General features: G+C 46.9%; 61 protein-coding genes, 1 tRNA gene and 5 pseudogenes (2 of these 67 only partly in view). 32 read left to right on the forward strand and 35 right to left on the reverse strand.

Going from position 1 to position 57,064, the window contains the following annotated elements; translation table 11 throughout:
* The 3 genes in view from MSED_RS09315 to MSED_RS09325 are tightly spaced (at most 54 nt apart) and all read left to right on the forward strand, a layout consistent with a single transcriptional unit that may run on beyond the window.
* Positions 1 to 1,225: the 3' portion of an FAD-binding oxidoreductase gene (locus MSED_RS09315; protein ID WP_012021762.1), read on the forward strand. It extends 5 nt beyond the left edge of the window; the window shows 1,225 of its 1,230 coding nt (coding positions 6–1,230); its start codon lies beyond the left edge, outside the window; its stop codon occupies positions 1,223 to 1,225.
* A 16-nt stretch (positions 1,226 to 1,241) separates the two neighbouring features.
* Positions 1,242 to 2,117, forward strand: coding sequence for a DUF1177 family protein (locus MSED_RS09320; RefSeq protein WP_012021763.1), 876 nt, complete (start codon positions 1,242 to 1,244; stop codon positions 2,115 to 2,117).
* 54 nt (positions 2,118 to 2,171) lie between these two features.
* A complete protein-coding gene (locus MSED_RS09325; RefSeq protein ID WP_012021764.1) occupies positions 2,172 to 3,281 on the forward strand; it encodes a M20 family metallopeptidase in 1,110 nt (369 codons plus the stop codon).
* Between the two features lie 128 nt (positions 3,282 to 3,409).
* Here the strand turns inward: MSED_RS09325 and MSED_RS11855 are convergent, their stop codons facing one another.
* Positions 3,410 to 3,682 (reverse strand): glycosyltransferase, encoded by a 273-nt coding sequence (locus MSED_RS11855; RefSeq protein ID WP_225938924.1) that lies wholly within the window; start codon positions 3,680 to 3,682, stop codon positions 3,410 to 3,412.
* 145 nt (positions 3,683 to 3,827) lie between these two features.
* Between MSED_RS11855 and MSED_RS12375 the strand changes: the two genes are divergently transcribed.
* The 3 genes from MSED_RS12375 (at position 3,828) to MSED_RS09345 (ending at position 6,550) form a co-directional block, all read left to right on the forward strand.
* Positions 3,828 to 5,273: a hypothetical protein gene (locus MSED_RS12375; protein ID WP_012021765.1), complete on the forward strand. Its 1,446-nt coding sequence runs from the start codon at positions 3,828 to 3,830 to the stop codon at positions 5,271 to 5,273.
* 331 nt (positions 5,274 to 5,604) lie between these two features.
* Positions 5,605 to 5,955, forward strand: a complete 351-nt coding sequence (locus MSED_RS09340) for a hypothetical protein (RefSeq protein WP_012021766.1) — start codon at positions 5,605 to 5,607, stop codon at positions 5,953 to 5,955.
* Positions 5,927 to 6,550, forward strand: a complete 624-nt coding sequence (locus tag MSED_RS09345) for a hypothetical protein (protein ID WP_144418781.1) — start codon at positions 5,927 to 5,929, stop codon at positions 6,548 to 6,550. Before MSED_RS09340 ends, MSED_RS09345 begins: the two co-directional genes overlap by 29 nt.
* A gap of 209 nt (positions 6,551 to 6,759) precedes the next feature.
* Here the strand turns inward: MSED_RS09345 and MSED_RS12050 are convergent.
* Positions 6,760 to 7,444 (reverse strand): annotated as a pseudogene (locus MSED_RS12050) (IS1/IS1595 family N-terminal zinc-binding domain-containing protein).
* Between the two features lie 145 nt (positions 7,445 to 7,589).
* On the opposite strand from MSED_RS12050, the gene MSED_RS09360 reads away from it, so the two are divergent.
* Entirely contained in the window at positions 7,590 to 8,642 is a 1,053-nt protein-coding gene (locus tag MSED_RS09360) for a glycosyltransferase (protein ID WP_012021768.1), read from the forward strand.
* A 135-nt stretch (positions 8,643 to 8,777) separates the two neighbouring features.
* On the opposite strand, the gene MSED_RS12205 is transcribed toward MSED_RS09360, so the two are convergent.
* The 5 genes from MSED_RS12205 to MSED_RS09380 form a co-directional block, all read right to left on the reverse strand.
* Entirely contained in the window at positions 8,778 to 9,029 is a 252-nt protein-coding gene (locus MSED_RS12205; RefSeq protein ID WP_144418782.1) for a hypothetical protein, read from the reverse strand.
* 87 nt (positions 9,030 to 9,116) lie between these two features.
* Positions 9,117 to 9,302: an IS1/IS1595 family N-terminal zinc-binding domain-containing protein gene (locus MSED_RS09365; RefSeq protein ID WP_048060148.1), complete on the reverse strand. Its 186-nt coding sequence runs from the start codon at positions 9,300 to 9,302 to the stop codon at positions 9,117 to 9,119.
* A gap of 1,081 nt (positions 9,303 to 10,383) precedes the next feature.
* Positions 10,384 to 11,397 (reverse strand): glycosyltransferase family 4 protein, encoded by a 1,014-nt coding sequence (locus tag MSED_RS09370; protein ID WP_012021769.1) that lies wholly within the window; start codon positions 11,395 to 11,397, stop codon positions 10,384 to 10,386.
* A gap of 81 nt (positions 11,398 to 11,478) precedes the next feature.
* On the reverse strand, positions 11,479 to 11,733 hold the full coding sequence (locus tag MSED_RS09375; protein WP_048060149.1) for a hypothetical protein: 255 nt from the start codon (positions 11,731 to 11,733) through the stop codon (positions 11,479 to 11,481).
* Between the two features lie 544 nt (positions 11,734 to 12,277).
* On the reverse strand, positions 12,278 to 13,675 hold the full coding sequence (locus tag MSED_RS09380) for an oligosaccharide flippase family protein (protein ID WP_012021771.1): 1,398 nt from the start codon (positions 13,673 to 13,675) through the stop codon (positions 12,278 to 12,280).
* Between the two features lie 328 nt (positions 13,676 to 14,003).
* Between MSED_RS09380 and MSED_RS11860 the strand changes: the two genes are divergently transcribed.
* From MSED_RS11860 to MSED_RS09400, 5 genes and pseudogenes are all read left to right on the forward strand, one after another.
* A complete protein-coding gene (locus MSED_RS11860) occupies positions 14,004 to 14,447 on the forward strand; it encodes a hypothetical protein (RefSeq protein ID WP_052292732.1) in 444 nt (147 codons plus the stop codon).
* Between the two features lie 30 nt (positions 14,448 to 14,477).
* Positions 14,478 to 14,669 carry a hypothetical protein gene (locus tag MSED_RS12215; protein WP_053094469.1) on the forward strand — a complete coding sequence of 64 codons (192 nt, stop codon included), beginning with the start codon at positions 14,478 to 14,480 and terminating at the stop codon, positions 14,667 to 14,669.
* A gap of 332 nt (positions 14,670 to 15,001) precedes the next feature.
* Positions 15,002 to 15,397, forward strand: a pseudogene (locus tag MSED_RS09390) (transposase); the annotation flags it as partial.
* 86 nt (positions 15,398 to 15,483) lie between these two features.
* On the forward strand, positions 15,484 to 16,188 hold the full coding sequence (locus MSED_RS09395; protein ID WP_048060151.1) for a hypothetical protein: 705 nt from the start codon (positions 15,484 to 15,486) through the stop codon (positions 16,186 to 16,188).
* 518 nt (positions 16,189 to 16,706) lie between these two features.
* Positions 16,707 to 17,765: a hypothetical protein gene (locus tag MSED_RS09400; RefSeq protein WP_144419034.1), complete on the forward strand. Its 1,059-nt coding sequence runs from the start codon at positions 16,707 to 16,709 to the stop codon at positions 17,763 to 17,765.
* 219 nt (positions 17,766 to 17,984) lie between these two features.
* Here the strand turns inward: MSED_RS09400 and MSED_RS11865 are convergent, their stop codons facing one another.
* Both MSED_RS11865 and MSED_RS12380 read right to left on the reverse strand, forming a co-directional pair.
* The gene (locus tag MSED_RS11865; protein ID WP_048806940.1) at positions 17,985 to 18,542 is read right to left on the reverse strand and encodes a transposase; all 558 of its coding nucleotides are present in this window, start codon (positions 18,540 to 18,542) and stop codon (positions 17,985 to 17,987) included.
* A 24-nt stretch (positions 18,543 to 18,566) separates the two neighbouring features.
* On the reverse strand, positions 18,567 to 18,722 hold the full coding sequence (locus MSED_RS12380; protein WP_155464956.1) for a hypothetical protein: 156 nt from the start codon (positions 18,720 to 18,722) through the stop codon (positions 18,567 to 18,569).
* 289 nt (positions 18,723 to 19,011) lie between these two features.
* On the opposite strand from MSED_RS12380, the pseudogene MSED_RS12055 reads away from it, so the two are divergent.
* The 6 genes and pseudogenes from MSED_RS12055 to MSED_RS09435 all read left to right on the forward strand — a co-directional run bounded on the left by MSED_RS12055 (position 19,012) and on the right by MSED_RS09435 (position 25,603).
* Positions 19,012 to 19,659 (forward strand): annotated as a pseudogene (locus MSED_RS12055) (IS6 family transposase).
* Positions 19,660 to 19,679: 20 nt separating this feature from the next.
* Complete coding sequence (locus tag MSED_RS09415) at positions 19,680 to 20,771, forward strand: glycosyltransferase family 4 protein (protein WP_012021772.1); 1,092 nt, start codon at positions 19,680 to 19,682, stop codon at positions 20,769 to 20,771.
* A 137-nt stretch (positions 20,772 to 20,908) separates the two neighbouring features.
* Positions 20,909 to 21,697 carry a glycosyltransferase family A protein gene (locus tag MSED_RS09420; protein ID WP_012021773.1) on the forward strand — a complete coding sequence of 263 codons (789 nt, stop codon included), beginning with the start codon at positions 20,909 to 20,911 and terminating at the stop codon, positions 21,695 to 21,697.
* Between the two features lie 103 nt (positions 21,698 to 21,800).
* Complete coding sequence (locus MSED_RS09425) at positions 21,801 to 22,847, forward strand: glycosyltransferase family 4 protein (RefSeq protein WP_012021774.1); 1,047 nt, start codon at positions 21,801 to 21,803, stop codon at positions 22,845 to 22,847.
* A gap of 349 nt (positions 22,848 to 23,196) precedes the next feature.
* Positions 23,197 to 24,246 carry a glucose-1-phosphate thymidylyltransferase gene (locus tag MSED_RS09430; RefSeq protein ID WP_012021775.1) on the forward strand — a complete coding sequence of 350 codons (1,050 nt, stop codon included), beginning with the start codon at positions 23,197 to 23,199 and terminating at the stop codon, positions 24,244 to 24,246.
* Between the two features lie 460 nt (positions 24,247 to 24,706).
* Positions 24,707 to 25,603, forward strand: a complete 897-nt coding sequence (locus MSED_RS09435) for an FkbM family methyltransferase (RefSeq protein WP_048060153.1) — start codon at positions 24,707 to 24,709, stop codon at positions 25,601 to 25,603.
* Between the two features lie 88 nt (positions 25,604 to 25,691).
* Here MSED_RS09435 and MSED_RS09440 read toward each other — a convergent pair whose 3' ends face one another.
* Positions 25,692 to 25,919, reverse strand: a complete 228-nt coding sequence (locus MSED_RS09440; RefSeq protein ID WP_048060154.1) for a hypothetical protein — start codon at positions 25,917 to 25,919, stop codon at positions 25,692 to 25,694.
* 514 nt (positions 25,920 to 26,433) lie between these two features.
* Between MSED_RS09440 and MSED_RS12385 the strand changes: the two genes are divergently transcribed.
* The 11 genes and pseudogenes from MSED_RS12385 to MSED_RS09480 all read left to right on the forward strand — a co-directional run bounded on the left by MSED_RS12385 (position 26,434) and on the right by MSED_RS09480 (position 34,258).
* Positions 26,434 to 26,601: a hypothetical protein gene (locus tag MSED_RS12385; protein ID WP_155464958.1), complete on the forward strand. Its 168-nt coding sequence runs from the start codon at positions 26,434 to 26,436 to the stop codon at positions 26,599 to 26,601.
* 78 nt (positions 26,602 to 26,679) lie between these two features.
* The gene (locus MSED_RS12220) at positions 26,680 to 26,817 is read left to right on the forward strand and encodes a transposase (RefSeq protein WP_144418784.1); all 138 of its coding nucleotides are present in this window, start codon (positions 26,680 to 26,682) and stop codon (positions 26,815 to 26,817) included.
* A gap of 65 nt (positions 26,818 to 26,882) precedes the next feature.
* Positions 26,883 to 27,035 (forward strand): annotated as a pseudogene (locus tag MSED_RS12590) (transposase); the annotation flags it as partial.
* Positions 27,013 to 27,393, forward strand: a complete 381-nt coding sequence (locus MSED_RS09450) for a transposase (RefSeq protein WP_048060155.1) — start codon at positions 27,013 to 27,015, stop codon at positions 27,391 to 27,393. The pseudogene MSED_RS12590 and the gene MSED_RS09450, both read left to right, overlap by 23 nt.
* A gap of 81 nt (positions 27,394 to 27,474) precedes the next feature.
* Complete coding sequence (locus MSED_RS12390) at positions 27,475 to 27,648, forward strand: hypothetical protein (protein ID WP_155464960.1); 174 nt, start codon at positions 27,475 to 27,477, stop codon at positions 27,646 to 27,648.
* A 171-nt stretch (positions 27,649 to 27,819) separates the two neighbouring features.
* Positions 27,820 to 28,833: pseudogene (locus MSED_RS12545) on the forward strand (GDP-mannose 4,6-dehydratase).
* A gap of 303 nt (positions 28,834 to 29,136) precedes the next feature.
* A complete protein-coding gene (rfbB, locus tag MSED_RS09460; RefSeq protein WP_012021777.1) occupies positions 29,137 to 30,114 on the forward strand; it encodes a dTDP-glucose 4,6-dehydratase in 978 nt (325 codons plus the stop codon).
* A gap of 234 nt (positions 30,115 to 30,348) precedes the next feature.
* Positions 30,349 to 30,879, forward strand: a complete 531-nt coding sequence (gene rfbC, locus MSED_RS09465) for a dTDP-4-dehydrorhamnose 3,5-epimerase (protein ID WP_012021778.1) — start codon at positions 30,349 to 30,351, stop codon at positions 30,877 to 30,879.
* Between the two features lie 370 nt (positions 30,880 to 31,249).
* Positions 31,250 to 32,392 carry a DUF3782 domain-containing protein gene (locus tag MSED_RS11875; RefSeq protein ID WP_012021779.1) on the forward strand — a complete coding sequence of 381 codons (1,143 nt, stop codon included), beginning with the start codon at positions 31,250 to 31,252 and terminating at the stop codon, positions 32,390 to 32,392.
* 476 nt (positions 32,393 to 32,868) lie between these two features.
* On the forward strand, positions 32,869 to 33,540 hold the full coding sequence (locus MSED_RS09475) for a hypothetical protein (RefSeq protein ID WP_012021780.1): 672 nt from the start codon (positions 32,869 to 32,871) through the stop codon (positions 33,538 to 33,540).
* A 103-nt stretch (positions 33,541 to 33,643) separates the two neighbouring features.
* On the forward strand, positions 33,644 to 34,258 hold the full coding sequence (locus tag MSED_RS09480; protein ID WP_012021781.1) for a hypothetical protein: 615 nt from the start codon (positions 33,644 to 33,646) through the stop codon (positions 34,256 to 34,258).
* Positions 34,259 to 34,481: 223 nt separating this feature from the next.
* Here MSED_RS09480 and MSED_RS09485 read toward each other — a convergent pair whose 3' ends face one another.
* From MSED_RS09485 to MSED_RS09555, 15 genes are all read right to left on the reverse strand, one after another.
* Positions 34,482 to 35,405, reverse strand: coding sequence for a BadF/BadG/BcrA/BcrD ATPase family protein (locus MSED_RS09485; protein WP_012021782.1), 924 nt, complete (start codon positions 35,403 to 35,405; stop codon positions 34,482 to 34,484).
* Positions 35,383 to 36,204 carry a bifunctional phosphoglucose/phosphomannose isomerase gene (locus MSED_RS09490; RefSeq protein ID WP_144418786.1) on the reverse strand — a complete coding sequence of 274 codons (822 nt, stop codon included), beginning with the start codon at positions 36,202 to 36,204 and terminating at the stop codon, positions 35,383 to 35,385. The genes MSED_RS09485 and MSED_RS09490 overlap by 23 nt, the downstream gene beginning before the upstream one ends.
* On the reverse strand, positions 36,197 to 36,859 hold the full coding sequence (locus tag MSED_RS09495; protein ID WP_012021784.1) for a nucleotidyltransferase family protein: 663 nt from the start codon (positions 36,857 to 36,859) through the stop codon (positions 36,197 to 36,199). The genes MSED_RS09490 and MSED_RS09495 overlap by 8 nt, the downstream gene beginning before the upstream one ends.
* A gap of 502 nt (positions 36,860 to 37,361) precedes the next feature.
* Complete coding sequence (locus tag MSED_RS09500; protein ID WP_012021785.1) at positions 37,362 to 38,228, reverse strand: hypothetical protein; 867 nt, start codon at positions 38,226 to 38,228, stop codon at positions 37,362 to 37,364.
* Complete coding sequence (locus tag MSED_RS09505) at positions 38,228 to 38,914, reverse strand: hypothetical protein (protein ID WP_012021786.1); 687 nt, start codon at positions 38,912 to 38,914, stop codon at positions 38,228 to 38,230. Before MSED_RS09505 ends, MSED_RS09500 begins: the two co-directional genes overlap by 1 nt.
* 216 nt (positions 38,915 to 39,130) lie before the next feature.
* A tRNA-Arg gene (locus MSED_RS09510) sits at positions 39,131 to 39,218 on the reverse strand.
* A gap of 407 nt (positions 39,219 to 39,625) precedes the next feature.
* Positions 39,626 to 39,958 (reverse strand): transcription factor S, encoded by a 333-nt coding sequence (locus MSED_RS09515; protein ID WP_012021787.1) that lies wholly within the window; start codon positions 39,956 to 39,958, stop codon positions 39,626 to 39,628.
* A gap of 23 nt (positions 39,959 to 39,981) precedes the next feature.
* On the reverse strand, positions 39,982 to 40,221 hold the full coding sequence (locus MSED_RS09520) for a hypothetical protein (protein ID WP_012021788.1): 240 nt from the start codon (positions 40,219 to 40,221) through the stop codon (positions 39,982 to 39,984).
* Positions 40,222 to 40,224: 3 nt separating this feature from the next.
* On the reverse strand, positions 40,225 to 40,497 hold the full coding sequence (locus MSED_RS09525) for a DNA-directed RNA polymerase subunit L (RefSeq protein ID WP_012021789.1): 273 nt from the start codon (positions 40,495 to 40,497) through the stop codon (positions 40,225 to 40,227).
* A complete protein-coding gene (locus tag MSED_RS09530) occupies positions 40,481 to 41,056 on the reverse strand; it encodes an exosome complex RNA-binding protein Csl4 (protein ID WP_012021790.1) in 576 nt (191 codons plus the stop codon). Before MSED_RS09530 ends, MSED_RS09525 begins: the two co-directional genes overlap by 17 nt.
* A 2-nt stretch (positions 41,057 to 41,058) precedes the next feature.
* The gene (dph2, locus tag MSED_RS09535; RefSeq protein ID WP_012021791.1) at positions 41,059 to 42,057 is read right to left on the reverse strand and encodes a diphthamide biosynthesis enzyme Dph2; all 999 of its coding nucleotides are present in this window, start codon (positions 42,055 to 42,057) and stop codon (positions 41,059 to 41,061) included.
* Positions 42,054 to 42,581 carry a 50S ribosomal protein L16 gene (locus MSED_RS09540; protein ID WP_012021792.1) on the reverse strand — a complete coding sequence of 176 codons (528 nt, stop codon included), beginning with the start codon at positions 42,579 to 42,581 and terminating at the stop codon, positions 42,054 to 42,056. The genes dph2 and MSED_RS09540 overlap by 4 nt, the downstream gene beginning before the upstream one ends.
* A gap of 48 nt (positions 42,582 to 42,629) precedes the next feature.
* Complete coding sequence (locus MSED_RS09545) at positions 42,630 to 43,406, reverse strand: thioredoxin family protein (protein ID WP_012021793.1); 777 nt, start codon at positions 43,404 to 43,406, stop codon at positions 42,630 to 42,632.
* A gap of 1 nt (position 43,407) precedes the next feature.
* A complete protein-coding gene (locus MSED_RS09550; RefSeq protein WP_012021794.1) occupies positions 43,408 to 45,033 on the reverse strand; it encodes a helicase C-terminal domain-containing protein in 1,626 nt (541 codons plus the stop codon).
* Entirely contained in the window at positions 45,024 to 45,314 is a 291-nt protein-coding gene (locus tag MSED_RS09555; protein WP_012021795.1) for a hypothetical protein, read from the reverse strand. The genes MSED_RS09550 and MSED_RS09555 overlap by 10 nt, the downstream gene beginning before the upstream one ends.
* Before the next feature lie 149 nt (positions 45,315 to 45,463).
* On the opposite strand from MSED_RS09555, the gene MSED_RS09560 reads away from it, so the two are divergent.
* Entirely contained in the window at positions 45,464 to 45,778 is a 315-nt protein-coding gene (locus tag MSED_RS09560; protein ID WP_012021796.1) for a Rieske (2Fe-2S) protein, read from the forward strand.
* On the opposite strand, the gene MSED_RS09565 is transcribed toward MSED_RS09560, so the two are convergent.
* The 10 genes from MSED_RS09565 to MSED_RS09610 form a co-directional block, all read right to left on the reverse strand.
* Entirely contained in the window at positions 45,762 to 46,376 is a 615-nt protein-coding gene (locus MSED_RS09565) for a type I 3-dehydroquinate dehydratase (RefSeq protein WP_012021797.1), read from the reverse strand. The two genes, MSED_RS09560 and MSED_RS09565, sit on opposite strands and share 17 nt — an antisense overlap.
* A gap of 190 nt (positions 46,377 to 46,566) precedes the next feature.
* Entirely contained in the window at positions 46,567 to 47,736 is a 1,170-nt protein-coding gene (locus MSED_RS09570; RefSeq protein ID WP_225938923.1) for a 3-phosphoshikimate 1-carboxyvinyltransferase, read from the reverse strand.
* Entirely contained in the window at positions 47,726 to 48,505 is a 780-nt protein-coding gene (locus tag MSED_RS09575) for a shikimate kinase (RefSeq protein WP_048060157.1), read from the reverse strand. The genes MSED_RS09570 and MSED_RS09575 overlap by 11 nt, the downstream gene beginning before the upstream one ends.
* Positions 48,475 to 49,647 carry a chorismate synthase gene (gene aroC, locus MSED_RS09580; RefSeq protein ID WP_012021800.1) on the reverse strand — a complete coding sequence of 391 codons (1,173 nt, stop codon included), beginning with the start codon at positions 49,645 to 49,647 and terminating at the stop codon, positions 48,475 to 48,477. Before aroC ends, MSED_RS09575 begins: the two co-directional genes overlap by 31 nt.
* Complete coding sequence (locus MSED_RS09585) at positions 49,634 to 50,452, reverse strand: shikimate dehydrogenase family protein (protein WP_012021801.1); 819 nt, start codon at positions 50,450 to 50,452, stop codon at positions 49,634 to 49,636. Before MSED_RS09585 ends, aroC begins: the two co-directional genes overlap by 14 nt.
* Positions 50,415 to 51,461 carry a 3-dehydroquinate synthase gene (gene aroB / locus MSED_RS09590; RefSeq protein ID WP_012021802.1) on the reverse strand — a complete coding sequence of 349 codons (1,047 nt, stop codon included), beginning with the start codon at positions 51,459 to 51,461 and terminating at the stop codon, positions 50,415 to 50,417. Before aroB ends, MSED_RS09585 begins: the two co-directional genes overlap by 38 nt.
* Positions 51,458 to 52,450, reverse strand: coding sequence for a 3-deoxy-7-phosphoheptulonate synthase (gene aroF, locus MSED_RS09595; protein ID WP_012021803.1), 993 nt, complete (start codon positions 52,448 to 52,450; stop codon positions 51,458 to 51,460). Before aroF ends, aroB begins: the two co-directional genes overlap by 4 nt.
* Entirely contained in the window at positions 52,447 to 53,481 is a 1,035-nt protein-coding gene (locus MSED_RS09600; protein WP_012021804.1) for a chorismate mutase, read from the reverse strand. The genes aroF and MSED_RS09600 overlap by 4 nt, the downstream gene beginning before the upstream one ends.
* Positions 53,482 to 54,420, reverse strand: a complete 939-nt coding sequence (locus tag MSED_RS09605) for a transketolase family protein (RefSeq protein ID WP_012021805.1) — start codon at positions 54,418 to 54,420, stop codon at positions 53,482 to 53,484.
* On the reverse strand, positions 54,389 to 55,210 hold the full coding sequence (locus MSED_RS09610) for a transketolase (protein ID WP_012021806.1): 822 nt from the start codon (positions 55,208 to 55,210) through the stop codon (positions 54,389 to 54,391). The genes MSED_RS09605 and MSED_RS09610 overlap by 32 nt, the downstream gene beginning before the upstream one ends.
* A 149-nt stretch (positions 55,211 to 55,359) precedes the next feature.
* Here MSED_RS09610 and MSED_RS09615 point away from each other — a divergent pair, with 149 nt between their 5' ends.
* Positions 55,360 to 56,232 carry a HesA/MoeB/ThiF family protein gene (locus tag MSED_RS09615; RefSeq protein WP_225938834.1) on the forward strand — a complete coding sequence of 291 codons (873 nt, stop codon included), beginning with the start codon at positions 55,360 to 55,362 and terminating at the stop codon, positions 56,230 to 56,232.
* A gap of 7 nt (positions 56,233 to 56,239) precedes the next feature.
* Positions 56,240 to 57,064, forward strand: the 5' portion of a protein-coding gene (locus tag MSED_RS09620; RefSeq protein ID WP_012021808.1) for a lysylphosphatidylglycerol synthase domain-containing protein. It continues 105 nt past the right edge of the window; 825 of the gene's 930 nt are visible here — the first part of the coding sequence; its start codon is at positions 56,240 to 56,242; its stop codon lies off the right edge, out of view.

Genomic DNA, 57,064 nt, shown 5'->3' on the forward strand with positions numbered 1-57,064 from the left:
ATCCTATCTGAAGGACCTGGAAAGGGAGTTCGGCTCGAGATTCATCTCAAGAGGAGAGATCATTGATCAGTACTCAAGTTCCCCCTACCTAGTCTCACCAGTTCTCTCGAAAATGGGTAAAAGGATCCTAGGCGTTGTCGTGGCCGAGGACATCGATGACATCAAGAACCTCCTACGCTTCTGTGACGCCAACAGGATTCCGCTCCTGGCCAGGGGAGCTGGGACTTCAACCATAGGCCAGGTATTACCCATAACTCCGTGTATTGTCCTGGATATACAGAGATTAAATAAAACTCTGGAATACGACAAATACCTGAGAGTTTCGCCCGGGGTTAAGGTCCTGACAGCACTCAACTACCTCAGGAAGAGGGGCAAGGAGCTCCAGGTCTACCCCAGTAGCTTCTACATCTCCACCCTCGGTGGCTACATAGCTGGAGGAGACGTTGGGATAGGCTCGTATCAGTACGGCTACCATTTCGACCATGATGGGGTCAGAAGGTTAACTGTGTTGGGGACCACTGGGACCTACGAGCTCAAGGGAAAGGAGACGCTGGCAGTCTCGCAGGCAGCCGGGACGACAGGCGTGATCGCGGAGGCCGAGCTCTCGGTAGTGGATTACGAGGACTGGAGGGATCAGCTAATCAGGGTTGACGAGGTGGAAGGAGTAGTGAAGTTGCTCAAGAGACTCGAGGAGGACAGGCCTAGGATCAGGAGAATAACCTTGGAGGATTACGAGACTCTCTCCTTGATCGCCAAGGGTAGGATCAACCCAGGAAAATGGAACGTAATAGTCTCGAGCACCAAGAGCTTTGGGGAAGAGGTTGACATGAGATTTCTGGATGAGCTCGCGTTCGCAGCGATTTACGTTACCATGAGCAAGTTAACCGGGTTCTCGAGGTACTTCTACGAGGTGAGGCTCCTCTCACTGGAAAGCTTCCTGAAGGTAGTGACGCAGGTAAAGATGGCCCTTGGTTCTAAGGTTCTAGTTCACGGTGACGTCATGACGTTGAGGGGGGAGACCGTGGTGTACACAGTCTTCATATCGGAAAGGGAAAACTTTGAGGTAATAGACTCCATAATGCTCAAGGAGGGAATACCCTTCGAGATACACTCCCTCGTTGTGAATGACAGGGTAGATGAGGAATTCAGGCTTGAGTTAATGAGGAAATACAAGGAAATCGTGGACCCTCATAACATCCTGAATCCGGGGAAGTTAAGAGTCTAGTCTAGTTGGTGGTACCGTGATCCTAAAGACCCTACTTGACGTCATAGATATCCTCGAGTCAAGGGACCCAGTGGAGAGGATTAGGCGAAGGCTCGAGGGAAGGGTTAAGTTCGACGAGGTTGTTGTGGAGGGAGTCCCATTTATCAAGGCCCTTTATGAGGGCGGAGGAAGGAGGGTCGAGATTTTGGGCAGACTCGGGGCAATCCAAACAGGTGAGAAGGGACTGGTCTCCGACGCTGACGGCGCCGTGGTCAGCTTAACGACGTTACTGGAACTCTTGAACCTCAGGGAAAAGGGAATAGAGCTCAAGCTTGACGTTTCCTTCGCGACTAACCTGTCAACTACCGCGAGGTTGATCCCACACTCACCCTTCAAGTTCATGGTCCCGCCCGTCGGGCTAGATGAGGCGCTGAAGGTGGAGGTGGACCCACAGGCTACCACGGTGCTGTCGATAGACTCGACGAAGGGCAATAGACTAGCAAAGTACGACGACTTCGCCCTAACCCACGTGATAAAGGACGGGTATATCCTGAAGCTGAGTGACGAGGTCTTGGACATCTACAACAGGGTCACGGAACACGAGGTGTACATGGTCCCCTTAACCAGCGGTGACCTAACTCCGCTAGACGTGAATGTGTACCACATTAGTACCCTGATTTCGCCTTGGCTCTACACGAGTGCACCAGTGGTTGGCCTTGCAACGGTCTCCCCAAGGGCAATACCCGGGTACGAGACCGGGGTCATGAACCTCAACATGCTCGAGCACGCCTCTAGATTTTGCCTCGAGTTTCTGAAGTACATGGAGAAGGGTGGAAGCGTCTACAACGAGGAGGAGCTCAGGGAACTGGAGAGGAGATTCGGGCCGTCTAACCTAGTGAGGAGGGCCGTCTAATCTGGTGAGGGCCGTCTAGTGGCGAGTCTACATTAGAGCATACCAGGTGAGATCATGAACCTTCTAAGGGAGCTCGTGGAGATAGAGACCGTGAACCCTCCCGGGTCTCATTACGAGGAATTTACGTCGGTGATGAGGGAGAGACTTGGGGAACTGGGATTTCAGGTAGAGCTCGTGGAGATTCCAGACGAGTTCCTGGACAAGAACTACATTTATTCCCCTAGGCACAGGGGGAACAAGAGGGTCATACTCCTCGCGAGGAATGACCCTGAACCCAGGCTTCACTTCAACTTCCATTACGACGTGGTTCCTGCAGGGAACGGTTGGGTGACTGATCCCTTCAAGCTGAAGGTAGTTGAGGACAGGGCATACGGGAGAGGGACTTCTGACATGAAGGGGGCCATCGCGAGCCTTTACCTCGCGTTATCGGGTCAGGACTTCCCCGTAGAGGTTGCGCTTGTACCTGATGAGGAGAGCGGAGGGCTAGGAACCAGGTACCTTGTGGATAAACTTCGGGTCAGGCCGAGACACGTGATCCTAGGCGAGCCGAGCTTCCCCGACCTGTACGTGGGTCATTTCGGGATCGTCCGGGGAGTTGTGAGGGTGTTCGGGAAACAGGTCCACGCCAGCATGGCAAACCAAGGAGTTAACGCCTTCCTTGAGGCCTCTAGGTTAGCCCTGGAGCTTCAGAGGAGGTACTCCTCGCTCTCGCTCTCGCTCGAGGGATCAACGGTGCTCGGCGGATACGTCGAGGGTTCAACGAGCGACGGGATGGTTCCAGGGACATTCGCCTTCAGTTTCTATAGGTCAGTCCCACCAAAGGGAAGGGGTCCGGACCTCGATCATGAGATCGTGGACGAGACGGCCAGGGAACTGGGGATCAAGCACGAGTTCGAGATTAAGTCCTTCGTACCGGGTTCAATGACCAGTCCTGATTCCAGCTTGACGAGAGTCGTCGAGGCGTGTATTAGGGAGATGGGCTGGGAACCTAGGAAGGAGGTGGCGAAGATTAGATATGACGCGGTATTCTACGGAGATATTGACGCCGTGAACTTCGGCCCAGGGGAGCCGGGGCAGGCCCACGTTGCGAATGAGTATGTTGACCTTAGAAACGTAAAAAGGGTAAGCCAAGTATATAGTTGCGTGATGAGATCCATGTTGTAGGGTGGCGGTGGATAAGGAGAGATGTGGAGAGTCTCAACCAAAAGTAAGTGGACTTAATTCGTAGAGCTACTAAAAGATCTAAAAATTCAAATCAGGTTCCCACCTGAATTATCTAGTCAAGATTTGTGTCACTCTAGTTTCTCCATTAACTCCTTAACTTTCTCTGCATGATTCTTCCAATGAAGAGATTTAGCAATTTCCCAAGAGTTCTTGCTGAACTCCCTTCTCAAGTTCTCCGACTCCAGGATTTCATTTACCCTATCTATGGCCTCCTCCCACTCCCTCACCACAAAACCGTTGTCCTTGATCAACTCCTTACTTCCTAGACCATCACTCACGATTACTGGCATACCGCTGGCCATGGCTTCTAAAACTCCTAGGCCCGGGCCCTCTCGTGGTATCCAAACCTTATGAAGATTTAAGCTTGAGCTCGCATACTGAACAAGAGAACACTGGTGCTTCTAAATGAGTTTCTTCGCATGTCAAGTTTGAGGTTCAAGGTCCGATAGTCGACAATTCTTTTAACCCTCGATCGAATTCCCTCAAATGCGATGGGACGTAGTCCTTGGACCCCTCCTGTTCCTTTCCTCCTTCTATCCGCATTTCACCTTGTCTGTCCTTGTGGTGTATGCCCTAGCATATTACCTTGGGGCCAAGGACTTCCCTCCCCTAGTTTCAGCGTTCCTGATCCCGTTCTCCCCAGTGCATGCCCTGCTAACTCTTCTTCCCTATCCTCTTCTCTTCGTGAAGGACAGGCCCTTTACCCTCACCCTTCTCTTATCAACTTTCTTTGCCCTCGTGACGGGGAACTACCTGATTCTAACGCTTTCCGTGCTGGAGAGGAAGGGTCTAATCACCTCAGGCATTGTTTTCCTGGTGAGTTCCTCAGTATTTCTAGATCAGGCCGTCTCCCTTGGCAACATCGCCTTCTTCCTGCTCGTGGCTGGCGTGATTTCCTCGATCCTAGAGAGTAAGTTCCACTTCTCTCTAAGGACCAGGGGAGCCATTTTCCTGTCTTCGTTAGCTGTGTATTTCCATCAACCTTGGCTAGTTCCCCTGTTGAGTAGCGTGTCCCCACTCACGGCGTTGGTATACTCACCCTTTAATCCCTGGCTCGTGTCAGTGGCCCCGCTTCACCTAGAGAAGAGATGGAAATGGTCGTGGATTTTCCCAGTGATGGCAGGTTTCTTCAGCCCCGTGATCTCCCTATCGCTTGTGCCCAGAAAGGTGGTATACGGACTCATCGGGCTCTTCGCGGTGTCTCTGGTTCTGTTCGCCCTTGGAAGGTACACGGAATTTGAGATTGTCTCCCTTGCCTTGATCGGATCGGTGGCGTGGCCCTACGTGAGGAGGGTCGCAGGTAAGATGAGGGGAATCCCCATCAGGATCGTGTTGGCGATCGCGTTACAGGGGCTCGCCCTTCTATATTACAGTGACCTCTTCAGGTTTGTCCTCCTCTCCTTGGTTGCCATCTCGTTCGTGGCCCCTAGGGTGAACGTGAGGGCCTTAAGCTTCTCAGTCCTGTCTCTCCTTAATCCCTTTGCTGGGTTAGGTGAGGCCGTCCCGTATTTCCTCGTGGTTCCCCTAGTGGGGGTCATCTATTTCCATTTCCCTGTCATTTCCTGGGTTATCTACGCTGTGGGAAGCCTGTTGGGTTGGCTCCCCGACAGGAAGATCAAGGCGAAATTCGCGTTTCTTGCAGTCGCATGCATCTACCTGGCGTATTCGTTATACCTGTTTGGTGGTGGGAATGAGGTAATGTCCACCTACTTTTCGGTTCTTGGTGCGGGGTCGGCAATCCTGAGCATGAGGGAGTGGGGAGATTCCACATTGAGGAGTGTGATGAGATATATAGGGGTGTCCCTTCCCTTTCCTGTCCTGGGGCTACCTTTCTTCGCGATGAGGAAATATGACCTTCTCGTCATCGAGGCCATAGTGGTTATCCTCGTAATCAAGTACCTGAGTGTGGCCAGTTTTCTTTTCATCGCGTAGGGTATGACACGTGTTGATTTGAGGAGGCCTGAGACGATACTGCACTTGACGTTAAGTGTCTGGAATTAGGTGTCGCATAAGTGGAACCGAGACAAGTTGAGATGTTCGAAATGCCTAGAATACACAAAAATCCATCCCAGTCTTAGAACTGTCCTTATCGCGAAATATGGTAGGTTAGATGATGCCGATATATGATTAGACATGTTGAGTCAGCCAAACTCATTTAGGTAATCTAGTATTACCAATTTATTTAAAATAGAAATATTAAGCTACAACAGTGGCCATCCTTCACAGGAAAAGAAATATATGTTGCAGATCTAGTAGACTCTCAATGTCGTTGTCAAGGGCAATCCTGTTATCTCTTATCTTTGCGTTTCTGACATCCCTTACAGTGTTGAGTTACACTGTACAGGTTAGCTATCCCAGTAACGTGCTCTTGGGTCAGAATTTCAACATCTCATTCTCTCTTGTTTCTAACCTTATTAACTCAACTAACTTCCAGTACATGACACCCGGAACCAAGCTGGTTAATGTTTCAGGAAAGACAGCCTATGAGGGATTCGGTTCTTACTGGTTAATCGATAGGATAAACGTTACCGACTCGAGCCAGATAATGATCACCTTTGATGGAAACGTCGTAGGTGGTTTCAGTAATGTCCCCGGGCATAGTACTTTATGGTAGTAACTTCACATTATCCAATATGGATGGTCAGATAGGTAACTATGAAATTCTTGTAGGATGGTATGGAATTTTGTTTCTAGATAAATTGACAGGTTATAACGGAGTATTATATACATTACCTTCTTTCTCCTCCGGCAATTACACCGTGATTTTTAAGAATGTAAATTCTTCAGTCTGCGTTTATTCAATTACCATTAATTCATCAATTTACATGATAAAATATAATACTGGAATTCCTTGGAGAAGCGTGGGATATGCTGGTATTCGGACAGACACCGACACCATATTACCACTTTCCTTTCGTGTCCTCTCCTTTATTCCATCAAACTACACGGTGTTCGTGAACGGAAAAGAGTTCAGGTCCGGATTTAGCAATGGAACTACATCATTAACCTTGAGGCTCTTCTCGCCCACTGTGTTAAATATATCCTTTCCCGACTATCATGTGTATAGGGTAATCGTGATCTCAACAAGCGATAATGCTAACATTCATGAAGAGTTTCCATTTATTCAAGTTATATTAATCGCCGTTACTGGAATGCTTATTGGGTTGTCTATTAGAAAGGAGATTATAAAAAAACAAGGTAGAACCTAATTGGATGTATATTTTTATTCTATTTCTCCTACAATTAAGGAGTTCATTCATAATTCTCCATTGCTTTAGTTTATGGAGTTTCTCGAGGTTAACCTTGAAACCCGTAATGCCCACGAATGTTCGCTGAGAAAAGGAGATATATCAGGGATTGCATTGTAGATGCGTATATAAAGGAAGCCTACAGCTTTCTGAGTGTGTCCGTAGTGTGCTCAGATAGTTATAAATTCCGGGATTAAACCGCGTTCCCACAGGAGGAGCCCAACTGAGCACTTCATCATTTCAAGGCTCCTATCCACGGCCTTCGTAGCCCTCTTGAACCTCACGAGCCTATCGCGAAGCGACGAGTGAAGCGATTCGTTGGGGTTCACGGGGGACACGACTGTGTGCTTGGGTAGGAGGAAGTACACGTTGTAATCGTCGCTCACCCACGTTCCCTTCTCGGGTAGGTATTGCCTAAGTTCCTGAAAGGTCCCCTCTCCCTCACGGAGAAGGCCAGGTACATGCCCCTCCTCGAGAACAGGAAAGCGAAGACCCACGCCTAGAAGGCCTTCGTTTTCCTCTTCACGTAGGTCCACATCTCGTCAACGACCTTCACGCCCTCTCCCGCTACCTCTTTCGCGCCACTCCACAGGTCTAGGAGCTCCGCGCACTTCTTCTTACCGTACCTCTTGATCCACGTGAACACCGTCCCAAGTGGGACTTGGAGTACCCTGGAGATGGCCCTCATGCTCATCCAGTTTGCGACTTGAGTGCCCTCTCCCTCACGCTCTTGTAGTAACGATGCTTGGCCCCCTCGACGAAATTCCTCTCGCAACTCCTACAGAGATACTCCTGCCTTCCCTTTACCCTACCCTTCTTAACCACGTGGTTCCCACTGCAGGAAGGACAGGATATCTCCCTGTAAACTGATTTTCTCTACCTTTTGCCCCACATTATTACCTCATTATACAAATATTTATAACTATCTGACGATACTATGGACATACTCCACGTTCATGAAGGAAAATTTTAAATTCATTCAATTTCTTCAAAAGCTGAATTGACAATTCAGGTAACTGTTGTGATAACTGTCTGGTATAGGTATAAATTCCTTGAAGAAGCCCTAGAAAGCGTTGTTAACCAAAACGCACCATCTTCTGACTATGAAATTTTATTAGTTGGTAAAATAGATGAAAATATACTAAATAAAATAATAAGTAAAGTAAAAATTAAAAGAGGAGACGTTAAAATAGCCTATGAAGAGGTTAATGAGGAGTCTATTGGAGCAAAGTTGTATAAGGCCATTAAGATAGCTAACGGAAAAATAATAACATTCTTGGAAGATGATGATATCTTTTATCACAATAAATTATCTGTTATTGAGAAATTAATTAACTGTGAAGAAAAAAGGTCCTTTTTACGGCATGCTGTAGATCTTATTGATGAAAAATCCAACGTAATTTCAAGAACAGAAAGAGTAGAATCTAATCCTGTATATATTACTAATGAAGATTGGTTTAATCTTAAATTACCTTCTAGGCATAGCGTTAAGTTTGCTTCTGTATCGTCGATGGCCATTTGCAAGAGTTTGCTAGAGAATTATTCAGATTTTATTAGAAGAATAAAGTTTTCCCCAGATATATTAGTTCTTTTAATATCAGCTTTGTCTTTAGGACAAAAGATCTACTATCTTGATCCTTTGGGCGCATATAGACTGTATAGAGATAGCTTCGGTTCTGGTTACGGTAGTTTCGATGAATTTATTAAGACATCCAGATTTAAATATAAGTCTTGGTATGAAGATGGTTTAGTATATTCAAAAATGTTAGAAGGGAATAAAAGACTCTGGGATATTAATCTAGGGGTGACGGTTTTATATAAAATTTTATTTAATATATTTAATAATAATAATAGTGATATAAAACTAACTGTCAAAGATTTAAAAACTATAATATATCTGATGAGGAGTACCTATACTTCTAAAACATTATCTCTAAAAGCTCTTGGATTATATATATTATCATATCTTCCGTATCAATTGAGAAAGAAAATACTAATGGAAAGGATATTTAAAGATAAAATCAAGATTTATACTAAAAAAAGTAATTTATAGAGCTTTTGGTGTGTCCATAGAGTTGTCATGAAGTTGCAAATTCCAGGATTGGGCCGCGTTCCCACAGGACGAGCCCAACAGAGTACTTCATCATCATAGCGCTCATGTTGATTGCCTTAGTGGATCTCTTGAATCTTACGAGCCGGTTATGAGGCGATAGTGGAGCGACTCATTCGGGCTCGCTGAAACGATGATGTACGTTGGTACGAGAGAGCATACGTTGTAATCGTCGCTCACCCACGTTCCCTTCTCGGGTAGGTATTGCTTAAGTTGCTGAAAGGTTTGCTCTCCCCTGCTCTTGGAGCACGTGACTTGCATACCTTTCATCGAGATCAGGAAAGTGAAGACCCACGCGTAGAAAGCATTCGCCTCTTCACATAGATCCACATCTAGTCAACAATACGCCCTCTCCTGCTACCTCCTTCACGCTACACAGGTCGAGAAGCTTCACGTAATTCTTCCCGCCGCCTTAATCTACCCGAAGATCCCAAGGGGCACCTGGAGTATCTCGAGATAGCCCTCATGCTCGTCCGGTTTGCGACTTGAATGCCCTCTATCCCAAGCTCCTGTGGTAACGATGCTTAGCCCCTCAACGAACTGGCTCCCACAATTCCCGCAAAGATACTCCTGCCTTCCCTTTACCCTACCCTTCTTAACCACGTGGTTCCCACTGCAGGAAGGACAGGATATCTCCCTGTAAACTGATTTTCTCTACCTTTTGCCCCACATTATTACCTCATTATACAAATATTTATAACTATCTGACGATACTATGGACATACACAAATACTCTATATCTCTCCTAAGATAGCTGTCAGCAAAGTAGCTAAATTAATCCTGAGAAAATATTTTTAAGATTACTCCGGCTTATTGTGATGTCCGTTTCTCCAGGCTTAAATATTATTAATGAAGAACATAAATATAAGTAATTATAAATAATTATTTATTGAATTTCTCTTAGTCCAGGCACTCTTTAAAGAGAATGGCTTGACAAGGATGAATATCTAAATTTTATATGGCCTAATCACTAGATATAATTGGCACGATATTTAAATATGGAGATCTAGAGATTGAAATACCTCAAGGTTACGAATACGTTTATTATGCTACTTTATTGCAGAAGAATATGACTCCCTTCACGAAAGAAAAAGATGATGTTGTTATGGATTCTGGAGCCTTCGTTAGTGATTACACTGTAAGAGTGACCAAGTAAGTTAAAGAAGTTATTAAAGTAGAACCAATAGCATCTTTATTTGAAATATTAAAAAGAGAGGTAGAAAGATATAATTTTAAAAACGTCATTCTTGTTAATAAAGCATTATACGACTCTAAGGCAGTTGTAACAATGAAAAATGAGGGTGTAGGAAGCAGTATTGGTGAAGGTGAATTAAAGTGGAAACAATCAGCATAGATAAGCTGGTAAACGAAGTAGAGGAAAAAATAACTGTAAGGAAAATGGATATTGAAGAAGCTGAAGGAAAGGCAATTCATGGAGATTAAAGGCCATGAGTTAGTACTTGAAATAAAATGGTTTTCAAGTTAATCGAGCCGAGTTATAGGAGTCTTTTGTTTAATATAGTTAAAAACATTATTACATATTTCCCATCGTTTATAAAGGCTGAAACAAAAACTAAAATGCTCGCCTCAACAAGTTTCTCAAGAAAATATTATGTATCAGCATTGAGTAGAAATCAAATAAAAGTAGTTCACGCTAGACGAACAATGAACATTAAGAGCAAGATTAGTTACTATTCATGGCTTCCTTATATAACCCTAGGAACTTTTTTCTTGCAATTTCGTTATATTGTTTCACTAACTCATACCCCTTTCTCCCTATTTCCTCTAAATCCCCACAACTTAATTTGTTCAATATATCACCTAGTTCTTTAGGATTGTAAGGGTCAAATTTTGGGCTTGCTTTAAAAATAGTATTAAATGATGGAATCTTGCTTGTTATCAAGGGAAGGCCTATAGAATATGCTTCTAAACCTACGTAACCCAGTTCCTCGTAAGTTGAGGGTAATATTAGAGCATCGACTTTGTACATTAACTCAAATACTTTTTCTCTTTCTAGAAAACCATGAATTATAATGTTTTTATCTCTCCTTATCTTTCCCTTGTCTTCTCCAACTAGATGTAATTCAATGTCTTTCTTCAAGTATTTGAAAGAGTTAAGGATAACCTTTAAATTCTTTCTCTTCATTGTTAAATCTCTAGATACAAAAAGGAGTTTCAGTTTACTATCGTATTCGTATTTTTTCAACGTCCTATTCTCGATCGGTGGAGGAATGAAATTTGCACTTTCGTCATTCATGGAAACTATGTATTTTGCCTTTCTAAAAGATATCTTATCCATGATGTAATGTTGAAGAGTGACTGGAAATGCTCCTAATTTTTCTGGGAATGATAACCCGGCTAATCTAATTAACGCAAGTTTAAAGTAACCGATATAGCCCCATTTTGTTGTTATTAAATTATTTCCCGTTGAGCCCCAGGGTGGAAGAGTTTCGTGAATTACGTCAAATTCTTTTTCAATCTTTTCCAAGCTTTCTTTGTTTCTTAAGAACGATAAATAAGGTAAAGCTCTAGATACACCCTTTCTGGTGAATTTTATAACTTTAAATCTCTCACTTTTCCAGTCATCAAAAGAGAGAACTGCGAGGTCCACATAAGATGAGAGAAGTTTTGCTACTTCTTCAGTATAAGAAGCTATTCCAGAACTCATTTTTTCGTATGCAGATATAAGAACTTTCATATAATGATATATTAAGTAATAGTTAATAAACCTTATGTTGAGACAAACTGGAATTTATAATAGTCAAATTAATATTAAAAATTAGTTATAAAAATTTATTAAGTTAGTTTGTAGAGTTTCTGGAGAGTTAACCTTGGAACATAATACCCGCAAATGTCCTCTGAGAAAGTGAGATACACCAGAGAGTGTCCACCCCACGTGCTCATCAGCAAACGGCTTAAGTATCACGTTCGTGTTCACGAGGTTGACCGCGTCCCTCAAGGAACAATACATGACCATGATGACCAATAACTTGAGGTCCCTAGGAAGTTTCTCCTCGATCCTTGGCCTTATCATCTCGATGACTGTAGGAGGAAAAGGGTTTCCCGGACGGCATATCCTCAAGTGGTTGAACTAGCATAACGTATTGGGGACGTTTGGTGATTTCTGTATTCATAGTATGATGTCCGTTTCCCCGACTAAAGTATTACTGATGTTCTTCAGTAACGAGAAAGATCTCAAATAATTATTCATTGAATTTCTCTCACTATAGACACTCTCTTGAGTATAGGGAGTCGCCGTGCGACTGTGGTAAGAGGAGAGGTTACGATAAGCGGTGGAGAGTCGAGATCGTGATATCCGCGATCAAGAGTATGTTCAGACGGGATAAAGATGAGTGGCATCCTCCACGACTGTTCTCCAGAAGTTCCGGCTCTACCCCTACATAAGAAGGCCAACTTCCTCAGAGAGATCCACGCGATTAGCATAGCGTGACATAACCTGCGAATCAAATTATCTAGGCGAAATTTTATAAAGCAAATATATAATCTGTCAAGAGAAAATTCATATGATACATACTAACTCCGACACTTTCTTGAGAAGACTTTGTCTGATTCTTTCCTTAAATGAAGAGATTAAGTATCCTTATAAAGAATCTGAGCTGAGGTGGAATGAATTTTTGTATTAAGGCCATCTCCTTATTAGTTATGATTCCAAGAAACTTCAATCCTAGAATAATCACAAGTGCCCCAATCACCCAGGAGAAGAGGGAAATCGAAGAAAGAGATATCAACAAAATGGAATATATAGTCTTTCTATCGAGTGTTATTATTCCCTGTTTTAGGGAGAAAATTACATAAAGAATACTGGTTACTATGGCATTCCCAGCCTGGGCTATCCCCGCACCCAAAATCCCCATTCGCGGGATCAGGAGGAAGGAGACCAGAACCACTTCAATGGCGCTCGCGCTCCCAATTACCAGGAAGGGTCTGTAATTCTTGTTGAGTGCAATCAAGAACGTTGAGAGAATTTGAAAGGGCATTGTAACTGTAATGAATAGAACTAGGATCTTCAACACCTCGACTCCAGGTGAATACTCAGGGAAAAGCTTGAGAACTAGATATGGGGCAATTGCGTAACTAGATACCCCTAGAAGAAGGGAGAGGAAGGTCAAGAGTCTAAAGGCACCGGAGGCCATCTCCCTCATCTCGACGCCCTTAGTGTAATAGTAGGTAGAGGAAGGTAGTAGGGCAGAGGTCAAGGACCAAATCAGCGTATTTGGTACAACAGAAATCAATGCTACCAATTGATAAATACCTAGACTATACGATCCCAGTAAAAATGCTGTAACAACTCTATCCCCTTGTCCGGAAATAAAAGACACTATTCCTGACAAATAAATTGGAACCCCTATCTTGGCTATTTCCTTTGCAACCTGAAAATCGAAGTGAAATTTAAACGGAAGATAGTGGTTATAGTAGATAACCCTTACCAGGGCACCTAAAGTCCAAATTAGGATCAAGAGTGATATGCTGTGATAAAACACTGCGACCGAGGATATCCCCCATCTCGTTACGGTAAAGATAACGTTGCCTAAATTCGTTTCAGAGAACTTTCCCAATCCCGATAAAATCTGATATTGATAAGTGGAAAATAAATATAAAACAAAGTACGGTATTGACAACCATACGTATGAGGGAAATAGAAACAGAAAAAGGAGAAAAGGTGAAACCAAAAGGGAGTACGAGAGTGAAGTAGAAACTACCTTCCTATGGTCCTGAGAGGAGGCATATTTATGTGAGATATCCCTCGTGACAAGATTGAACGGTAGTAAAGCAAAGAACGATCCTGTAATAGTCTCTATAAGCTGTATTATTGCTACCTTCCCAACAAATGACGGACTAGAAAAATGGGCGACAATGAGAAAGAACAGTAGAGCGGTGATTGAGTTTAGAAGTGTAGTCGCTAGAAACTTCAATGAACCAGTTAATGGATTCATGATCTTAAACTGATATATCATGGGGATTCAAAAGATTTTTCTTCTGCCTAGTTGCACGTCCAATAGTACCGCAAAATTATGCAGAGGGTATGAGAGGTTTGACAAATCTCCACTTTTACCTTGCCTAGATAGTGTATCTAGAGAGAGTGTTAGTAGTGAGAAAAATTCAGTGAATAATTATTTGAGATCAGTCTAGTTAGTGAAGAGCTTGAGAGCTGCTTAAGTTGGGGAAACGGCTATCATACCATGAAGTCCAACACTCTCCAACAACCCTAACATGTGATGATGCCCGTTTCCCCACTTGAGGATATGCCGTCCGGGAAACCCTTTTCCTCCTACAGTCATCGAGATGATAAGGCCAAGGATCGAGGAGAAACTTCCTAGGGACCTCAAGTTATTGGTCATCATGGTCATGTATTGTTCCTTGAGGGACGCGGTCAACCTCGTGAACACGAACGTCATCGTGAGACTATTCGTCGGTGAAAGGGTGAGGAAGTCTACGTTATTCGACATCATAGAGAAGTTCGCGAGGGTCAGGAATGACCTGCTCAGGGAGATGACCAAGGAACTTGAGGCTAAGTGCAGGCAGAGTTACTTGCCGTTGAGCGCATTATACGAGGGAGTTGAGTGGCTAGTGGACTCGTTCCTTCTCGACCTTCCACCAGGGAAGACTAGCCTAGAGCTGGTCCTCGAGAAGTTAAGGCTGGACTCTATGGACCTGGGCCCTATCGCGAGGGTGATTGCGTTCGCTGGGGCATGGCTTAGGACTAGGAGGAGGTTCGAGAGAACCTGAGCCAAGAAGTGGTCGTGCTCTTACTTTGGGTTGAAGCTCTTCCTGCTCGTCTCCACTGGTCTCTTCGTCCACGGACTTGAGGTCGAGTTAGCTAACTTCTCCGACGCGAGGTGCAGGCTGTCAAGGAAAGGCTTGAAGCTCGTGGACCGCGGGTTCAGGGAACGTGGATCCTTCGTCCACCCACACGGGAACTTCAAGTACCCACGTCCCTTCGTGGAGTAGTTCGGGATCTTCCTGAAACACTGGAGACCCTACGCCGAGACAAGGGTGAGGAACGAGGCCTTCCTTTACGCGATAGCTATCACGTACAACATGATCCACTTCGTCTCAATCCAGCGCAGGACTCCGCGTCACTTACGCGCGGTTCAACTCCCTTGACGCGTATGTGGACGAGGGGTTAGGCAAAACTGTTCGTGATATTTTTATTTCTAGTAAGAGATACAAACCAGGTTAGTTAATTTAACCTTAGATCTAGGTGATAACTTGAGATGCAGGGTTAATTTTATGCTTTATATTGAAACAAGCCGAATTTTGCAAAATCCGGACACTCTCTCGTGAGGGAACTTAAGCTCGTGAGGAATGTTGAGGAAGGTAAGGCGATCCTCTCCTCGCTCAGCGAGCTCGTAGGAAAACACTACGCGAAGAGGGCGAAGCACCTCCTTGACGCGTCCAACAGATATACCGCCTTCCTGAACTTCCCGCGCGAGGTCAGGCACTACATCTACACTAACAATACTTCCGAGAGCTTCAACCCCTATCTTGACGTAGTTCGACAGGACCTAGGAGGTTACTTCCCCTCGTCCCAACTCCTCGACACCTACGTCGTTGCCATAATCCGAAACAACTCGTGCTGGAAATCTAGTCCTGTGTCACACATCAGGCACCACTCCTATCACCTCAAGCGGCTCCACGCTTCTCGCTTCCAGGTGATGGATGATGAAGGCTTATAAGCCGGGTTCTTTATATTTTTCTAATACAACAATCTTGGGTAGCCCCACTAATAACTTTTTAAATTGAATCCTTAATAATATATTGTATGCTATCACTTAGGAATTTTTTCTTAGAATTCAGCACTAAAAAGCAAATATTAATACTTATATCTATGTTTTTAATTGAGAGTACATTTTTATGGTTGGTCTTAGAAGGTAGAATAGTCGTATTTTCTGATACTGGTTTTCCAATAAACCCAGTAAATGCATTAATTACCAATTTATATTATTGGAATTGGCCTGCATTCCCTGGTGGAAGTACATATGCCGGATCTTATATTGAAGCTTGGGCAGTGGCTTCATTTTTTTATCTAATGTTTAAAAATACAGGATTATCACAATATTTTACCTTATTAACGTTCACTTATATCTCGTCTATCGGTATTTATTTCATTGTAAGTTTGATTTTAAATAGTGAAAGAAATTATTTAACTTACTTTAGTGCTTTAGTGGCCGGATTATTCTATGTGATTTCTCCTATTTACACCTTTGATTTTGTCAGTAATTTAAGCGGATATATATATTCTTATTCTATGTTTCCCCTATTCCTATACTTCGTTCTCAAATATATTAACAGTGATAGATGGGTATCCTTAACTTTATTAGGATTTATTACGGCAACGATCTTATTTAGTCTTGGTATTTCTTTTGGAACACCTCCAATTCTATGGTGGGAGCTGGTTACATCAATAGTAATTTTGATAATATTATCAATATTTAAAATAATAAAATTTTATATAAAAAATTTTTAATTGTATTAATAACTTTAATTGTCTCATTTATCCCCTTTGTATTTTCCTATTTTAATAACATAAATAATATAGCCTATTCAGTTACACATAGTACCTTTGATGGTAAGTCATTAATTCAGTATATTCTACAAAACACCTTTTTAATTATGAGTATAAGAAATTATGAATTTTCATACTATACAGCAGAATACTCATTTACATTAATGCAAGGTGATATGATATACCTCCTTCTTCTCCCGTTTGTATTGATATTAGTAGCTATAATAAGTAGTAGAGATCACAAAATAACGAGACTCTTATCATTCCTTTTTTTGTATGAATTAATTATAGAAATTTTTGCATCCGGCCTTATTAATCCTCTTATCATTACAAATATAATAAATAACTCAGTTACCGTCGGTATCGCATATTCTTTTCAAAACGTCTACAGTTTATATCCTCTATCATTAGTTTATTCCATACTTTTTGGTCTTTCATTTTATTATATTTTATCCAATATTCGCCGAATTAGACAAAGAATGGCAATTATTTTTTTGTTTGCTCTTGTTTTTATCTCAATAATGACTCCTATCTCAATAAGGCCTCCTATTAATACTTATTCTGCATTTGGATATCCTAATGTAACTTCCTTAACACCAGTTATACCACCTTTAGTACAATTGACTGAATTTCTTAACTCTCAGCAGGATTCATTTAATGTTTTAATTGCTCCAGTACAATGGGCAGCCTATGCATATAACAATTCCGTTATAATATCCAACCCGGTAATTTTTGGGAGTATGATTTTACCTCCCTCAGAAAAAATTGTTGGCGGAGTAGGTGGATTAGTTGATCCTATTTTGACTTATTTTCCAAACTCAAAATATAACTTCACTAATTACTTTTTGTTACTTGGTATTAAGTATGTAATAGTGAATACTCATGCCTATCCTGGGTTTGGTGCAGTTTTAAATCCTCCATATGCTAATGGATTCTTTCAGTCATTAAATCAGTTTAATATTTCTGGAATGGAGAACGTACTTAAGAAAGAAGGTGCGGTACTAGTAGCAAATTACTCGTTATTTGAGGTATATCAGCTAGCTAATAACGTAAATATTATATATGCATCTAATGGAATACCCTATAATTTCTCATCTACTAACGCTACTAATAACTTATTCTTTCTTTATGCAAATAACACATTAAAGGTTTACAATACTAGTTTGGTATGTAACGAGGTAGAAATAAATAACATAACCACTCAAAATGTCCATGTAAACTATCAGTATATTAATCCAGATCTATACCTAGTTCATATAAATGCATCAACTAAATTCTATCTAATCTTTGATCAAGGATACTCAAAGAATTGGTACTTAATATATCCTAATGGTAGTGTTAATAATGACCATTATTTAGCAAACGGATATTCTAATGCCTGGTTAATACCAAGGGGAAGCTATAATATTAAAATTGAATATATACCAGAATTTCCGATATTCTATTATGAGAAATTTATTTACTTCTCAATGTTTTTTATAATATCTATATTACTAGTAATAAAGAAATTTATTAAATATACCAAATTCAATGCTTAACTATTAAAGACCATCTTTTAAAATGTTATACAGAACTTTTTCTTGGCTAATTAAAGTTATTAAATCTTGGTAATAATTCTATGCTATCTTATTCCTAATCCGTATATTCATTCAGAAAATCCTGGGGTCTGATATAGCGTGTATCATCTGAATTTGCTCATAATATATTATGTATTTGTTTCATAAAATTTTGCCTAGGTCATTTGATTCCCAATCGTGTCAAGCCAAGCGGACTGCATGGACCTCTCCCACGATGGAGTCAGCTTTGTTTCTCATGAGGTGGTAGAGCCAGAACTTCAGGAGGGAGGCCATTCTCTGGAGGACGTTCCTAGCCCTTATCCCGTCGCCGAACATCCTCTTGATAGCGGATATCACGATCTCGACTCTCCATTGCTTGCTGTATCCTCTCCTCCTACTCCAATCGCGCGACGACTCCCTATACTCTAGGATCGTGTCCCTCCTCCTTGGGTTAGCCCTACCAGAGTTGGCTGACTTCTTCAGGATCACGACATCGTGGACTAGGTTGTAAATCCTGTTGGAGTCGTATGCCTTATCACCATAAAACTTCGCGATCTGCCCGTCTTCCTTTCGAATTTTCCTGATCACCTTGACCGCAGAATCAACCTCAGAGTTCTCGACCTCAGCCTTCACGACCCTCGTGGACTTGGAGTCAACGTCAACCGCGACCTTCAGGAACTTCCCCCTCCTCTTCCCTCCATATCTCGCCCTTATGTACCTACCTCCCTGCTCGACACTTATCCCCGTCCCGTCGCTCACGAGCTTAATTTCGTCCTTTACCTTCTAGAAATTCAGCGACATCTTCCTCAACCTCAGGTGTATTGTCTTGTAATCTAGGTATACCGGAATTATCCCCATATCGTGGAGCACCCTCAATATCCCCTCAATACCCCTGTACGTGAAGAACACGTAAAAGAAGGCTAGGAACTCGTTGAACATCACGGGCACCCTATACGGCCTGGTCTTTGCCTCCCTGTTGTCCTCCTCGAGAAGATCGTACTATTGCTCAAACATGTAAAACGGGAACATCATCTCGTACCTAGTCACGAGATTCTCGTCGTACTTCGCCTAATCCCTGGCGTATCTCCTTTTCTCGGAGGACATGACTATCGTGGGTATTACACGTCTTTGACGTTAACTTTGCAGAAACTAGAGTGTGTCCAACAATATCGCTAAATTAGACAAAATAATATTTAAGGGTCAGGACGGGTTTATCACGTGAGCAGACGTGAAGAGGAGCGTACCTCTTCCCGTCCTGATCCACGTAATAATTTACCTTCTCCAACTTAATAATCTTAAGCCCAAGTTCTGGTCGGTCGAGGAGTTGGGGGAAGTCTTGGCTGGTTATTTCCTCGGGCTCTCGCTCAGGAGGTTCAGGGTCCCGAGGAGTACTGTTCATTACTACTGGAGGAGAGCAACAAGGGTGACCCTGAACCTCCCCTTGACCGGGGAGTACGCGGTTGACGAGGCCAAGGTACTTCTGGCGAAGGAGGTGATGTATTACCTATGGGTCTTGAGGGACGTTCACACGGGATATCACGTTCTTTATGGTCACTGAGGCCAGGTCGGGCCTCGACGCGATAATCCTCGTGAAGCGAGTGAGGCAGGTAGAGTTGAGGGTGAGAGGGAAAATCCTCAGGGCCAAGTACATGACAGCCTCCTCGCGTACAACGTCCTCTCGATAGCGGGGTTCGACCACGAACACGTAACCTTTGGGATTAGGAACAGGGTTGAACAGGTTTTCAGGACTGCTAAGCACAGGCTCTCTGGAATGGACTTCCACTTCCCGTGGAACGCGAGCAAGAGGAGTCTTAAGTCGTGGTTCTCCGCCTTCTTCACGGTCCACAATCTCTTGGAAATTTGGAGGGAGAAATAAATTGTTGCACACACTTAGTTATGAAAATGGTAATATTTTTGGTTTCCCGCCTGAAGCGATTCGATGGCCAGACTAAAGCGGTATTAAACTTTACCTCAGGATTGTTAAGATTAAACATGGATGTAACTATAGTTGGTTACTATATACGTGAAGACATAAAGAGGGAAGTAACTCAAAAACTAGGAATAAATATATACAATATCTCATCAAATGACGAGACTCTCTTTGGTTTAGCTAATGAATACTATTTCGATGGAATTAGCAAAAAACTAATGAAAATAGTACACTCGCTACCCAAGGATATAATCTTAGTTTCAAATGATATAATTGTAAATACTATTAAATATAATAAGAAAAAGTATCCCATGATATATTGGAGCCAGGGTGCTATAGCTTCTTTATTTATGTGGCCACTTACCTATTCCAAGTCACCAACTTTGAGAAAGTTAGTAAATATGACAGCTCCAGTTATAAATTTACGGTTTTCTAATTCCGTTAAGCGATATCCCTGTGTCCTTGCAAATAGTAAAACCACAGGAAACATTATCTCCCTGTTTTACGATACGCCTCCTACTGATGTGGTTTATCCTCCTATCCACGTCGAGTATTATGCCCGTAAGGCCAAAACAGAGACTAATGAAGATGATAAATACGTTTTAGTATTCCTAAAAAGAGGATATCCCGCTAGTGTGAACGTTATCAAAAAGTTAGCAGAAAATGTTCGCATAAAAGTAGTTGGATATCAAATCGACAACGCAAAATCTTTCATAAATATATCTGATGAAGAACTTATTGACTTGTATTGTAATGCTTATGTTACAATTTATCCTATAACTTTTGAGAACTTTGGTTATATTCCAGTAGAATCAATGGCGTGTGGGACCCCGGTGGTAGCCTATCGTTTTTCTGGTGGTCCTTCAGAGACCATAATACACGAAAGAACTGGTTGGTTAGTAAATACTGAGAAAGACCTATATAAAAAGGCTCTAGAGATATATAAAAATGGGTATGATATGAAAATGAGAAAAGATGCGATAGAGAGAGCAAAGGACTTCTCTTATGTGAATTCTACTGAAAAATTACTTTATTATATTAAAAACTCTAGCCTCTAGGGCCTCAATTTTAGGCGTAGGGTGTATGGTTGGCCACCTAGTGAAACTGTACGTGATCCAGTATGTTTTCACGATCAGGCTAGAATACATTCACGTTAACAGAAAACCCTTTTTATGTCGGTCTTGATGAACTTTTTGTGATATCGATAGAGATTCCTGTTGTTCATGGTAAATACCTACATGATGTTCTCGAGTCTATTCGCTCCCAATCCTATCAGGACTACGAAGTTATAATTGTGAACTCAGGATCAGATCAAATATCTGATTTAATAAGACAATATGGATTTAAAGAAATCAGGAAGAGTACTAAGCTCCTGTATGCGAGATACCTGGCTCACATGAACTCCAAAGGAGACTTCTCCCTTCTCCTAGACGAGACTAGATATCTAGGAAAAGACGCTTTGTTAACGTTATCTTCTCTAAGGCGAGATATGATAATTATTCATGAAAGGGAAGTGGGAAACTCGATTTGGATTAGACAAGCTCAGTTAGATAAGGACAACATTATCTACTGTAATCCCGCTGATGCAATCAAGGGATTTGCCTTGCCAAGATATTTCAGGTCCGAAATACTCTCGAGGGCCTTCGAAGCCCTTGAAAGCAACCTTAAGGACAAATTTTATGATGTGATATTCCCTGATCATGAACTAATATACTATGAAGCCTCTAAGATCTCTACCGATGTAAATATTGTTAAAGAACCTTTCATCTACCATTACGGAGACTCCTCTATTCTGGACATTGCTAGAAAATATTATAAATACGGTAAGAGCATCAGAGTGGTAAAAGGAACACTATATGAAAACTTCTTCTCCACGAAGAGAAAGGTTAGGAAGATTTGTCGGGGATCACTTCTCGATAGAGTTGGGGTATATGGACTGTATTTAGTAAGGGGTATTCCATTTATTTTGGGAAAGTATCTTTAAGGGTTACAGACTTAGAGGAACTCCAGATTAAACAGAACAAAATTCATGGAGGCACGTCCCCAGGTTACTTCATTCTTTTTACCTTCTATCTCTACTAACCCCCGTGAGGCTTCTTTTCATAAATCATAGGGACATCTACCATCCGCAGGCGGGTGGGGCCGAGAGGGTCATCCTGGAGGTTGCGAGGAGACTGGCGAAGCGCGGGATTGACGTTTCCTGGTTGAGCGAATCCGTCAACACCTCACGCGATTACGAGGATGGGGTGAAACTTCTCCACGCCGGTAATCGTTTTTCGCTCCATCTTTACTCCTTGCTCCAAGCGGGTAAGTATGACGTTGTCATAGATAGCGTGGCTCATGCCGTTCCCTTTTTCTCATACCTGGTTAACAGAAGATCCATAGCCCTAGTTTATCACGTTCATCAGGAGGTGGTCAAGTATGAGCTTGACCCAGTCACCGCGACCCTCGTGAGACAACTCGAGAAGGGGGTTAAGAACTATCCTTGGATTATCTCTATTTCTCACACAACAAAGCGCGACCTAGTCTCCTTGGGGGTAGATCCCAGGAAGATAACAGTGATCCATAACGGGATTGACCACTCGCTTTATCAACCAGGCGAGAAGTCTCCCACACCCATGATCCTATGGATAGGCAGGATGAAGAATTATAAGAACCCACTAGACCCCATCAAGGTGTTTAAGCGACTTAAGACGAGGGCTACCCTGGTTATCGTGGGGAGTGGCGACCTTGAGGAGGAAGTAAAGAGGGCCACCCTCGGAGAGAGAGACATCATCTACCTGGGAAGGGTGTCCGAGGCCAAGAAGGTGGAGCTGTATCAAAGGGCATGGGTTACGCTGTCAACCTCGTTCATTGAGGGGTGGGGAATGACCGTGGTGGAGGCTAACGCCTGTGGGACCCCCGTTCTTGGCTACGCTACTGGCTCTCTCCCCGAGATCGTTGAGGAAGGGGTTAACGGGTTCCTTGTGGGTTACAAGGACTTGGATGGGATGGCTCAGAGGCTGGAGTACATGTTGAACGAGGATGTGATGAAGAGCCTTTCTAAGTCTAGCTACGTGAGTTCGCTTAAGTACGACTGGGATAAGACTGCAGATCAATATTATGCGAAAGTAAAGGAGGTTCTCCAGACCTAAACCTGAAGAGGTTTTGTCGAGTTAACTTGTGTGCCCATTTAACTTTTATTCAGTGTGATTGTCATCTAACTCAAAGAACTAGTCTGAGCGTGCATTATCCAAGAGTTCTCCCAGATCTCAAAGGGAAAAGATACGAGATGGACACGGGTCATTGCGTGAGTCAGAGACTTTCTATCCCTTATGTCTAGGCATTTCGAACGTCAAATACACAATCTTGACTAGGTCCCGAGTCAGTATCGAAAGTCTCTTTGAACCCACACCATGTCTCATGATATCTCTTATTGATGTCTCTATCTAGTCATCCTATAAAACCTTGAAAGCTTATTTACCGAGGCTGGAACTACACTTCATGAAAGGGCTTATCCTCGCGGGTGGACACGGAACTAGGTTAAGACCCTTAACTCACACTGGGAACAAGCACGCGATCCCCATCGCCAACAAGCCCATGGTCTTGTACGCAGTCGAGAACCTAGTGAACGCGGGGATACGCGACATTGTGGTGATCTTGGGTCCGCTCAAGGAGGGGATAAAGGAGGCCATTGACGGGAACTACCCCGCTAATTTCACCTACGTGGAGCAGGAACCCCTCGGGCTAGCCCACGCGGTCATGAAGGCTGAGAAGTACCTAGATGAGCCCTTCGTCATGCACCTTGGCGACAACCTCCTGCAGAACGGGATCTCCCAGTTCGTGAACAAGTTCCATGAAACCAAGGCAGACGCAGTGATTGGCGTAACTCCCGTGAAGGACCCGAGGCAGTACGGTGTCGTTGTAATCGAGAATGGGAGGGTGAAGAGGCTTATGGAGAAACCCAGGGACCCGCCCTCTAACCTGGCACTCGTGGGAGTTTACGTTTTCACTCCCGTGGTCCACGACTATACGAAGAGGCTGAAGCCGAGCTGGAGGGGAGAGTACGAGATTACAGACGTGTTACAGCTCATGGTTGAGGATGGTAGGAGGGTTGAGGTGGTTCAGGTGGAGGGATGGTGGAAGGACACGGGGAAGCCAGAGGACCTGCTTGAGGCGAACCAGTTGGTGCTGGACTCTCTTCACGGTAGCTTTAGACACGATCACGCGAAGATCGAGGGCAGGGTACAGGTCGGGGAAGGGACAGTCTTGAGGGAGAACGTCATAATTCGCGGACCCGCGATTATAGGGAAGAACTGCGTCATAGGGCCTAACGTATTCATTGGTCCATATACCTCGATCTGGGATGATTGCGAACTCAGTGATGTAGAGATAGAGAACTCGATCGTCATGAAGGGCGTTAAGATAAAAGGGGTTTCCAGGATAAGCTATAGTATTATAGGTAACGATGTGGTCGTTGAGAGCAGATCGGGAGTACCCAGGATCAAGCGACTCGTGGTCGGGGATAGGTCAAGGATAACGCTGTCAAGTTGAGACTTGATATACTTGTATATTCTAGGTATTTTGAACGTCGAACCACAGCAATCTCGGGCAATCCCTAAAGTTCTTCTTAGCATAGCGTTTAGGCAAAGAAACTTGAGAAACTGTGAGATTTTCCTTCGAGCCATCATGTTTTCAATATAGCAATTATATTTGGTCGTCGATGTTAGTGTGGTAAATATTGAATTGTACTGCTAAAAATTACTCTTAACACATTTTTAAATCAAGGTGATAACAAAAATCTGGGTTGATATTTTGGCAAGATGAGTTGGACTAAATTAATCCGTGATCTCATAGTATTGTAATGGAGTGGTCATGAAAGTCGGCTTTCATGATCAATTGATCTTCAATCCAAAATCATTACTCGCTCATTCTTGAAGCTTAAAAAACAAATTATCTAAGTTGGGCTAATTCAAGTAAAGGGTTTATATACTTAAAAATGTATTCAATTCTGATGACTATTAGGTCGAAATACAACACTGCCAAGGAAATTTCACGAAATCTCCACGTTAGTATGCCAAGCCTTCTCATTTCCTTTCTCTTAAAACGGAACTTAGAGGTTAAGCTTGCGGGTTCCACAATCTCGATTTCACCATTCAATGCCTACGTGCTGGGCAATATACTCTCAAGGGGATGGAAAGTCACAGGTGTTCAAGGTTACTTGGTGACCTTAACCAGCAGGGATGGAGAAGTAAGTATAACCTGTAGAACCAATAAGGGTAATGATCTTGGACATATAATGGAGATATTTTTGGACAATTCTTACAACTATGATGTGAGAAATAAAGTTGTTATAGATGTTGGGGCAAGCAACGGCGACTCAAGTATATTTTTTGCGAAGAGGGGGGCCAAGAGGATTATAGCGCTTGAGCCAGATGAGGAGAGTTACGCCTTAGCCACAAGGAACGTTGAGGCATCTCGAGTAGGGGATCAGGTAATACTCCTGAACAAGGCGTTATCCTCGCAGAGGGGTAAGATTACTCTTTACGTATACGAGAATAGCGTAAATGGCAACTCCATAGATCCACAAAATATGGTCAAGCTGGGTGAAAGGGTGATTCCCAAGACAGTGGAAAGCGTGACATTGACAGAATTATTGGATATGGCAAAGGATGAGACTGTGGGTCTGTTGAAGATGGACTGTGAAGGTTGCGAGTATTCTGTGCTGAACAACCTGGAAAGGGAGGCATTCGAAAGGATTGAGGCTATCTTCATGGAATATCACAACGGGTTACAGAACCTGAAGTCTATCCTGGAAAGTAACGGATTTCAGGTTGAGGTTATAGGGGAAAATAATAGAAAAATGGGTTATATACGCGCCAGAAAACTATCTAGTCCATTTCACGGATGACAAGTCACGCGATTAACCCGTGGGTATCACGCCCATATGACACGTCGTGAACATTATCTACGTTAACGCAAAATAATAAAATCAGTCTTCACCAACCTGAGTGTATCCATAATCTCGTCATGAAGTTATAAATTCCGGGATTTAGGCTGCATTTCCACAGGACGAGTTTCACTGAGTACTTCATTATCTCAAGGCTCCTATTTGCCTCCTTGGCGGTCCTCTTCAACCTCACGAGCCTATTGCAAAGTGACAAGTGAAGGGACTCGTTGGAGTTCACGGGGGACACGACGGTACCCTTGTGCAGGAGAAAGTACACGTTGTCGTCACTTACCCACGTCACCTTCTCGGGTTAGGTATTGCCTAAGTTCCTGAAAGGTCCTCTCTCCCCTATCACCCACGGAGAAAGCAACGTACATGCCCCGTCCTAGAGAAAAGGAGGGCCGTGAAGACCCACGCGTACAGGGTCTTCGCGTTCCTCTTCACGTAAGTCCGCATCTCATCAACGACCTTCACGCCCTCTCTCGTAACCTCCTTTGCGCTACAGAGGTTGAGGAGCTTTGTGTGGGGTTTATCCCAGTTAGTTGTGGACTATGAGGTGAAAAAATAATTGCAAAAGACAAAAATAACCCTGAAGGGGGTTAATATTATGGGGAAAAAACTGAGAGACAGAGGGAGACGCTTAAGAAGGCGTTCAGGAAGGGAATGACTTTCAAGGAAGTTGAGGAGCTCGTGCTACAGGCTGTCATGGAGGTGGAAAGGGACGTGTACCTGGAGGGGAGAGATGACGTTGCGAACGGGACTTATTTCAGCTGAAGACTGACGAGGACGTGTTGAGGCTGTGGGTTCCAAGGACCAGGAGGTCAGGGTTTAGGCCGAGGGTTCTCCCAGAGAAGGGCAAGAGGGTTGCAAGGGGCTACGAGGAGTTCTTGGAGGCGCTAGTTCTCGAGGGATTGACGCCGTGCCAGGTGAAGTCCTTAGGAGTAGGGACTCGGGTATAGCGACGAGGTAATGGGGAGAATTGCTGAGAGGTTGAGAGAGTTCAAGTCCTCAAGTTTGCCAAGCGACCTTTTCGCAACTTGGGCGCTGAGGTAGTTAGGAGGGAAAATAATGTTGTTGTAGAGAAGGTGGTATACACGACAATAGGCGTTGACCTAGACGGTAACAAGTTCGTCCTAGACTACGACAAGGCTGACAGGGAGGACCTAGACGGATAGAAGCTATTCCTAAACGGGCTAATCTCGCGAGGACTGAGTAGGGTTGACGTTATTGTGACGACTTCCCTGGGCTAGATAACCTCGTGTCGGCGCTCTTCCCTTCGTCCTCTCACCAGCTCTGTCTCGTCCACCTCGCGAGGAACTTGGTGAGGGCCCTCCCTGAAGACGTGGGCAAGAGGGCCATAGACCTCATGAGTGAAGCTCGCGAGAAAGATTGAGGAAGGTAAGGCGATCCTCTCCTCACTTAACGACATCATGAGCAAGTACTCAGCGAAGAGGATCAATTACCTTCTTGACACATCTAGATACACCGCCTTCCTGAACTTCCCGCGCGAGGTCAGGCACTACATCTACACTAACAATACTTCCGAGAGCTTCAACCCCTATCTTGACGTAGTTCGACAGGACCTAGGAGGTTACTTCCCCTCGTCCCAACTCCTCGACACCTACGTCGTTGCCATAATCCGAAACAACTCGTGCTGGAAATCTAGTCCTGTGTCACACATCAGGCACCACTCCTATCACCTCAAGCGGCTCCATGCTTCTCGCTTCCAGGTGATGGATGATGGAAATTAATAAGCTGAGTTCTTTATTTTCCTACACAACAATCTTGGGTAGCCCTCGCGTTACCTCTTATCACCGTATCCCTTGATCCATGTGAAGATCCCAAGGGGGACTTGGAGTGCCCTGGAGATCTCATGCTCATCTCATTCATATCTTGAGTTACTACCCTCTAACGCTCTTGTGGTAATGATGTCTAGCCCCTTCGACGAACAGCTTCTCACAATTCCTGCAGAGGTACTCCTACTCTCCCCTTCCTACACTTCTTGACCACGTGGTCCTCATGCAGGAAGGGATATCTCTCTATAAACCAGTTTTCTCTCCATCTTGCCTATAAGTATTACCTCGTTGTACAAATATTTATACCTATCTAACGATACTACAGATGCACACAACTAGGTCCAAACAAAATATTTATTATAGCTACATGTGTCTAACTCTATGCCAGTAGCTCTGATTACCGGTGTAACTGGTCAGGATGGGGCTTTGCTATCCAAGTTTTTGATAGACAAAGGCTACGAGGTACACGGTATTATTAGACGTACAAGTACCATGAACATATGGAGACTTGTATCGTTAGACATTGTAGACAAAGTGAAGTTACACACCTGCGATATTACTGATTCGACATGTATGTCAAATATAATTAAGGAGCTTAAACCTGACGAGTTATATCATCTTGCGGCGCAGAGTCATGTTGGAGCCAGTTTTGAGAACCCCACTAGTACTCTGAGTGCGAACACCATGTCTACCGCTATTATGCTCGAATCAATACGTAAGCATTCTCCAGGAACTAAGTTCTATTTTGCTGGTACCAGCGAAATGTTTGGTAGTCTATCTGGCAAAGCAAACGAGTCTACACCATTTCGTCCAGAGTCACCATATGCTGTGTCCAAGGTTTGATCTTATTATTTGACGAAAGTGTATAGGGAAGCTTACAGGATCTTTGCTCTTTCTGGCATATTATTTAATCACGAATCCGAGTATCGTGGTTTAGATTTCGTCACAAGAAAGATATCAAACGCTGTAGCAAGGATAAAACTAGGATTACAGGACCAGTTACGCTTAGGTAACTTGTCGTCTAGGAGAGATTGGGGTTACGCTCCTGAATACGTAGAGGCCATGTGGTTAATGCTACAGAAGGATAAACCAGACGACTACGTAATAGCTACGGGGGTAAGTTACTCAGTGCAAGATTTCGTTACAGAGGCGTTTAACGTGGTAAACTTGGATTACCGGGAGCATGTTGTCATAGACAAATCATTATATCGCCCACTTGATCCATCTAATCTCGTGGGGGACTACACAAAAGCTAAGAGAGTGTTAGGTTGGGAACCTAGAACAGACTTTAGGAAGCTTGTTAAAATAATGGTTAATGCAGATTTAGAAAGATGGAAAAAATTCATGGATGGGGAAAATGTTGTATTTGACGCTCCTTATTCAGCAGAGAGCTGAATTTCCTCCCTCATCAATTCAAAAAAGGAGCCCTCACCAAAAGGTGAGGAGGTCAGTTTATTAGTCTTCCAAATTTTCCTAGAGAAATACATTAATAGGGCTGACGTAATATTCGATTCGTTTGCTGGTAGTACTAAGATATCGAAAGTGAGATAGTAGAAGAACTACATAGTCATAGGACTTAGTCTATTTCATGAATTACACGTTACGCCATTAACTCGTGGACGTCACGAACCCATATCACGCCACAAACGATCTCTCCGTTGACGCAAAACAATAAAACGTGCCTCACTAGACTATCCTATGCAGGGAAAAGTCCTAGTCACTGGAGGCTACGGGTTCATAGGTTCCAATTTCGTGAGGATGATCGCTAACCAGGCAGACGTTGTGGTTGTGGACAACTTCTCCGTGGGGTCCAATAGGGCCAACCTACGTGACGTCCCTGTCAAGACAGTTGAACTGGATATTCGGGACCCCAGGATGCTCGACCTTATCCGCGACGAGAGGCCTGACTTCATCTTCAACTTCGCAGCTGAGAGCCACGTGGACCGCAGTATTGTGGACCCGCTCTCCTTTGTCTCAACTAACGTCCTCGGGACCGCGAACCTCCTAGAAGGGGCAAGGCGTTACGACGTCACCTTCATTCAGATAGGTACAGATGAGGAGTACGGCGAGATCTACTCAGGGTCCTTCCGAGAAACTGACCCCCTCAACCCCTCTTCCCCCTACTCTGCCTCAAAGGCTGGCGCCACTCTCCTAGCCATGGCCTACGCCCGCACATATCACCTGGACGTTCGGGTTACGAGGAGCGCCAACAATTACGGTCCCTATCAGTACCCGGAGAAGTTGATTCCGAAGACTGTGATAAGGGCGCTTCACAACCTCCCGGTTCCCGTGTACGGCACGGGGAAGAACGTTAGGGACTGGATTTACGTTCAGGATAACTGCGAGGCTATCCTCACGGTTGCTGAGAAGGGGAAGCCCGGCATCTATAACGTATCCGCGGGGGAGGAGAAGACTAACCTAGAGGTGGTTACCACGATCCTCGAGATACTTGGGAAGCCGAACCTCATCAAGTTTGTGGAGGATAGGCCTGGACACGACTTCAGGTATAGCGTGGATTCCACGAAGTTGAGGGAACTGGGGTGGAGGCCCAGGACGAGTTTCAGGGAGGGGATTTCGCTCACTGTGGATTGGTACGTGAAGAATAGGTGGTGGTGGGAGGGGATTAACAGCAGGGTGCTAGAGGAAACGCCGTTTAGAGGATCAGTGAATGGGTGACTGTGCGTAGAGCGGGGACCCAGGATTCACTCGACTGGGACCCCAACAAACTTGACCCTGCTTTCTAGAGCCTCACGGGTACTCAAGACTCGCCTTGATTGGGCTTCTCAAGGACTGATCGTTTTCTGTTGGGTATCTCTCTCGTGCACACCACAATCTCAGGCTCGTGCAATACACAACAATCTCGAGCCACCAAGTCCCCAACCATTTAAGCTCCTCAGCAATCTTTAACCCATGTTCAAGTTCACCCCCATCCTTGGACCTGTTACCCTAATCGAGACAACCCAATACCCTGACGACCGCGGGTTCTTTCAGGAGCTTTTCAGGGAGTCGCAATTCCCCTGCAGGTTCGTTCAGGTGAATCATTCCTTCTCGAGGCGAGGGGTTCTTCGCGGGCTTCACTTTCAGGCCATGCCGGTCCCACAGGGGAAGCTGGTCACGGTGATCACGGGAAGGATTTACGACGTCGCAGTTGACCTCAGACGCGGTTTCAAGGGATGGGCTGGCGTCGAGTTAACCCCTGGGAAGCTACTCTGGATACCGCCTGGATTCGCCCACGGGTTTCAGGCGCTTGAGGACTCACATGTGATCTACTTCGTGACGAGGGAGTTCTCGCCACAGCACGACGCGGGGGTTGCGTGGGATGACCCTGAGATAGGCGTGAGGTGGCCCCTTCCTAACCCCATCCTGTCGGAGAAGGACAGGAAGCTACCGAGGTTGGCTGAGTCGAGGGCTAACTTTCCCGAAGATCCTGGGACCTGTTGAGGAGTTCAGGAACTTATGGTAGACGACAAGAACTTATATGGCATCTGTTTCTGGAAGCGGGAAGCCCAGGACTAGTTGAAGTGTGAATGTCCACTGAGCCCGCACCAAGGCAAGTTCAGTGTTGCTGGCGCATCGTCCAGTGCGTGAAACTCGAGGGTTTCCATGCACGTGACTTTACCAGCTGAGAGTCAAGCGGTGCCTTGGGGATCGCTAATCTACCCTTTTCTCTGGAGAAACACGGGCCTATTTGTCGCAGTTGACCGTTCAATCCTAGAGCGTTCCTAAGCGCACCACGGGGTTGGCTCAATCCAGAGCCAACTAACCTGATGGACCCTAGAGAGCTTATTATTTCCACACGCGAGATTATCCCATGGACTTGAAGGAGGAGATACTTAGACTGCTTAGGGAGGACCCAGAGTTTAGGAGGGAGGTCATGGAGCTATTAGGCCTAGCCCCAAATGAGATGAGGGAACTCAAGGAGCTGGTGAGGCAATTGACTGAGGTCGTGAACAAGCTAGTGGAGGGGCAGGCCAAGATCGAGACGAGGTCAAGTGAGGCACAGAAGAGAAGCGAGGAGAGACTAACTAGACTCGAGTCCGCGGTTGAGAAACTAGCCGAGGCACAGAAGAGAAGCGAGGAGAGACTAACTAGACTCGAGTCCGCGGTTGAGAAACTAGCCGAGGCACAGAAGAGAAGCGAGGAGAGACTAACTAGACTCGAGTCCGCGGTTGAGAAACTAGCCGAGGCACAGAAGAGAAGCGAGGAGAGACTAACTAGACTCGAGTCCGCGGTTGAGAAACTAGCCGAGGCACAGAAGAGAAGCGAGGAGAGACTAACTAGACTCGAGTCCGCGGTTGAGAAACTAGCCGAGGCACAGAAGAGAAGCGAGGAGAGACTAACTAGACTCGAGTCCGCGGTTGAGAAACTAGCCGAGGCACAGAAGAGAAGCGAGGAGAGACTAACTAGACTCGAGTCCGCGGTTGAGAAACTAGCCGAGGCACAGAAGAGAAGCGAGGAGAGACTAACTAGACTCGAGTCCGCGGTTGAGAAACTAGCCGAGGCACAGAAGAGAAGCGAGGAGAGACTTACCAGAGTTGAGGAGAACCTAGTCCGCCTTGAGAGAAAGGTGGGAAACATAGGCGCCCGTTGGGGGATAGATCAGGAAGAGGTGGTTAGGGAATTCATGGCCGAGGTCTTCAAACAGGAGGGGTTTGACGTATCACTGTTGAGCAGTTATACCTACGTTGATGAGCAGGGCGTGTTTGGGGAAAAGGGAGACGTATACGAGGTAGACATCCTAAAGAGGAATGGTACCACCTACCTCATCGAGGTCAAGGCCTATGCCCAGCCGAAGGACGTTTCGAGGTTTAACCACACGTGTTACGTGGTGTCCAAGGTCCTAAAACTTGAGAACCCCGTGAAGATGATGCTGGCTAACGTCGTGACTCAGAAGGCAGTGGAGAGGGCCAAGAACCTAGGAATCAGGTTGATTTATGGAGAGGTTGAGCAATAAGGTTAAGCGATCGCGACTTGCTCTTCATGTTGTTACTCCCTTCTTTACCAGGGAATTATTGCTGGTCACTTCAATGGAGTAGCGCACGCTTGGGTATCTGAAAATCGTTCGTGTTATACCGTCGTTACTTTTGAGAACTAGTCGAAGAATCCAAAGATATGTTGCTAACGCGATGAAGCTAGCCCGTGAAGTGGTGCGATGCATCCTGGGTAATGCCTTGCCCTCATTTGCACTCAATTTTATTCCGAAAATTTTAATCAGTATTCAGAACCGAATTCTAGAGCTAGAAACTTGGAAAAGGTTTTAAGTTGCTCGCTACAACATTTAAGTGAGGACTGCTCCGGGACAGGAGCAGGATGATCCATGAAGCTCGACTGCTCCGGGACAGGAGCAGGATGAAGAGCTAATGACCTGCGTATTCACATTCCACTTGTTATAAAGAGCTAAAAACCTCAATCAATTAGAACTTCGATCACATGACCGCATCTCTAATAGTTGCCGTTGACGAATCTGGAAGTCCGTCAAGGACAGTGGATGAACCCTTTTGCCTAGGGATTTCGGTAATTCTAGACGTAGATAGGTTCAGGGATAGTTATCGTGAAGTTTCGGAAAGGGTATTCGGAAGAGAGGCAGTTTTCAAGTATTCCCACGACAGACCGAAACCAGGAAAAGCAGGTCGCGTGAAAGACGAGTTCATTTCTCTCCTGAGTCGACATATTTTGGCCCTTGGGATAGTGATATATAAGGAAGAGGATATTGGCAACCTTGTCCTTGAGGTTTACGGTAAACTAGTGGCCCTTCACTTGGAGAGGATATTGGGAAAGAGGAAAGCTTCACATGTAGGCCTAATCTACGACAGGAATCCCCTGTTCAGGGAGGATCAAAAGACGTTACTGGCGAATAGTTTTCATAAGTGGGTTAGATTGGGTTCGCATAGCTTTACCGTGAAGTTCGGAGGAAAAGACAAGGATATATGGGTGTCCTCTGCAGATTACGTGGCTGGATTGACGCGGGAAATGACTTTGTGCCAAGGACGTAAAATAAGCGATATGGAATACTGCGAAAGGGTGGGGCTATGGTTCAAGGGTCTCAACGTGAGCAGGAGTGTGTATAGAACATCGGATATAAGGAGGATGTTTCTGAGGTGATTCCCTAGGTAATTCCTGTATTACGTCTCGATATTTCAACGAGTTTTCAACATGAACGTAGAAGCAGTATAAGGTTAAAGGGAGCAAACTCTCAACTTCCTCAATGCGATTTTCCAGTGCCATCGCGTTCGTGGACGAAGCCGGACCCGTGAAGATACATGATCGCTATCACATGTTCCTTAGTTGTGTTGTCACGAACGACTACAGGCTGGACTGGATCGGAGATTCCAGGTATCACTTTAGGAAGGATCATGAAGAGAGACGAAAGGAATTTTTGACCACACTCGTTGGAAACAAGGGGCAATTCAGGGTAGTTCTGCTAAAGTATGAAATCCTCTCGGATGAAATCTCAGATCAATATTTCAGAATTTATCTGGAGTATCCCCTGAGGGAGATCATGGAACTTGTGGAAAATGAGGTTGAAATATTCTACGATTCCTTAAACGACAAGTTGTCAAAATCTCGAAAGCGGGAATTTAATTCCAAAGTGGGAGAGATCATACGTAAGGAAAAGCGTAGAGTTAGCGTCAAGTTAAACCTGAGCCTAGGGGATTCGAGTAATAAGAAAAACTTATACAAAAAGGGGATAATGATAGCTGATTATGTGGTCTCTGCTGAATTTGCTTCATTTCAGGGGAGCTTGTCCCAAGACCTCTATACATTACTAAACACATTAAGAGAAACCTATGTATCTCAGAAACAGGTTACGTTGCCTTAGCCCTTCATCCCCGCTGCCTCTCCAGGCAACGAGTAAAAGGCTTCATCGGTAGTCTTCCGTTGCCTTAGCCCTTCATCCCCGCTGCCTCTCCAGGCAACGAGTAAAAGGCTTCATCGGTAGTCTTTATTTGTTTTATACTCTTTACTCACACAGTTAAAAGGTTTTTGACCGGCTAATAGCAAGAGTTCACTTGTCTCCTTTGTCGAGAGAATCCCTTAACGCCTCATGAATGCGAACCTTGTCTTCTCCTGGGCTTTAGCCTCTCCAACTGCTTCAACAACTCGTCCCTATCCTCCTCCTTAACGTCACCAAGGAGCATAACCATTGACCCTATCACGGTCTGATAGCCCTCATATACCTTCAGGGTTGGAAAGGCCTGCCTAACCATCATGGACCTAAACACTCCCCCTGTTCCCGCAACCCTCTCCACCTCCTTCCTCATCCTGGTCAGCATGGAGTCTATGTAGGCAATCGCCTCATCCATCACGATCCTAGCCCCTGGGTCGCCCTCTTCAGCCAACTTGTCCACAACCTTCGCAAAGGACGCAATTATCCTCTTATTGGGTCTCTTCGTGAGCCTCTCGATCACAACCCTGATGGGGGCACCAAAGAATCTCTCAACCTCCTCCGGAAGTCTGCTCTCAATTAACCCGTCTAGCGCCCTCGTGGCCATGGCTATGCCCCTCTTCCCTATGTAGGAAGCCGATCCCTCATCTCCGAAAAACCAGCCCCAGCCGGCAAGCTTCTTGAGTTCACCGGCCTTTTGGATGTAACCCACGTTACCTGTCCCTGCCACAAGCGCTCCACCATCCATGTTGAGGTGGGCAAGCTTCACTGCCGCAACTCCGTCATTTACCACTAGGGAGTTGGGAAAGATTGACTTAACTAGATTCTCCCCTATTCTGGTGAAATTTGGGGAATCACCTATCCCTGCGAGGGCAAAGGACGCCCTCTCCACTTCCGCGAGCGAGAGGTTAGCCATGTCTAGGGCCCTCTGGATTGCCTTCCTCAGGGTGTGCTCTGCCCTCTTGCCTACCTCGACGAAATTCGAGGATCCAGAGATCCCCAGGCCTAGGATCTCAAGTCCCTGAAACACAACTGCAGTTGTCTTAGTACCTCCTCCCTCAACTGCCAATCCTTTCCACAAGTTTCCTTCCCTCAGGTATCCTGGTTAATTTCTCGGGATCCTCCCCAAGTTCCCTTGCTAGCATGACGGAAAGGAAGCCTGCGCTCTGAATGAGGAGGGAGACGTCCCTGATCCCTGAAATCCTTATCACCTTCGCGTTCACTAGGCTTGCGGTCACCTCGTCTAGGGGACCTGAGGAGAACACAACTGGGAAGAGTCCCGATCCGTGCGCGTAGCCCTCAATCTCGTTGTGGTTAACCTCTGGTATCTCGCCAAAGAAGGCGGGGTACTTCGCGTTCTCGTTGATCTCCTGCTTAAATCTCTTGGCGAGACCCAGGTAGATGGACGCATAAAACACGGGTATCCTCCCACGGATTGCGGAGAGGAGGTCCCCTGCCACCCTTCTCGCCTCATTCGCGTTGACGCCTCGGATGACCTCTTCAGTGAGCTCAGGTCTCAACATCTTTACGAGGGGGAGAAAGAGGAGGGGGAAGGAGTACCTAGGTTGATCCCCACCCCTCACCAATATCCTTTCCACGGGGAGCGTAGCCAGGGCTCCACCAGACGTTATCGCGACTATCCTTTTGCCAGCCGAGGTCGCCTTCCTCACGATCTCTAGGGTCTCCCTCGTGTTACCGGAGTAGCTCACGGCAATAACGACGTCGGCGTGTCTCATGTCCCTTAGAAGAGGGTAAAAGGCGCTCATGACTTCACATGCTACACCGCTTCCTCCCATCCCGAAGCAGAAGACCTCCCCCTCAACTCTCGGAACTTGGAGCTTGTTGGCCTCGGCGTATAGCCTGTCCCAATCTTCATACAAGCTGTCCAACCTCCTGTCCTGCCTCCTCCATATCCTTGACGCTGTCTATGGACCTCCAATACACCCTCTCGAACTTCACTGCCCTCAATAACCCCATCTCAGCGAGCTTCGGGAAGGTTGTCCTCTCTATGTCACCTTTCTCCGGAAGGTAATCAAACACGTCAGGAGAAAGTCTGTACACCCCTGCGTTAATCCAGTGGTCGTACAGCGTTGGCTTCTCGATGAACCTGCTAACTTTCTCTCCATTAACCTCAACTATCCCGTAGGGACTCTTCAGCGGGACCAAGGCTATGGACATTGGGGTTAATCTCGACACATCTAGGTTAGTCAGAATATCCCCGTTCACCACAAGGAAGTCCTCGTTTATGAAGTGCTTCACCTTGCGTATTGCCCCTCCCGTACCAAGGGGCTCACTCTCCACGCTATACACGAAGTTAACCTCTAGCCTGTCAGCGTTGGATGAGGCCCAATCTATGAGGGTCTCCTTCTTGTATCCTGTGAGGATCACAAACTCACGGATGTTGTACTTCTTTAGCCAGGTGATCTGCCACTCGAGGATTGGTCTTCCACCTATCTCGAGGAGGGGCTTAGGTTTCTCGTCAGTGAAGGGTCTAAGTCTCTTGCCGTAACCGCCAGCGAGAATTAGGGCCTTCATGTTTGGGAATAATTTAACATGAATAAAAACTTAATTGAACAGATAGCACACACCTTAAAATGACTCCCTTTAATCTCCTTTATCGTGTAGCGTGGGATTTAGTGATCCTTTTATGTTCGTTAACAAGATGTACTCAAAAGGTTTTGTCATGTGATATGGCGGAGAAGTAACTCTCACGCAGTTATACCTCTAAGAAGTCTAGGAAGTGCTCTAGGCTCTATCACGTTACTACCTTCTCAATGATGTTTCACATTCTCTCCTTAGAGGTTCTCCCATCTAAACCTAGGGCCTTGTCTCTTAGGGCCCTTCTGACGGAACCGGGAGCATAAGCAGTCTAAGTTTAAGATCTAGTGTCATAAAGTTCCTTGGTCGTCTTCACTATCTCATGCGGGCCCTTGGACACGTAAGAGTTTAGGTGCTACACTGGACTTCGAATCCTGGAGACAGTTCAGGCCATTCGCAGGTTCTCCAGGCTTTCAATATCTTCCAAGAATTCGCGAGACTAGATGCCGGATCCAAAGATGACTTCTCCCTCGGAAAGATTTACGATTCTCAAATTACCTAGTTTGTCTAAAACCCTTTCAGCCACTTGCCTCCATTTGTCGGAACCGCCTTGTGTATCTTGTTTATTACGTGAATTTTCTAGTGAATTTTTAAGGTCGTTATATATTATAAATGGATCATAATCGTTAGTAACAAAGAAAATTTTATCATAAACTCCACCACTTAACGCTAGGTATATTTCGGTTAAAATAACCCTATCCATCCTGTTGGCACTTGCACCTTCTTTTTTCTTTAGATTTTCACTTACTATTTTTTCATCTATAAGAGTAAGTTCCATCATTAAATTATCTTTCAAGCTGACTGTTGAAGGTAAAGGTTCAAAATTCTCGTCTAGTCTTTTATTCATCGAAGCTATCACTGGTTCCCAATTTTTACCTCCTAACACATCATTTATTATTTCTTCCCTAGTTCTGGTATGGAACCTGTTTTCAAGCTTCCTGAAAAGCCTTAGCCCAATCTTCGCCTTTTCACCGTTATTTTTAGCTTTATACTTAGTTTTATATAGTTCCTGGAACTTTTCAGTAAAATTCTTGTCTAGATTCTCAAGTAGATTAATCCTATCTTCAAGAGACAATTGGTCCCAGTTATCAGGCAAATTAGTTTCAACTATCGTTTTAGTTATGTCTAAAATACTAATAGTTACGCTGTTAAGCTCAGTCCTCACAGTATTGAGGAGAAATATTTCGAATTGTTCATTGCTTTTAGCACGTCGAACGATCTCCTGTACTTGCCTTGTCTTTGCCTGGTCTAAATAATCAAAAATATAATAAAACAAAAGATTTGTATCAAAAGTAATACCTATCACTACTTAACCCCAAAGAGTGCGCTTAAGTAATCGTTAGTATACTCATTGAATAGGGGAGGGCTTACTCTTGAGTTAAATTCTATCAATATTGCAACAAAATCTGCCAAGGTTTTATAGTTCATTGGTTTATCGTTTATGTATAGCATTAGGGGGGCTAGAAACTCCATCAAAAAGTATATTATCGAATTCACTTCCCTTGTTAACCCAGGATTATCCTTAGCCTTAGCGTGGCTTAGTGTGACTGATCTCAAATTTGCGTACTTGAAGGATAAAACGTCCAGGAATTCCTGATAGTAAAGTTCCATGATCGGATTTGATTTATCTTTTCTTTTGATGAGTTCAACAAATTCTTTTTTCCCTTTAGTTAAATTATCCAAGACACGACTGATTCTCCTTAGCCAAAAGTCCTTGTAGTCCTCGTCGTTCAAGTTTTCAAGTAGTTTATAGACTTTCGAGTACTTCTCCTGAATCTCACGTAACTCTCCAGGTTCGATCTCCAGGTTACTTGACAGGTTACTTGACAGGATTATATGTTCAGAAAATTTTTCATAAAATCTTGATAAAGCGTCTGAATATTCTCTGTCTAGTTCCCCCAATAACCTTTCCAATGTCTCTACCGAGATGCCTGCCTTTCTCAGTTTGTTCTCGTCCTCCTTATCTATGCCATGCAATAGTGCTAGTTTCATGTTTTTATATAAACGTTTACGAACTTATAGATTTTAATGAATCGCCACACGCCGGCGATGGATTAAGTGACTTCGCCTTATATCGAGATTCTCTCTCCTAGTCGATCAAATAACCTTAGCTATAGCTCTAACCACGGTTTCGTTATGCATAAGAAGGATTCAAGTAGGAGCTAAGCGGTTCTAGTACTAAGATTACCGCTTGATAAAATTTGAATGCGGACCCGGGGGGATTCGGACCCCCGACCCTCGGCTCCCTTCGGCCTGTTAGAAGGCCGGCGCTCTATCCTGGCTGAGCTACGGGTCCCTACATCTAGAGGTGGAGTCATCAAAAAAGATTTACGCTCCAGATCTAGCTAAACTATATAGGTGAACTACTCCGCCCTTACGGACGGAGCATCCCCACCTCGTGATGGGGATTTCCTGCTTCTTTAGGGGAACTTACTATACGCAAAGGTATAGCAGAGGTTTCCCCTCCACAGGCAATCAGGTAATCCCAACCCTCATCAGCCCTACCGGCTCTTTCAGCCTTGTAGAGGTAAGTTGAATGATCGTTTGTATATAAAATCTTTTCCATGGGGGGCTATTTATTCCCACCCTTGCGGATGGGAACTTCCGCCCCCTTAACCCCCGTTAAGGTTAACAGTAACTGCGCCAAAATACACCAAGAAAGTCTCAAGTGCTCAAAATGACTAAATGTAGTTCTCTGTCTATCTACTCGTATTCCCTCCAGACTTTCCCACACTTGGTACACTTATAAAACCTGGTCGGAGGTTCGTCGGCTGCCCTCGTCTGTAGCATCCAGAAGAAGACCTCGTCGTTCCTGCAGTTGGGGCACATGACTCCCTTCATTTTCTGGGTTCCTGCGGGAACCTCCTCGTCCTCTAGCACAAGGGTTCTCTCCGTGGCTGCGTGCTTCACCTTTGAGGAAATTATCTCTGACCTTTGACCCTGTTCTTCGTAACCACACTTAACGCACTTGTAGATGGTGACACCATTGACTTTCCTGGGGGTCATCATGGACTTGCACTTGGGGCAAAATTTCAAATAAAGAACACCCTCAACACTCTTCACATCATCTTTTTTAATTCTTTCGATATCAACTTCACTATCCTGGAGCACTCTCCCTCCAGTTCACCGTGGTACTCTTCACCTAACCCGAAGTTACTTAGGTTGACCTCTTCCCTGACCCTGCTCCTCTCGAAGTCCTCCATATCAAGAAATAGGTGCTCTAGTCTGTCCCCCCTAAACACGCAAATGCCCTCTAGTTCCTCCCTAACCAGGATTGCGATCCTGCTCCCGGGTTTCAACTCCTAAACCTGTTCCAGCTCGTCGAGGAAGGACTCTCCAAGAACCTTTACGTCCTCTATCGCCCTATTGAGGGCCTCCCTAGGAGAGATCGTGCCATCTGTCTTTATCTTGATCACGAGCTCATCCTTAAGCGGATGAGGCAGGTAGTACGTCGCGAGGATAACTCCCTTAACGCTCCTCAGCCTACCAGCTATTAAGTTACCTAGAGTGTGATCCTCACCCTGGATCCTTAACTCCAGGTAATTTTCCTCTTCCCTCTCAACTGCGATTTCCATTTCCCTTCACCGAGTAAGGTCCAACTCTTCTGGTCTCAACGTTACCACAGTTCGGGCACTTTAAATGTTCTTCGTCCATCTTGAGCATTACGGTCCCGCAAATGGAGCAGGACGCAACTATCACTCCGAGGTCCTTTCCCCTGAGCGAGAGCTGAAGGGGGTAGGTGTAGGAGATTGGCCTGGCCTTTATCACGTCAGATGGCCTCACTGCGTCTCGTAGGGACTTAACGTGTTTGTGGGAGACCTGCGAGATGTGGAGGTAACCCGTTATTGACGGGCTCACGAACCTCTCCTCTACACTACTCACTGCCACAACCGCGTAATCTTCCTTCAGGCTGGTGACGAGGCCGTACATGTACTTGGCCTTCTTGAGCTTGTATACAAAGGTCTTCTTCTCAGGGATCACGTTGCTTTTCCTGTTGATCATGTCGTAGAAGACTTTCCCAATGATTGATGCTCTGACCTGACCCTGAAGTTCGTAACAACCCTCACCTGGAGTGAACTCCTCGATCACGGAGAGAACGTCCCCAGGAAGCGTTAAATCGCCCTGTTTTCCCATTTTTACCACGGAAATATGTATGGTTCTAGTTTATTGGTTATAATCATTTTCGCCTCTCCAGGTGTCAACACGGGCTTCTCGTAAAGGTAGAGGTCATCCGTGGGTAATCTTGGACACGATGTGACCACGAAGGCGTCGATGTAGCTCCTATCTAGGTTTCTGAGGGAGTCCTGGTTCAGAACCTTGCTTGTGACCACGTAGGTTGTCTTCCCCAGGGACTTGAGCCTGGACTCTAGGGACTTAACCATGAGGGGCCTGTTCTGGCCAACCTTCAATCCCTGCACAATGACCCAGGTCCTCGCGTCCATGGCCTCCATGATCTTGGAATATCTCACCTTGAGGACCTTGAAAACCTGAGGAGTTAGGTCCTCCACAGATCTCGTGTAGGGGTCAAGCTTGATGACCGGTTTACCCGTGGCCAGTCCCAGTCCGAGGGCGTGGAAAACCCCACCTGAGATGTTTACGTGCACGTCGGCCTCAACCTGGGCAGACTTGTAGTCACATCCCAGGACCTGTCCATCCCCCATGAAAGGTGAGGAAGGCCTTCCAACCTCCACGTGGAAGTGGGGGGAAAGGTGCTCCTTCACCTGGTTCAGTAGTTTCCCGTGCTGAACGGTCGAGGTTAGGGCGACCGAGTTAGCTCCTCTCTCGCGAAGGACATCAACTAGCTTGTCCAGGGTCTCCCTCTCCACTTGAGCCGTGCTCTCAGCCTTAACGAAGAGGGTTGGAAACCTGGGGTAATACCAGGTATAAGGAGAGTGGCCGAAATGGATGAGGAGGTCGACCTTGAGAAGGGAGGCTTCGTCTTCAGCTATGTCACAGGCCCCCCAGCTCGGTTCTCCCGATATCACGAACTCAACGTCTGGAAGGGATTCCCTTAACCTCTCCACCAACTCCGTGGAGAAATACCTTAAACCCTCGGGGAACTGAAGGAGAACCCTCCTAGCCCCTCTCTTCCTGATCTCGGACTTGAGAAGGTCTTCATCAAAAATGTAACTCACTGAGTCTTTTCCTCCTTTAGAGGAACCACGACGATCTCGGTGTCGAGCGGGAGCTTGCTCGAGGCAACCTTAAAGGCCTTCTTTGCGAACTCGAGGTGCTCCTTCTTCACCCTTATTGCCATGATGAGGTCGCCGAGCTTCGTAATCCTGGCTGCAGTTCCAATGGGCTTTCCGAAGGACAGCCTCATTCCGTCTTGAAGCCTGTCCGCACCAGCGAAGGCCATCATCTTGTTCTCCCTTATGACGTGGTGCGGGTACTTGGTAACGTAAAGGTAAAAGTCGGTTTCATTTCCCACCATTGAGGTCATCTGCTTCAGCGCTATGACCCTAGCCGCTTCAAGTGCGTTATGCCTGATCTGACCAATCTGCTTTGTGAGCAACCTCACCTCGAAGTCGTAGTCCTTCTTGTGGTCTCCCATTGTGAACTTAGTTATCTTGGGTTGGGGAACTCCCGGGATATACTCTTTCCTAGTGTAAGCAGGCCCCGAGAAGTGCCTGTAGCATCTTCCTGGTCTTAGTGGCATGGGTAAAGATTCAATCTCGAGTATTTAACTCCAGCGGGGGGACTCTCGTCAGGGCTTGCCAACCGCGTGGATCCCCTTTAACGACTTCTGCTCCTTCTCTACCTTATCCCACAGGGAGTCATAGTTCTCCATGACGTACCCGTAGACCTTCGCGATCCTTGTCATCGTGTCCACCTCGGAGAGAGGGTGTATCCTTAGGCCTACCCTTCCCACAGCCCCTCCCCTGACCATGAGCCAGTGGGCGAAGATCTCAAGCGTGTACCTGGAGAACAGTTCCTCTCTAGGGACCTTCTTCCCGTAGAGCCAGTAGATCTCCCTCACGAAATTGGATGAGATGTTCCTGAACATCCTGGGTTCCCATTCCTGGAGAATCCTCTCCCTGTCCTTCACCAACACGTTCCTCAGATAGTTGAATCCCTCCTCCGGGTTCTCTGAGAGCGCAAGCCCCGTGACCGCCATTACGAAGTCTCTCTGGGAAAGGAAGGAATCGAAGTCGCGGTTAACGTAGAGCCAAGCAGTTGCTGCGAAGGAGTCCACTATCCCTTCCATCAACCTAGTAACGAGTTCCTCCCTATTGTAGGTCCTGGCTACGCCTTTACCCTTAAGTATCTCCTCAAACTCCTCAAGGTCCACTTTTCCGGCATACACGAGTTTACCATCCACGAAAATTGAGGGGGTTGAGATGACTCCCCTCTCGAGGGCCAGGAAGGGTTGAGTCTCCGTGTCCACTAGCTTCACTTTACCTAGGAGACCCTTCTCCTCAAGGTACTCCACGAGGAGGTTGCACTCGGTGCAGTTTCTGTGCGTGAAAATCTCAACTTCCATGCTAGAGTTTCACCTTCTTGGGATTAAAACAGTTTATCTTTAGTTTCCACCACGAGGTTTCAAACCTCCTATCTAGTAACCAGACGGTAGCATGGTCCTGCCTGCTCCTGATTGCCCTCCCTATTGCCTGCTTCACCGCTATGAGTGCCGGTATCTCCATGAGAGCCTCCCTAACAGGTTGTCCCGTTAACTTGTATATGGCCTCGCTCCTAAGTTTCAGGTAATCGTCAAAGGAGGGATAGGGTATACCGCAGAGGACGACGTCGCTTATGACGCTGGCTCCGTCCCTGGTTAGCTCAATCCCCTCGGAGAGCTTACCCCGGGCAACTCCAGCAATGATGAGCTTCCTCTTTCCGGACTCACCGATCACCTCCTCTAGGTTTGTCCTGCTACCTTCGACGTACTTGTCAACCTTTACGTGGGCCATGACCTTCTCCATGATGGAGTAACTGGGGAAAATCGCGAGGATGTTGGCCTTGGCCAGGTGATATATCCTGAGGAGGTAGCTGGCGTATTTCTTCCACATCTCCTGGCTCCTCAGGGAGTAGGACGAGGTTACGTCAATTGCAAGCATACAATCAAAGGACCCTGTGACCTTCGCCTTCACCTCCTTCTCGACGTCTAGGTAAAGAATCTGCCTCTGTATTCCCAGGACCTTGCTCAGGTACTCCTTTGGTGGCATGGTCCCTGACATTAGTATCACGGGTAGGTCGTCGCGATTTAGGATCGACAGAAATGGTGAGGAGAGGAGGGGCTTCATCACCAGGTGACCACGGTAGGAGAAGACTGGGGCCTCATCTGAGCTGTAGAACTTGATCACCGATCCCAAGTGGAGTTTCCTTATGGATCTGTTGGCAATCATCTCGTTCCTTCTGTCCTCGTATTCCTCCTTCAGGAGCTTGAGTTCGTGTCCGTCCACCTTAGGATAATCCTCTACCTTGATGTATCTCTCCTCTTGGAGGACCACCTCACCTAGTTCCCTCTTGATTCTCTCAAGGATCGAGATTGCCTCCTTGCTCTTAACCTCCTTGAGGGCGAGGTCGAGGATTTGCTGGCTGAGCTTCCTCTCTGCTAGCTCGTTCAAGTTATCCAGGTTGTGGGCCTCATCCACCACGAGGACGAAGTCGTCTAGTTCCAGACCAAGGGCCTCCCACATCCAAGGCGTGAACACGTAGGGATAGGTCACGGCAATCACGTCGGCGACGCTGGTTGAGTTAATCAGGGAGAAATAGGGGCAAAACTTCTCCCTTCTCCCTCTCTCCTTGAGTTCCTTGAGAAGGGTAAAGGGAGGCTCCGTGGAATCCACGAACATCGCAACGTAGGAGTCACACAGGGAGCACTTTATGTCCTCAGGATCTGCGCCTTCATCGGCGTAGAGGCAGGCCCTTCCCTTCCCCATGACGAAGGAGAACCTCTTCCCGAGCCTGTTAACTTCCCTGTAAACAGGGTAGAACTCGTTGTGGGTTCTAACAGTGAAAAGAACCCTAGGCCTAACTTCAAACGCGGAAACGAGAGAGAAAAGAGTCTTTCCACTTCCAGTGGGGGACTGCAGGGCTACTAGATTGCCTTCCCTTAGCCCCTTCACTACCTTGTCCTTGAGCGCTAATTGCCAGTCCCTTAGCTCCACTCTTGCGTCCTTGCAATAACCTCGTCTAGCATTATATACCTTATGAATGACTTCTCTCCAAGTCTGGCAACATCAGAGGCCTTTCCCTTCACCTTAACAGTCATCATGAAGCTGAAGACGTTGTCAATCTTGGCGAGGCTTGATATCTCCTTAAGGACCTCCTCTGAGGGGGAGGTGTCGAGGACAAGAATAGCCCTGATCTCGGTACTTGGGGAACTTTGGGCTATTTCCACTATCCTGTAATCCACCTTTGTTCTCAAAGCTTCGTTGTAACTTATCATTTCATACACCTAAGATAACATAGTGTTTTAACATTATAAAATAATCTACTAAATACCCAAGGGAATTGGTATCATATAAGTGAATTATTAAGTCAATTATAAGTCGTGGGGTTCGTGGAACTTTTAACTTGAAGTGTGAATCTCAGAGCATGATACTTCAAAGACCTGAGATGAGGGTTGGGGAGAAGAGAAGAGTAGACATAGAGGGGAAGGCAATTCTACTGATCTACCTGGGAGGGGAGAGGTACCTCGCGTTCGATAATACCTGCCCCCATCTTGGTTGCGATCTCAGTAAGTACGGGGTACTAATAAGGGAGGAATTGGTGTGCCAGTGCCACTTCAGTCACTTCTCGGTGAAGGATGGGAGACCGTTGAAGGGGGCGTCTAAGAGGCCTATCGGCGTGTATTCGGTGAAGGTTGAGGGAGATAAGTTAATCCTGGAGATGACTAGAAGAGACAGTTGAGAATCCTTTTTGCCTCCAGATAGTGTAGTTGGCCCGTCGCCGTTGGGGAATCCACGTAGGTGTAGAGTAGCCTCGAGCCAAGAAGGGAGATCGCCAATCTCTCCAGGGGGTCAGGGCTCATAGGCATGAAAGTGGAGCCCGGCTTCGTGGAAATGTAGGAGAGAATCTCCCTGTATCCAGGTAGGTTGGACACGGCGATCTTCACTGTGAAGGCTTCGCGATATGTGGAGAATAGGCAGTCAACCTCCTCCCTGGAGGGTAGGCGATGAAAGTAGTGTGCGGATACCACCTTTTCCCTGAATTGGACTCTCCTCCTGGAAAGGAAGGATGCCTCTACGTCATAGAGAATGCCAAGTTTCATGAGCTCGTTAAGGAAAGTTTCCTTGAAATTGTCGGTAAAGTTACCTTGGCCTCCCTCTTCCCTGTCTCTTAGAGTGACCAAGATCCTATCTCGGTATGGGAGGAGGTCCTGAGGCCTTGGAAACTCCCTGGAGTAATCCAGTCTTAATTCAACGAGATCGGCATCTATGTCCTTTACTCTGCTTATGTCTCCAGGTGAGGTCACTGGCAGGGAAGCGACAATAAGTGGCCTATTCATGGTTAGAGGTTGAAGGATGAATTAATATGTGTTCTTGATTGGTGTAATGGTTTCCAGTGTTATCATCCAAGACTACATGAAAGAGCTAAGACTGAGCATAGAGGAGAGGTTCATTTGCGACTCTCGGAAACTATGTGATGTTGTAATGAGGATCAAGTAACTCTCATGCCCTCTCCATGTCACAATGAAGTCACTCATGAATCCTTATCTTCCCTCCCAGAGCCGAGAGATCGCTCCAGTATCCAGGGTTGCTCTTGTTCACGCACTCTGCACTCGTGATTTTACCACCTACCCTCAAGGCCAGATCGCCAGCCATCATGGCTATCCTGTGATCCTTGGGGCACTCCACCTCCCCTCTTCTCGGCTCTCCTCCCTTCACTGTGATAGTGCCGGCTGAGTAAGATCCTGATATCCCAAAGCTGGCTAACGTGTTCAGGATAGTGGATATCCTGTCACTCTCCTTGATCCTCAGCCTTTCGCTATCCATTATCCTGGACTCACCCGGTATCACGGCCATGAGGGCTGCCAGGGAGGGCGCCAGGTCTGGCACGTCGTTGATTGACACGGATATGGGGACCCTGACCCCGGTGTCCCTCACTATCCACCTGTTCTCGCTCACGTAGCTCTCAGCTCCCGCCTCCTTCACCATCCTAACCACGTCGTGGTCCCCAACGTAACTTGGGGGAGCGTAAAGGTTGGTGATCTCCACTTCCCCACCCGTTAGTACTGCCCCCACTGCGTAAAATGAAGCCAGGGCGTAATCGCCTGGAACAGATCCCCCAAACTTGCGAAGGTTTCTGCACTCCACGGTTATCTCCTCCCCCTGAATCGTCACCTTTCCCCCTATTGAGGAGATGACGTCAGCGGTCATGAAGATGTAGCCCCTTGACGAGATTGGGGGAATTACCCTGATCCTTCCCTCCCCCCTCAGGCAGTAGGCGTAGATTAACCCAGAGATGTACTGACTACTTTCCCACCCCTCAATCTGCGTCTCTGGTCCCAGGCTTCCCTCAACTGTCATGGGAAGGGAATTTGACGAGAACTTGCCTGGAAGCCATCTCAACGCGTTCAGAGGTCTCCTCCTCAGGGTGTCGTCTCCGTCAAGTTTCACCCTTCGCCCCATGGCTAGGATCACTGGTATTATCATCCTTAGGGTGGTGGCAGATCCACCCAGGTAGAGCTCATCCTTCCCCTCCTTCAGGGACTTGACCGCGTTAATTGCAACCCTTACGTCATCCGACTCTGGGAGGTTCTCGAGCGAAACCTCCGTCAGAAGGGACAGGAAAACGTACCTGATTCCAAGGCTCTTTGAGGGCGGAGCCTTAACCCTTCCCTTGATCCTTGATGGCTCAATTTCCACGAACAAGGTCTACCACCCTGGTAACCCTAACCTTCCCCCTCTTCTCAAAGGCCTCAATAACTGGCCCCTCGTCGCCCTCACGGGTCACGGCGAAATATGAGGGTCCATTCCCTGACAGCCCCGAGGCCAGAGCCCCCTTACGAAGAGCCTCCTCAACCAGGTCCGTAGGAAAGCCCAGTATCTCGGCTATGGCTATCCCGTTGAGTTTCATGGCCTCCCACAACCTTCCCTGTAGGGCAATCGCGAAGATCTCCTGGAAGAGTGCCCTAAAGGCCCTTAACTTACCCAGATCTATCTTTCCCTTCCCGCTCCTCTCCAGGATGACCACGGTCACATCGCGGGGAGCCCTTTCCCTCTTGATAACCTTGAACTCCTTATTATACGTGAACGAGACACCTCCACACCACGAGGCAACAGCGTCGTCCAAGGCCCCCGTGAACGAGACTCCAGCCTTGAGGGAGAGGATGGCTGATAGCTTGGGGATATCCACGTTCAAGGAGAACCTCTCGGCTATCTCCCCTATTAACGCATTGGAAACGGCACTGCTACTCTTCAACCCACTTCCCGGAGGGATCTCCGACTCAACCTCCACCTCGAGCTCCGGGATTCCCTGCCTCTCGAAATAGTTCAGTATCTCGTTGAGGAGTAGGTCCTGAACGTTCCTCTTCCCCTCCCTCACCCTCACGTTAACCTTCATGTCCACTGCCATGGCAGAGCCGTACCAAGAGGGTAAGGCGTTCACGACTGAGATTCCGCCGTAGGCCTGCATTCCTCCATGTACCTCCTCCATCTGTCCTCAATGACCTCAGCCTGCCTCTCCTCGAGCTTGACAGGTGGGATGACCCCAGACCTCAGGGAGTGATCCACCAGGGTCAGGGCCACCATGGACTCAGCCACGGAGACTCCCCTGATTGCGACAGCTGGATCATGCCTTCCCAGGACAGAGATCTCTGCCGGTTCCCCGGTTCTTAGATCCACCGTCCCCTGCGGTTTCCTTATGGAGCTTGTGGGCTTGAAGGAACATCTCACCACTATATCCTCACCCGTAGTTATTCCTCCCAGGATTCCGCCAGACTTGTTCTCCCTCCAACCAAGTCTCTCACCCTTCCTTACAATGGAGTCGTTTGCCTCGCTTCCCTTCATTCTTGAAGCTTGAAAGCCCAGTCCGTACTCAAACCCCGTCACTGCCGGGATAGAGAGGATCGCCTTGGCCAGGTCAGCCTTGATCTTGTCGAAGACAGGTTCACCTAACCCTGCAGGTGGGTTCTTCACGACTATCTCGGCAACTCCACCGTAACTATCTCCCTCAACCGTTGCCTGTTTCACCAGTTCCTGGAACTTGGCCTCAGTCTCTGGGTCGGAAGCCCTCACGGGGCTGTACTTGGAACATAAGATTTGAAGGAAGTCCGCGGGCGGTGAGTCCACAGGTCCAAGACTCTTGAGCCTCCCCGCTATCCAGGTATCGTGGAACATTAACAGCTTCTTGGCTATCGCCCCTGCAGCTACTCTCCCAACGGTCTCCCTGGCGCTCGATCTGCCACCTCCCCTGTAGTCCCAGTTTTCGTAACCATACCTCATGATGAAGGGAAGGTCAGCGTGTCCAGGCCTTGGCTTCACCTTAACCTCCTCATAGAACGACGAGATAACATCAGTGTTTTTCACGACGATGGCAATGGGAGACCCAGTGGTCCTTCCATTATAGACCCCACTCAGGATCTCGGGAACGTCCTTCTCCCTTCTCCCTGACACGTAGAGTCTCCCTGGTCTCCTGAAGGAGAGCTCGAATTCAAGATCCTCCTGGGACAACCTTAACCCTGCAGGGACACCGTCCACCACGACGCCCACCGCGGGCCCGTGGCTTTCCCCGAAAGTGGTAATCCTAAAGATCTTGCCAAAGCTATTTCCCGGCATTTAGGAAATTCACCACCTCTATGTCGTTGAGGGATTTACCAAACCAAATTTTTTCAGCCTCCATGGCCTGCCTCACCAGGATCTGGAGGCCATCAACCACTCTCATTCCCAGTTCCCTCGCCCTTCTAAGAAAGGGGGTTTCCTCCTTATACACGAACTCCACCGCCATCTTTCCCCTCACGCACTCCAGGGGTACAGCCTCCGGTTCAGGGATCGTGTTAACGACCACGTTGTACTCCCCTTGGCAAGCCCTGGAGAAGGAGGCCGAGATACCCTCCTCCCTCAACCTTGAGACCAGCTCCATCCCACGGGTCTCGGTCCTATTCTGTACAATTATCTCGAAACCCAGTTCCCCCAGGGCAAAGGAGGCAGCCTTGGCCGCACCCCCAGCTCCCAGGATTAGGGCAGTACCCCTTTCCACTCCTGAAACTAATCCCTTCACTGCTAGGTAGTCCGTGTTATACCCCCTTCCTCCATGGATCGTGTTTACCGCCCCCACCTTTTCAGCCTCGGGCGACAGCGAGTCCAGAAATGGCATTACAGCCTCCTTGTAGGGGATGGTCACGTTCAACCCATACGTGAACTCTAGCAGCCCTGGGAAAGCCCTCTGAAACCTGTCCCTTGAGACGTCAAAGGTAACGTAAACTGCCCTTATCCCTAGCCTCTCGAAAGCGAAGTTATGTATCTTGGGGGACAGGGTATACTTAATGTTCTCCCCAAGTACGCCCAGAAGGCTGGTATCAGGCCCTATTTCCGTGCACTTCAGTTCAATTACCTCCCAAGCATTGCTTAGCGAAACCCTCAAGGGTCTCAAGTGGCACCCTTACCCCCCTCCAATTCCCAATCCTAGTGGGAAAGGGTAGGAGGACTTCTTCCCCTCTCCTCTTCTTGTCCTTTGTCATGGCAATTAACGCCTTCTCCACATCAATTTTCGCGTTAAGTTGCTCCAAGGAGATGGGTAACCCAAAGAGTTGCAGTAACCAAAGGACATCCTCAACCACTCCCTCCTCAGCGTAGCCCATTTCCTCGGCAATCTTAGCCTCACATACCATTCCAACGGATATTGCGAGACCGTGAGGAACCGTGAAATCTGAGCCAGCCTCGATTGCATGCCCTATGGTATGCCCGAAGTTCAGGACTATCCTCACTCCCTTGGTCTCCCTCTCGTCCTCCGCAACGACCGCTAACTTGTCCCTAACTGACGAAGAGATTACCTTTTCCAGGGCTGATTCCTCCTTGTTCAGGACTGAGCTGTGATTCAAGGAAAGAAAGTCGTAAAGTTCCTTATCTAGGACCAGTGCATACTTCACAACCTCCGCGAGTCCCCTTCTCAGCTCCTCCGTGGGGAGAGTATCCAGAAAGGAGAGGTCATCTAGGATAAGTGAGGGTTGATAAAAGGTCCCGATCATGTTCTTTGCCTTACCGTAATTAACTCCCGTCTTTCCACCGATCCCTGCGTCTACCATCCCCAAGAGGGTGGTGGGAACGTTAACTAGGTTTAGGCCACGCATGAAGATTGAGGCTGAGAAGCCCGCCACGTCGAGTACTGTCCCTCCCCCCACAGCAACTAGGTAATCGCCCCTTGTGAAGTCGTGTTCCAGGAGTTTATCCACTATCTCAAGCGCGTTCCTCAGGTCCTTCCCTTTCTCTCCGTCCTCTACCGCGATTTCTAGGTCCCCCTTCACGTCTGGCTTCAAGGACTTGGGGTGAACTATGCACTTCCTCCCTGGAAGGCTCTCCAGCTCCCTGAGTGCCCCCCTACCAACTTTCACGCTCACATCTGAACAGCACACCTTCTCACGGAACTCGATCATGCGGATCTACCTAGAACCGAAGCCAATGCCTTGACTCTCTCCATCAATAATTCAAAGGACTCCGGGGTCAGTTGCTGTTCAGAGTCGCTCAGTGCCACCTCAGGCCTGGGATGAACTTCCACAAGGAGCATGTCTGCCCCGGCTGCCACAGAGGCTAGGGCAAGGGAGTGAACCAGTTCCCTCTTCCCCGCAGGATGACTCGGATCCGCGCAGAAGGGGAGGTGCGTCATTAGCTTCCCCGCAACCATTCCTCCAATATCTAGGGTGAACCTGGTGGACTTCTCAAAGGTTCTTATTCCCCTTTCGCAGAGGACCACGTTGCCGTTCCCCTCCATCATTACGTATTCCGCAGACTGTATTAGTTCCTCCACCGTGTTCCCTAGACCTCTCTTTAGCAAGACGGGTTTGCCCAGCTTTCCCACATCCCGCAAAAGGGTGAAGTTCTGCGAGTTCCTAGCGCCTATCTGGACCATGTCAGCATACTTTGCAAAGGCTCCCGCGTCCCTCGCGTCAAGGATCTCTGAAACCACAGGTAACCCTGTCTCGTCGCCAGCCTTCCTGAGTATCTTTAGCCCTTCCTCTCCCAGTCCCTGGAAGGAGTAGGGGCTCGTCCTAGGCTTGTAGGCTCCACCCCTGAGTAGTGAGGCACCAGCCCTTTTCACGGCCTTGGCCACGGTCTCGGTCTGCTCCATGGACTCCACCGCACATGGCCCGGCAGCGACCACAACCCTCTTGGATCCTATCTCCACGTCCTTCACCTTCACCACTGTTGGATCCTTTTTCCATTCGTTTCCAGCCAGGATGTAGGACTTCTTGGTCTTCACCACTAGCTCCACGGATTCATCCGTTATCCCCTCAACTGCAGAGTCGGGCCAGGCCAGTGCGAGCTCCTTTCCGTACAGGTTGAGGAACTTGAATGAGGCTGAGCTAGACTTAAGTTTCTCCTTTAGTGAGGAGTGATCCTTGCCCTTCAATATGTAGAGGATCATTTCTTTTCCTCTTGAAGAGTAGAGAAAAGAGTATTTAACTCTCTAAGTCCAAGCCTTCTCGCCTGCTCCGCGTAGGGGTTCATTCTCTGTATCTCCAGTATGACTGGCTCCAACTCCTTTACCCTCCTCACAATCTTGTATATCTCCCTGAAGTTGGTTGTCTGAAACTGGGAGAAGTCGACGTTGAGCTCCCTGGAGAGGAGGTCCAAGCTACTGGAAAGGCCCAGGATGAAAAAGTGGGGTAAAACCTGAACCACGGCCATTAACTTCTCGTGTGTATCTACGTCTGTGATTAGGGGGGTCAGTCCTACCCCCCTCCAGAACTCCGATATCTCCTCGAGGTCTCCCGTGGTTTCAGAGGGGATCAGGACTATCTTCTCTCCCACAGGGTTCAGGTAGGGACCAAAGAGCGGGTGTGTCGACACGAACCTGAATCCCATCTGCCTGGACATTTCCTCGAGTTTCCCAAAGAATCTGGTCTTGCTCGAGAGGATATCCATTACCACCCTGTCCTTGGACAGGTGGAGAAACCTGGTGACGTTCTCCGAGAACACACCCTCAGGTGGAAGGGCCAAAATCACGATCTCGCCCCATTGAAGGGCTTGTGGCATGGGCATGTAGGTGAAGTTGAAATCTATCGCGAGCTTCTGGGACTTCTCCTGGCTTCTTCCCGTTATCACAACCTCGTGCTTTGCGAGCTTGAACAGGGAGGCCAGCGACCTAGCCATCCCGCCGTAACCAACGAGGGTTATTTTTCTCTTTTCCGAGGGATTGACCTCCCTCATCTTGGCTACAGAGAACATGGTCGAGAGGAGGTTATCCGCCAGGGTTTCGGGAATTCCATAGGCTCTAGCTAAGCTTCTCCATCTCTCCCTGACCTCACTCTCCCTCCTCTCGTCGGTGACAGGGAGACCTTCCTTCTTTTTAAGATGACCAATTTCAGAAACAAGTTCAAGGCGTTTAAAAAATAGTTTAAAAAGCTCCTCATCAACCCTGTCGATCTCAGCCCTTAGCTGGTCGAGTTCCTTCATTTACTTGATCAACTCGAGGGCTGAGTTCACGATTGTCTTGGGCGTTATACCGTAATAATCAAGGAGTTCCCTCTGGCTCCTCGCCGACCTACCATAGGTTGTGGCTCCCACGAACCTCATGGGAACAGGGTAAGTTTTCACCACTGTCTCAGCTATTGCTGATCCCACTCCCCCCATGACGTTGTGCTCCTCAACGGTAACTATCCTCCCCGTCTTCCTCGCGTAGTACTCTATTGTGGATTGATCTATTGGCTTCACCGTGGGTACGTTAATCACGGCCGCGCTTATTCCCATCTTCTCCAGTTCCTCAGCAGCCTTTAGTGCGTCCCAAAGAACCACACCTGCTCCCATCAGTGCCACGTCATCTCCTTCCCTGAGAACGTATGCCTTACCTATCTCGAATTTGTAGTCCATGGTTGAGGTGATCGGAGGAGAATAGTCTCTCCCCATCCTGTAGTAGAGAGGTCCCTTGTCCTCAAGAACTACGGGCATACTTCTCTCCACCTCGGCAGCGTCAGCCGGTATAACTACCTTGAAGTTCGGGATTACCCTCATGAGCGCGATGTCCTCAAGGGCCTGATGACTTGAACCGTCACCGCTATCGCTGTAGCCCGAGTGGGTCACGAACACCTTAACGTTGAGGTTCATTCTCCCTATGCTGTTCCTCATCTGTTCCCATGCTCTCATAAGGAACATGGCGAATCCCACCACCACGGGCTTCTTACCCACAGCCGAGAGACCGGCGCCGAAGTTTACCATGTCCTGCTCAGAGATGCCTATGTTGAAGTACCTGTCGGGGAACTTCTCCTTAAAGTAGGAAGCCCTTGACGAGTCCCCAACGTCAGCAGTAATCACTACGATGTCGTTGTCCTTCTCCCCCAGTTTAACCAGGGTTTTACCGAAGGCCTCACGAATTGAGGAGAAACTGCCTTGCAACATCTGGAACAGTCCTCTGCTTCTTTGTGTTTTCTATTGGGGTGAACCCCTTACCTCTCTTGGTTTCCGCGAATATGACCGCGGGTTTCCCTGTCTTTAGTGCCTCATCCACGGTGGAGATAACGCTTGCTATGTCGTGGCCATCACAGTTAAACACTCTCCAACCCACGGCTCTCCATACCTCAGGAAGGAATTCCTTGGGCTTAACGTTCTTCGTACTTTCGTCCAGCTGGAATCCGTTCATCTCTATGATAGCTACCAGATTGTCCAAGTTGCGAGCGACCGCGTGGGTCATGGCCTCCCACACTTCGCCCTCGTCCTGTTCTCCGTCTCCCATGATGACGAATACCCTTCCAGTTCCCTTGGCCATCTTTATTCCCGTGGCAACTCCAATTCCGAAGCTAAGTCCCTGCCCTAGGCTACCAGTTGACATGTCAACTCCGGGTATGAAGGTCTCGGGATGGCCTTGTAGAAGGCCAGAGATGTCCTGGATCTTCCACAGTTCCTCTTCCTTGATTAGTCCCTTCTCGTGGAGAACCGCATAGAGAGCAGGAGCCGCGTGGCCCTTACTTAGGATTAGCCAGTCCCTGTTGACTGGATCATTTGAGTCTCTTAATACCTTGAGTTCGAGAGCCGTTAGGATCTCGATACTGCTCAAGGAGGAACCAACGTGAATTGATTGGTCGTAGAATTGCATTCTAATTACGTTCTTTCTAGCTCTGTCAGCTACCTCCTTGAGCTTGTTTAATTCCTCTATTGATATTGGAATTCCATCACGCCCACCTTTTTCCATTGGTGCAACAACAAACCCCCGCAATAATGCAATATCTCCCTTTTTTAAGTCTTTATGTAGACTTCTTGCGTTCACATATTCCTCATTGTGAGGACTTTCGTGTAGGTCTTACAGTCAGAGTTTTATGAGTATGTGGAAAATGGAATCAGGTGGATCCACTGAGTAACCTTGAGATGTTCACCAGGCAATTGCTAGTTCTGGGCCCTGAGGCTCAGGAGAAGTTGTCCTCCCTTGACGTGTTGGTCGCTGGCTGTGGGGCCCTGGGAACTGCCATACTCGAGTTGCTAGTTAGGTTAGGGGTAGGAAGGATCGCCGTAGTGGACGCGGATGTGATTGAGACCTCGAACCTGCATAGAACTCACCTCTTTACCCTGTCGGACGTTGGAAAACCTAAGGCTCTCGTCTGCGCCCAGAGGGCCATGGAAATAGGCAGTGGATCCAAGGTTACCCCAATCCTGGACATAGTGGACGAGACAAACGCGGAGTCCCTAGTTAAGGGAAGGGACTTCGTCTTTGATGCACTAGATAACGTTAACCCAAGGCTCATTCTCAATGACGCATGCGTGAAAAACGGAGTCCCCTTGATTTACGGTGGAGTGACAGGGGAGTACGGCTCCGCAATGTTCGTGAGTCCGCGGGACACTCCCTGCCTATCCTGTTTCATGGAGCCCGTGGAACAGGCTGATGCGTGCGAAACCATGGGAACCACCGCTATGACCGTTTCCTTGGTAGCTAACCTCCAGGTTCAAATGATGCTTAACGCCATCCGGGGAGATATTCCGCGCGGGCTTTACTACGTGGACGCCAGGTCTCTCACCCTTCAGGCTGTGGATATGAAGAGAAATCCATCGTGCGAGGCCTGCTCCCTAGGGGAGTACAGGTACCTCAAGGGGATAAGGATGAACTGTGGACTAGTCAGGGTTAATGAGAGACCCCCTGCGGGACCACGGCCTTACCTGAAGAGGACACCAGACGGTCTACTCATCTGCTACGAAAATTGTTTTAAGAAGATAGGGAGATAAAGAGGAGATGGAGAAAAAACTACTGATCGCAGTACTGATACCACCTGCTGTAATTATCGCTTATTCGCTCTATTTTCATATTGACTTCGTGAATGTGCTAAAAACCATGGATCCTGTGCTCCTTGCTCTCTTCGTGGCAACCTACCTGGTGCAACTCCTGATCCTCGCAATACGCGATTCTAGGATCACCAAGGTACCTTACTTCACCGCGTTCAAGGCCAGGTTGCTGGGTAACGCTGTTGGGCTAGTAATTCCAGGATGGGCAGGCCAAGACTTGGCGAGAGCCTCAGTATATTCCAGGTATAACCAAGACCTGGTTAAGTCCTTCGCCCTTTCCCTATCTGAGGCCTTCTATGACGTCGTGATAGGCTCCCTCATGTTTCTGGTACTAGTAGAGATAAGGGCCTCTCCTGTGGACTTCATCTATATCCTTGCCACCCTAGGTAACGTAGTGGGGTGGGTCGCGGGAACAGGATACGTGATCTTCACCTCTAAGAAGGTGGTGAAGGCAGAGGAGAGATTGATCAAGCTCATGAGACTTGAGAACTACTACTCCCTTCTTCAAAAGGGAAAGGACATGGTTAAGGAGGCAACAACTAAGGAGGCCTTGATCGTGAATTCGCTCCTCACTCTTCTAGGCTACCTGGTTCAGTCAGTTGCATTTTACTACATAGTCCCCTCTTTTCCTCTAGATGTTCTAGTTAACATGACCTACTTTGCAGCTTCCCTAATTCCAGTGCCGGCCAGTTCAGGTTTCGCTGAATTGGGGCTCTCGATCTACTTCATTCCGAGGGTTGTGGTGGCGCTTAGAATCTTGGAACTCATAGATTAC

It is taken from the genome of Metallosphaera sedula DSM 5348, assembly GCF_000016605.1.
Classification (GTDB): Archaea; Thermoproteota; Thermoprotei_A; order Sulfolobales; family Sulfolobaceae; genus Metallosphaera; species Metallosphaera sedula.

Excerpts from the sequence above, each read along its gene's own strand:
- MSED_RS09325 (WP_012021764.1), top strand. The coding sequence starts at position 2,172 with ATGAACCTTCTAAGGGAGCTCGTGGAGATAGAGACCGTGAACCCTCCC.
- MSED_RS12375 (WP_012021765.1), top strand. The coding sequence starts at position 3,828 with ATGCGATGGGACGTAGTCCTTGGACCCCTCCTGTTCCTTTCCTCCTTC.
- MSED_RS09340 (WP_012021766.1), top strand. The coding sequence starts at position 5,605 with ATGTCGTTGTCAAGGGCAATCCTGTTATCTCTTATCTTTGCGTTTCTG.
- MSED_RS09345 (WP_144418781.1), top strand. The coding sequence starts at position 5,927 with ATGTCCCCGGGCATAGTACTTTATGGTAGTAACTTCACATTATCCAAT.
- MSED_RS09370 (WP_012021769.1), bottom strand. The coding sequence starts at position 11,397 with ATGAAAGTTCTTATATCTGCATACGAAAAAATGAGTTCTGGAATAGCT.
- MSED_RS09375 (WP_048060149.1), bottom strand. The coding sequence starts at position 11,733 with ATGATAAGGCCAAGGATCGAGGAGAAACTTCCTAGGGACCTCAAGTTA.
- MSED_RS09380 (WP_012021771.1), bottom strand. The coding sequence starts at position 13,675 with ATGATATATCAGTTTAAGATCATGAATCCATTAACTGGTTCATTGAAG.
- MSED_RS11860 (WP_052292732.1), top strand. The coding sequence starts at position 14,004 with ATGATAAGGCCAAGGATCGAGGAGAAACTTCCTAGGGACCTCAAGTTA.
- MSED_RS09395 (WP_048060151.1), top strand. The coding sequence starts at position 15,484 with ATGCTATCACTTAGGAATTTTTTCTTAGAATTCAGCACTAAAAAGCAA.
- MSED_RS09400 (WP_144419034.1), top strand. The coding sequence starts at position 16,707 with ATGGCAATTATTTTTTTGTTTGCTCTTGTTTTTATCTCAATAATGACT.
- MSED_RS12380 (WP_155464956.1), bottom strand. The coding sequence starts at position 18,722 with ATGTTCAACGAGTTCCTAGCCTTCTTTTACGTGTTCTTCACGTACAGG.
- MSED_RS09415 (WP_012021772.1), top strand. The coding sequence starts at position 19,680 with ATGAAAATGGTAATATTTTTGGTTTCCCGCCTGAAGCGATTCGATGGC.
- MSED_RS09430 (WP_012021775.1), top strand. The coding sequence starts at position 23,197 with ATGAAAGGGCTTATCCTCGCGGGTGGACACGGAACTAGGTTAAGACCC.
- MSED_RS09435 (WP_048060153.1), top strand. The coding sequence starts at position 24,707 with ATGACTATTAGGTCGAAATACAACACTGCCAAGGAAATTTCACGAAAT.
- rfbB (WP_012021777.1), top strand. The coding sequence starts at position 29,137 with ATGCAGGGAAAAGTCCTAGTCACTGGAGGCTACGGGTTCATAGGTTCC.
- rfbC (WP_012021778.1), top strand. The coding sequence starts at position 30,349 with ATGTTCAAGTTCACCCCCATCCTTGGACCTGTTACCCTAATCGAGACA.
- MSED_RS11875 (WP_012021779.1), top strand. The coding sequence starts at position 31,250 with ATGGACTTGAAGGAGGAGATACTTAGACTGCTTAGGGAGGACCCAGAG.
- MSED_RS09475 (WP_012021780.1), top strand. The coding sequence starts at position 32,869 with ATGACCGCATCTCTAATAGTTGCCGTTGACGAATCTGGAAGTCCGTCA.
- MSED_RS09480 (WP_012021781.1), top strand. The coding sequence starts at position 33,644 with ATGCGATTTTCCAGTGCCATCGCGTTCGTGGACGAAGCCGGACCCGTG.
- MSED_RS09495 (WP_012021784.1), bottom strand. The coding sequence starts at position 36,859 with ATGAAGGCCCTAATTCTCGCTGGCGGTTACGGCAAGAGACTTAGACCC.
- MSED_RS09505 (WP_012021786.1), bottom strand. The coding sequence starts at position 38,914 with ATGAAACTAGCACTATTGCATGGCATAGATAAGGAGGACGAGAACAAA.
- MSED_RS09525 (WP_012021789.1), bottom strand. The coding sequence starts at position 40,497 with ATGGAAATCGCAGTTGAGAGGGAAGAGGAAAATTACCTGGAGTTAAGG.
- MSED_RS09530 (WP_012021790.1), bottom strand. The coding sequence starts at position 41,056 with ATGGGAAAACAGGGCGATTTAACGCTTCCTGGGGACGTTCTCTCCGTG.
- MSED_RS09540 (WP_012021792.1), bottom strand. The coding sequence starts at position 42,581 with ATGCCACTAAGACCAGGAAGATGCTACAGGCACTTCTCGGGGCCTGCT.
- MSED_RS09545 (WP_012021793.1), bottom strand. The coding sequence starts at position 43,406 with ATGGAAGTTGAGATTTTCACGCACAGAAACTGCACCGAGTGCAACCTC.
- MSED_RS09555 (WP_012021795.1), bottom strand. The coding sequence starts at position 45,314 with ATGATAAGTTACAACGAAGCTTTGAGAACAAAGGTGGATTACAGGATA.
- MSED_RS09560 (WP_012021796.1), top strand. The coding sequence starts at position 45,464 with ATGATACTTCAAAGACCTGAGATGAGGGTTGGGGAGAAGAGAAGAGTA.
- MSED_RS09565 (WP_012021797.1), bottom strand. The coding sequence starts at position 46,376 with ATGAATAGGCCACTTATTGTCGCTTCCCTGCCAGTGACCTCACCTGGA.
- MSED_RS09575 (WP_048060157.1), bottom strand. The coding sequence starts at position 48,505 with ATGCAGGCCTACGGCGGAATCTCAGTCGTGAACGCCTTACCCTCTTGG.
- aroC (WP_012021800.1), bottom strand. The coding sequence starts at position 49,647 with ATGCCGGGAAATAGCTTTGGCAAGATCTTTAGGATTACCACTTTCGGG.
- aroB (WP_012021802.1), bottom strand. The coding sequence starts at position 51,461 with ATGATCGAGTTCCGTGAGAAGGTGTGCTGTTCAGATGTGAGCGTGAAA.
- aroF (WP_012021803.1), bottom strand. The coding sequence starts at position 52,450 with ATGATCCTCTACATATTGAAGGGCAAGGATCACTCCTCACTAAAGGAG.
- MSED_RS09600 (WP_012021804.1), bottom strand. The coding sequence starts at position 53,481 with ATGAAGGAACTCGACCAGCTAAGGGCTGAGATCGACAGGGTTGATGAG.
- MSED_RS09605 (WP_012021805.1), bottom strand. The coding sequence starts at position 54,420 with ATGTTGCAAGGCAGTTTCTCCTCAATTCGTGAGGCCTTCGGTAAAACC.
- MSED_RS09610 (WP_012021806.1), bottom strand. The coding sequence starts at position 55,210 with ATGGAAAAAGGTGGGCGTGATGGAATTCCAATATCAATAGAGGAATTA.